At 64.2% G+C, this 54,508-nt stretch carries 54 protein-coding genes, 1 tRNA gene and 1 pseudogene (2 of these 56 cut by a window edge); 22 read left to right on the top strand and 34 right to left on the bottom strand.

The window, feature by feature from the left end; all coding sequences use genetic code 11:
• On the top strand, positions 1 to 506 hold the 3' portion of the coding sequence (gene scpB / locus C8N32_RS02640) for an SMC-Scp complex subunit ScpB (RefSeq protein ID WP_107890915.1). It extends 127 nt beyond the left edge of the window; only the last 506 of its 633 coding nucleotides appear in the window; its start codon lies off the left edge, out of view; the stop codon is at positions 504 to 506.
• Positions 507 to 515: 9 nt separating this feature from the next.
• On the top strand, positions 516 to 734 hold the full coding sequence (locus C8N32_RS02635) for a hypothetical protein (RefSeq protein WP_107890914.1): 219 nt from the start codon (positions 516 to 518) through the stop codon (positions 732 to 734).
• Here C8N32_RS02635 and C8N32_RS02630 read toward each other — a convergent pair.
• From C8N32_RS02630 to C8N32_RS02595, 8 genes are all read right to left on the bottom strand, one after another.
• Positions 731 to 1,810 carry a 2'-deoxycytidine 5'-triphosphate deaminase gene (locus C8N32_RS02630; protein WP_107890913.1) on the bottom strand — a complete coding sequence of 360 codons (1,080 nt, stop codon included), beginning with the start codon at positions 1,808 to 1,810 and terminating at the stop codon, positions 731 to 733. The two genes, C8N32_RS02635 and C8N32_RS02630, sit on opposite strands and share 4 nt — an antisense overlap.
• 74 nt (positions 1,811 to 1,884) lie before the next feature.
• Positions 1,885 to 1,961: transfer RNA gene (locus C8N32_RS02625), tRNA-Pro, on the bottom strand.
• Positions 1,962 to 2,030: 69 nt separating this feature from the next.
• A complete protein-coding gene (locus C8N32_RS02620; RefSeq protein WP_107890912.1) occupies positions 2,031 to 2,684 on the bottom strand; it encodes a MerR family transcriptional regulator in 654 nt (217 codons plus the stop codon).
• 8 nt (positions 2,685 to 2,692) lie between these two features.
• The gene (gene ihfA / locus C8N32_RS02615; RefSeq protein ID WP_107890911.1) at positions 2,693 to 2,995 is read right to left on the bottom strand and encodes an integration host factor subunit alpha; all 303 of its coding nucleotides are present in this window, start codon (positions 2,993 to 2,995) and stop codon (positions 2,693 to 2,695) included.
• A 97-nt stretch (positions 2,996 to 3,092) separates the two neighbouring features.
• Positions 3,093 to 4,064 carry a beta-ketoacyl-ACP synthase III gene (locus tag C8N32_RS02610; protein ID WP_107890910.1) on the bottom strand — a complete coding sequence of 324 codons (972 nt, stop codon included), beginning with the start codon at positions 4,062 to 4,064 and terminating at the stop codon, positions 3,093 to 3,095.
• On the bottom strand, positions 4,061 to 5,164 hold the full coding sequence (gene plsX / locus C8N32_RS02605; protein ID WP_107890909.1) for a phosphate acyltransferase PlsX: 1,104 nt from the start codon (positions 5,162 to 5,164) through the stop codon (positions 4,061 to 4,063). Before plsX ends, C8N32_RS02610 begins: the two co-directional genes overlap by 4 nt.
• A gap of 27 nt (positions 5,165 to 5,191) precedes the next feature.
• Positions 5,192 to 5,401: a 50S ribosomal protein L32 gene (rpmF, locus tag C8N32_RS02600; RefSeq protein WP_107890908.1), complete on the bottom strand. Its 210-nt coding sequence runs from the start codon at positions 5,399 to 5,401 to the stop codon at positions 5,192 to 5,194.
• 156 nt (positions 5,402 to 5,557) lie between these two features.
• A complete protein-coding gene (locus C8N32_RS02595) occupies positions 5,558 to 6,022 on the bottom strand; it encodes a YceD family protein (protein WP_107891008.1) in 465 nt (154 codons plus the stop codon).
• 146 nt (positions 6,023 to 6,168) lie between these two features.
• On the opposite strand from C8N32_RS02595, the gene C8N32_RS02590 reads away from it, so the two are divergent.
• Positions 6,169 to 6,624: an outer membrane protein assembly factor BamE gene (locus C8N32_RS02590; RefSeq protein ID WP_107890907.1), complete on the top strand. Its 456-nt coding sequence runs from the start codon at positions 6,169 to 6,171 to the stop codon at positions 6,622 to 6,624.
• Here the strand turns inward: C8N32_RS02590 and msrB are convergent.
• Positions 6,609 to 7,013, bottom strand: a complete 405-nt coding sequence (gene msrB, locus C8N32_RS02585; RefSeq protein WP_107891007.1) for a peptide-methionine (R)-S-oxide reductase MsrB — start codon at positions 7,011 to 7,013, stop codon at positions 6,609 to 6,611. The genes C8N32_RS02590 and msrB overlap by 16 nt on opposite strands.
• A gap of 106 nt (positions 7,014 to 7,119) precedes the next feature.
• Between msrB and C8N32_RS02580 the strand changes: the two genes are divergently transcribed.
• A complete protein-coding gene (locus C8N32_RS02580; protein ID WP_107890906.1) occupies positions 7,120 to 7,872 on the top strand; it encodes a GNAT family N-acetyltransferase in 753 nt (250 codons plus the stop codon).
• On the opposite strand, the gene C8N32_RS02575 is transcribed toward C8N32_RS02580, so the two are convergent.
• From C8N32_RS02575 to mazG, 3 genes are all read right to left on the bottom strand, one after another.
• Positions 7,869 to 8,807, bottom strand: coding sequence for a nucleoside hydrolase (locus C8N32_RS02575; RefSeq protein WP_207186924.1), 939 nt, complete (start codon positions 8,805 to 8,807; stop codon positions 7,869 to 7,871). The two genes, C8N32_RS02580 and C8N32_RS02575, sit on opposite strands and share 4 nt — an antisense overlap.
• A gap of 101 nt (positions 8,808 to 8,908) precedes the next feature.
• The gene (locus C8N32_RS02570) at positions 8,909 to 9,916 is read right to left on the bottom strand and encodes a Fe(3+) ABC transporter substrate-binding protein (RefSeq protein WP_107890904.1); all 1,008 of its coding nucleotides are present in this window, start codon (positions 9,914 to 9,916) and stop codon (positions 8,909 to 8,911) included.
• Between the two features lie 75 nt (positions 9,917 to 9,991).
• Positions 9,992 to 10,810, bottom strand: a complete 819-nt coding sequence (mazG, locus tag C8N32_RS02565) for a nucleoside triphosphate pyrophosphohydrolase (protein ID WP_107890903.1) — start codon at positions 10,808 to 10,810, stop codon at positions 9,992 to 9,994.
• 122 nt (positions 10,811 to 10,932) lie between these two features.
• On the opposite strand from mazG, the gene speB reads away from it, so the two are divergent.
• The 5 genes from speB (at position 10,933) to C8N32_RS02540 (ending at position 15,042) form a co-directional block, all read left to right on the top strand.
• Positions 10,933 to 11,901: an agmatinase gene (gene speB / locus C8N32_RS02560; protein ID WP_107890902.1), complete on the top strand. Its 969-nt coding sequence runs from the start codon at positions 10,933 to 10,935 to the stop codon at positions 11,899 to 11,901.
• Positions 11,898 to 12,383 (top strand): DUF1499 domain-containing protein, encoded by a 486-nt coding sequence (locus C8N32_RS02555; RefSeq protein ID WP_107890901.1) that lies wholly within the window; start codon positions 11,898 to 11,900, stop codon positions 12,381 to 12,383. The genes speB and C8N32_RS02555 overlap by 4 nt, the downstream gene beginning before the upstream one ends.
• Positions 12,384 to 12,413: 30 nt before the next feature.
• Positions 12,414 to 13,466: a peptide chain release factor 1 gene (prfA, locus tag C8N32_RS02550; RefSeq protein ID WP_107890900.1), complete on the top strand. Its 1,053-nt coding sequence runs from the start codon at positions 12,414 to 12,416 to the stop codon at positions 13,464 to 13,466.
• The gene (prmC, locus tag C8N32_RS02545; RefSeq protein WP_107890899.1) at positions 13,463 to 14,290 is read left to right on the top strand and encodes a peptide chain release factor N(5)-glutamine methyltransferase; all 828 of its coding nucleotides are present in this window, start codon (positions 13,463 to 13,465) and stop codon (positions 14,288 to 14,290) included. Before prfA ends, prmC begins: the two co-directional genes overlap by 4 nt.
• A 194-nt stretch (positions 14,291 to 14,484) precedes the next feature.
• A complete protein-coding gene (locus C8N32_RS02540) occupies positions 14,485 to 15,042 on the top strand; it encodes a DUF4167 domain-containing protein (protein ID WP_107890898.1) in 558 nt (185 codons plus the stop codon).
• 4 nt (positions 15,043 to 15,046) lie between these two features.
• On the opposite strand, the gene rsmA is transcribed toward C8N32_RS02540, so the two are convergent.
• Genes rsmA through lptF form a run of 6 tightly spaced genes read right to left on the bottom strand, consistent with a single transcriptional unit; the run spans position 15,047 to position 22,405 of the window.
• A complete protein-coding gene (gene rsmA, locus C8N32_RS02535; RefSeq protein WP_107890897.1) occupies positions 15,047 to 15,877 on the bottom strand; it encodes a 16S rRNA (adenine(1518)-N(6)/adenine(1519)-N(6))-dimethyltransferase RsmA in 831 nt (276 codons plus the stop codon).
• Positions 15,874 to 16,842: a 4-hydroxythreonine-4-phosphate dehydrogenase PdxA gene (gene pdxA, locus C8N32_RS02530; protein ID WP_107890896.1), complete on the bottom strand. Its 969-nt coding sequence runs from the start codon at positions 16,840 to 16,842 to the stop codon at positions 15,874 to 15,876. Before pdxA ends, rsmA begins: the two co-directional genes overlap by 4 nt.
• A complete protein-coding gene (locus C8N32_RS02525; RefSeq protein WP_146159672.1) occupies positions 16,839 to 18,086 on the bottom strand; it encodes a peptidylprolyl isomerase in 1,248 nt (415 codons plus the stop codon). Before C8N32_RS02525 ends, pdxA begins: the two co-directional genes overlap by 4 nt.
• Positions 18,052 to 20,184 (bottom strand): LPS-assembly protein LptD, encoded by a 2,133-nt coding sequence (locus C8N32_RS02520; protein ID WP_107890894.1) that lies wholly within the window; start codon positions 20,182 to 20,184, stop codon positions 18,052 to 18,054. The genes C8N32_RS02525 and C8N32_RS02520 overlap by 35 nt, the downstream gene beginning before the upstream one ends.
• Positions 20,184 to 21,281 (bottom strand): LPS export ABC transporter permease LptG, encoded by a 1,098-nt coding sequence (gene lptG / locus C8N32_RS02515; protein WP_107891006.1) that lies wholly within the window; start codon positions 21,279 to 21,281, stop codon positions 20,184 to 20,186. Before lptG ends, C8N32_RS02520 begins: the two co-directional genes overlap by 1 nt.
• Positions 21,278 to 22,405, bottom strand: coding sequence for an LPS export ABC transporter permease LptF (gene lptF, locus C8N32_RS02510; protein WP_107890893.1), 1,128 nt, complete (start codon positions 22,403 to 22,405; stop codon positions 21,278 to 21,280). The genes lptG and lptF overlap by 4 nt, the downstream gene beginning before the upstream one ends.
• 122 nt (positions 22,406 to 22,527) lie before the next feature.
• Here lptF and C8N32_RS02505 point away from each other — a divergent pair, with 122 nt between their 5' ends.
• Both C8N32_RS02505 and C8N32_RS02500 read left to right on the top strand, forming a co-directional pair.
• Positions 22,528 to 23,997, top strand: a complete 1,470-nt coding sequence (locus C8N32_RS02505) for a leucyl aminopeptidase (protein ID WP_107890892.1) — start codon at positions 22,528 to 22,530, stop codon at positions 23,995 to 23,997.
• Positions 23,998 to 24,453 (top strand): DNA polymerase III subunit chi, encoded by a 456-nt coding sequence (locus tag C8N32_RS02500; protein ID WP_107890891.1) that lies wholly within the window; start codon positions 23,998 to 24,000, stop codon positions 24,451 to 24,453.
• Positions 24,454 to 24,530: 77 nt separating this feature from the next.
• Here C8N32_RS02500 and C8N32_RS02495 read toward each other — a convergent pair whose 3' ends face one another.
• The 3 genes from C8N32_RS02495 to C8N32_RS02485 are packed head-to-tail and all read right to left on the bottom strand — an operon-like array spanning position 24,531 to position 27,633.
• Positions 24,531 to 25,112: a retropepsin-like aspartic protease family protein gene (locus C8N32_RS02495; RefSeq protein ID WP_107890890.1), complete on the bottom strand. Its 582-nt coding sequence runs from the start codon at positions 25,110 to 25,112 to the stop codon at positions 24,531 to 24,533.
• 58 nt (positions 25,113 to 25,170) lie between these two features.
• On the bottom strand, positions 25,171 to 25,788 hold the full coding sequence (locus tag C8N32_RS02490; protein ID WP_107890889.1) for a MarC family protein: 618 nt from the start codon (positions 25,786 to 25,788) through the stop codon (positions 25,171 to 25,173).
• Positions 25,789 to 27,633: an ABC-F family ATP-binding cassette domain-containing protein gene (locus C8N32_RS02485; RefSeq protein ID WP_107891005.1), complete on the bottom strand. Its 1,845-nt coding sequence runs from the start codon at positions 27,631 to 27,633 to the stop codon at positions 25,789 to 25,791. It abuts the gene before it with no gap.
• Between the two features lie 120 nt (positions 27,634 to 27,753).
• Between C8N32_RS02485 and ndk the strand changes: the two genes are divergently transcribed.
• Positions 27,754 to 28,176: a nucleoside-diphosphate kinase gene (ndk, locus tag C8N32_RS02480; protein WP_107891004.1), complete on the top strand. Its 423-nt coding sequence runs from the start codon at positions 27,754 to 27,756 to the stop codon at positions 28,174 to 28,176.
• Positions 28,177 to 28,228: 52 nt separating this feature from the next.
• Here ndk and C8N32_RS02475 read toward each other — a convergent pair whose 3' ends face one another.
• The 3 genes from C8N32_RS02475 to C8N32_RS02465 are packed head-to-tail and all read right to left on the bottom strand — an operon-like array spanning position 28,229 to position 34,364.
• Positions 28,229 to 28,867, bottom strand: a complete 639-nt coding sequence (locus tag C8N32_RS02475; RefSeq protein ID WP_107890888.1) for an META domain-containing protein — start codon at positions 28,865 to 28,867, stop codon at positions 28,229 to 28,231.
• An 8-nt stretch (positions 28,868 to 28,875) separates the two neighbouring features.
• Complete coding sequence (locus C8N32_RS02470) at positions 28,876 to 32,586, bottom strand: translocation/assembly module TamB domain-containing protein (protein WP_107890887.1); 3,711 nt, start codon at positions 32,584 to 32,586, stop codon at positions 28,876 to 28,878.
• Positions 32,583 to 34,364 carry an autotransporter assembly complex protein TamA gene (locus C8N32_RS02465; protein WP_107891003.1) on the bottom strand — a complete coding sequence of 594 codons (1,782 nt, stop codon included), beginning with the start codon at positions 34,362 to 34,364 and terminating at the stop codon, positions 32,583 to 32,585. Before C8N32_RS02465 ends, C8N32_RS02470 begins: the two co-directional genes overlap by 4 nt.
• 167 nt (positions 34,365 to 34,531) lie before the next feature.
• Here C8N32_RS02465 and C8N32_RS02460 point away from each other — a divergent pair, with 167 nt between their 5' ends.
• Positions 34,532 to 35,836 (top strand): UDP-glucose dehydrogenase family protein, encoded by a 1,305-nt coding sequence (locus tag C8N32_RS02460; RefSeq protein ID WP_107890886.1) that lies wholly within the window; start codon positions 34,532 to 34,534, stop codon positions 35,834 to 35,836.
• Positions 35,837 to 35,838: 2 nt separating this feature from the next.
• Here C8N32_RS02460 and C8N32_RS02455 read toward each other — a convergent pair whose 3' ends face one another.
• The 10 genes from C8N32_RS02455 to C8N32_RS02410 form a co-directional block, all read right to left on the bottom strand.
• Positions 35,839 to 36,468, bottom strand: coding sequence for an ABC-type transport auxiliary lipoprotein family protein (locus C8N32_RS02455; RefSeq protein ID WP_242509441.1), 630 nt, complete (start codon positions 36,466 to 36,468; stop codon positions 35,839 to 35,841).
• An 8-nt stretch (positions 36,469 to 36,476) separates the two neighbouring features.
• Positions 36,477 to 38,171 (bottom strand): MlaD family protein, encoded by a 1,695-nt coding sequence (locus C8N32_RS02450; protein WP_107890884.1) that lies wholly within the window; start codon positions 38,169 to 38,171, stop codon positions 36,477 to 36,479.
• A gap of 2 nt (positions 38,172 to 38,173) precedes the next feature.
• Positions 38,174 to 38,950, bottom strand: a complete 777-nt coding sequence (locus C8N32_RS02445; protein ID WP_107890883.1) for an ABC transporter ATP-binding protein — start codon at positions 38,948 to 38,950, stop codon at positions 38,174 to 38,176.
• Positions 38,947 to 40,050 (bottom strand): ABC transporter permease, encoded by a 1,104-nt coding sequence (locus C8N32_RS02440; RefSeq protein ID WP_242509442.1) that lies wholly within the window; start codon positions 40,048 to 40,050, stop codon positions 38,947 to 38,949. The genes C8N32_RS02445 and C8N32_RS02440 overlap by 4 nt, the downstream gene beginning before the upstream one ends.
• Positions 40,051 to 40,141: 91 nt before the next feature.
• A complete protein-coding gene (locus tag C8N32_RS02435; RefSeq protein ID WP_107890882.1) occupies positions 40,142 to 40,531 on the bottom strand; it encodes a Na+/H+ antiporter subunit G in 390 nt (129 codons plus the stop codon).
• A gap of 7 nt (positions 40,532 to 40,538) precedes the next feature.
• Positions 40,539 to 40,808, bottom strand: a complete 270-nt coding sequence (locus tag C8N32_RS02430) for a K+/H+ antiporter subunit F (RefSeq protein WP_107890881.1) — start codon at positions 40,806 to 40,808, stop codon at positions 40,539 to 40,541.
• Positions 40,805 to 41,296 carry a Na+/H+ antiporter subunit E gene (locus tag C8N32_RS02425; RefSeq protein WP_107890880.1) on the bottom strand — a complete coding sequence of 164 codons (492 nt, stop codon included), beginning with the start codon at positions 41,294 to 41,296 and terminating at the stop codon, positions 40,805 to 40,807. Before C8N32_RS02425 ends, C8N32_RS02430 begins: the two co-directional genes overlap by 4 nt.
• Entirely contained in the window at positions 41,293 to 42,810 is a 1,518-nt protein-coding gene (locus C8N32_RS02420; protein ID WP_107890879.1) for a monovalent cation/H+ antiporter subunit D, read from the bottom strand. Before C8N32_RS02420 ends, C8N32_RS02425 begins: the two co-directional genes overlap by 4 nt.
• A complete protein-coding gene (locus C8N32_RS02415) occupies positions 42,807 to 43,157 on the bottom strand; it encodes a Na+/H+ antiporter subunit C (protein ID WP_107890878.1) in 351 nt (116 codons plus the stop codon). The genes C8N32_RS02420 and C8N32_RS02415 overlap by 4 nt, the downstream gene beginning before the upstream one ends.
• A gap of 2 nt (positions 43,158 to 43,159) precedes the next feature.
• Positions 43,160 to 46,018 carry a monovalent cation/H+ antiporter subunit A gene (locus tag C8N32_RS02410; RefSeq protein ID WP_107890877.1) on the bottom strand — a complete coding sequence of 953 codons (2,859 nt, stop codon included), beginning with the start codon at positions 46,016 to 46,018 and terminating at the stop codon, positions 43,160 to 43,162.
• Between the two features lie 371 nt (positions 46,019 to 46,389).
• Between C8N32_RS02410 and C8N32_RS02405 the strand changes: the two genes are divergently transcribed.
• From C8N32_RS02405 to C8N32_RS02370, 9 genes and pseudogenes are all read left to right on the top strand, one after another.
• Positions 46,390 to 46,911: a YcbK family protein gene (locus tag C8N32_RS02405; protein ID WP_170106713.1), complete on the top strand. Its 522-nt coding sequence runs from the start codon at positions 46,390 to 46,392 to the stop codon at positions 46,909 to 46,911.
• 202 nt (positions 46,912 to 47,113) lie between these two features.
• Positions 47,114 to 48,508, top strand: coding sequence for a siroheme synthase CysG (gene cysG / locus C8N32_RS02400; RefSeq protein WP_107890875.1), 1,395 nt, complete (start codon positions 47,114 to 47,116; stop codon positions 48,506 to 48,508).
• On the top strand, positions 48,505 to 48,801 hold the full coding sequence (locus C8N32_RS02395; RefSeq protein ID WP_107890874.1) for a DUF2849 domain-containing protein: 297 nt from the start codon (positions 48,505 to 48,507) through the stop codon (positions 48,799 to 48,801). The genes cysG and C8N32_RS02395 overlap by 4 nt, the downstream gene beginning before the upstream one ends.
• Positions 48,794 to 50,458 carry a nitrite/sulfite reductase gene (locus C8N32_RS02390; protein ID WP_107890873.1) on the top strand — a complete coding sequence of 555 codons (1,665 nt, stop codon included), beginning with the start codon at positions 48,794 to 48,796 and terminating at the stop codon, positions 50,456 to 50,458. Before C8N32_RS02395 ends, C8N32_RS02390 begins: the two co-directional genes overlap by 8 nt.
• Positions 50,448 to 51,185 (top strand): annotated as a pseudogene (locus tag C8N32_RS15245) (phosphoadenylyl-sulfate reductase); the annotation flags it as partial. The gene C8N32_RS02390 and the pseudogene C8N32_RS15245, both read left to right, overlap by 11 nt.
• A gap of 12 nt (positions 51,186 to 51,197) precedes the next feature.
• Entirely contained in the window at positions 51,198 to 51,614 is a 417-nt protein-coding gene (locus tag C8N32_RS15240; protein WP_170106717.1) for a DUF934 domain-containing protein, read from the top strand.
• Positions 51,615 to 51,883: 269 nt separating this feature from the next.
• Complete coding sequence (locus C8N32_RS02380; RefSeq protein WP_107890871.1) at positions 51,884 to 52,309, top strand: universal stress protein; 426 nt, start codon at positions 51,884 to 51,886, stop codon at positions 52,307 to 52,309.
• Between the two features lie 40 nt (positions 52,310 to 52,349).
• A complete protein-coding gene (locus tag C8N32_RS02375; RefSeq protein ID WP_107890870.1) occupies positions 52,350 to 53,990 on the top strand; it encodes a BCCT family transporter in 1,641 nt (546 codons plus the stop codon).
• A gap of 110 nt (positions 53,991 to 54,100) precedes the next feature.
• Positions 54,101 to 54,508, top strand: partial view of an aminotransferase class V-fold PLP-dependent enzyme gene (locus tag C8N32_RS02370; protein ID WP_107890869.1) — the 5' portion only. It continues 819 nt past the right edge of the window; only the first 408 of its 1,227 coding nucleotides appear in the window; its start codon is at positions 54,101 to 54,103; its stop codon lies off the right edge, out of view.

The following is a 54,508-nucleotide window of genomic DNA, read 5'->3' as shown; positions in this document are numbered from 1 at the left end:
CCCATGGCAGCGACGCGGCGCAGGCACTGGCGCATCTGCGCAAACGCTACGAAGGCCGGGGCGTGCAGGTTGTCCGTGTCGGGGAGGCCTGGGCCATTCGCACCGCGCCGGACCTGGGCTTTCTGATGCAAAAAGAAACCGTTGAAACACGTAAGCTTAGCCGTGCCGCTATTGAAACGCTGGCCATCATTGCCTACCATCAACCTGTAACGCGTGCGGAAATCGAGGAAATCCGGGGAGTTTCGGTCAGCCGGGGCACCATCGATCAGCTTCTGGAGATGGAGTGGATCCGCTTCGGACGGCGCAGGATGACGCCGGGACGCCCGGTGACTTTCATCGTGACAGAGGCTTTTCTGGATCACTTCGGTCTTGAAAGCGCACGAGACCTGCCGGGGCTGAAGGATCTTCGTGCTGCCGGGCTATTGGAAAGCCGTCCGCCCCCTGGTGCCTTGCCCGAGGATGCGGAAGAAGAAGAGCAGGGCGACATGTTCGAGGATGACGCCTAGGAGATCGTGATGAACGCCAATCAGCTATTGAACATGGTTACCCGCCTGCTGATGCGCCGTGTCGTCGGCAAGGGGGTTGACGCCGGGATCAATGCCGCCAGCCGGGCTGTATCCAAGCGGGGCGGCACCGGGCAAGAGCCGCAGGGGGCGCCGAACCCGCAGGTGGGCGAAACCGCCAAGCGAGCAAAGCAGGCCATGCGTGTCACCCGCCGGATGGGGCGCTTCTAAACCCGGAAGTGCTTGCTGAGCTTGAGGCCCTGGCCCTGATAATTCGAAGCCAGGTCGGCGCCGTAGAGGTGATCGGGGCGCGCGGCCATGCGCTCATAGACCAGGCGGCCTACGACCTGGCCGTGTTCCAGCACGAAGGGCGCCTCGTGGCAGCGGACTTCCAGAACGCCGCGGGATCCGGCGCCCCCTGCGGCGGCGTGCCCGAAGCCGGGGTCGAAGAACCCTGCGTAATGCACGCGAAACTCCCCCACCATGGCCAGGTAGGGCGCCATTTCAGCGGCAAAATCGGGGGGGATGTGCACGGCCTCGCGGCTGACGAGAATGTAGAACGCGCCGGGATCGAGGATGATCCGTCCCTCTTCGCTGTGAATCTCTTCCCAGAATGCAGCCGGATCGTACTCGCCGATACGATCGAGGTCGATCACGCCTGTATGGGGCTTGGCGCGATACCCCAGGAGACTGCTGTCGCCGGGCCGCAGGTCGACGGAGAAACCCAGCCCTTCCGAGATGAGGGCGGGGCCGGCGACCAATCCGGTTTCCGCGTGCAGTCGCGCCAGTTCCGTATCGCTGAGCAAGGCTTGCCCGCGGCGAAAACGGATCTGGTTCAGCCGCATGCCGGGCCGGACCAGTACCGAAAAGGAGCGCGGGCAGATTTCGGCATATAGCGGGCCGGTATATCCGGGCGGGATGCGATCGAATTCTGTTCCACCGTCGGTTATGGTACGGGTCAGGAGATCCAGCCGCCCGGTTGAGCTTTTGGCATTGGCAACCGCCTGAATATCGCCGGGCAGAGCGAGGCGTTCCATCAGGGGCACGACATAGACGCACCCCTTTTCCAAAACCGCCCCGGCGCCGAGGTCGATGCGGTGCATCTCGAACAGTGACAGGCGTTCGGCCACCGAGCGGCCCGATCCCGCGAGGAAAGAGGCCCGCACACGGTAGGCGACCGTTCCCAGCCGCAGGTCCAGAGAGGCGGGCTGTATCTGCCCCTCCGCCAGGGGAATGTCGACGATAATCCGGGCCTCTTCGAACATGGCCCTGATCTGCTGGGAGGGGAGAACGCCGGTGCCTGTCATCGTAACCCTTTGAAAGCGGGTGGCGAAAACCACACCGCCCGCAACCGGAAGGCTGCGGGCGGTCAGGAAACTTTTGGTCGGGCTAGCAGGACTTGAACCTGCGACCTTCCGTCCCCCAGACGGACGCGCTACCAGGCTGCGCCATAGCCCGACGTGGGCAGTTACATACCATTTCCACCGGGGAGGGCAAGGCGGAAATCCGGGGCGCGCGGTATTCTTTTCACGGAGTTTCCGCACGTTCCATGCCCCGACGGAGGGTGCGCAACCGATGCAGAATTTCCACAAGAGCATCCTTGTCCGCCGGGTAAAGGGCAGGGAGCAGTTCGGGGGCAGACAGGCGCTGGTTCAGCAACTGCCGGGTCGGCTCGAACGCCGGGTCGTCGTCTTGCGGGTCCGTGGCGGGCAACCCTTCGCCAAGAGTGCGCCGGGGCTTTGGCGCCGGCGACGTTTCCGGGGCGTCGTGCGGGGGGGGCGCTGCGGGCGGCGGCGGTGGCAACACCTCTGGCTGTGGCGTGGCCACAGGGCGGTGCGTCTGCGGTGCGTTTCCGGTGCGCGGTGCCGGGCTCGGGTCCCGTTGCTGCTCGGGAGGGGGCGTTCCATCCAGTGACGGCGACATGCCGCTGACATATCCCACACCCTTTTCCCGGAGAATTTTCTGCACGCCGCGGATGGTCATGCCATCGTCGTGCAAGAGTTTCTTTATGCCCCCCAGCAGCAGCATGTCCGAGGGGCGGTAATAGCGCCGCCCTCCCGCACGCTTGAGAGGTTTGATTTGGCTGAAGCGGCTTTCCCAGAAGCGCAAGACATGGGCAGGTGTCTCCAGCCAGTCCGCCACTTCGGAAATCGTACGAAACGCTTCAGGCGATTTGGCCATGACGTGGCTTAGGTGCGGTTTCCAGCCGCCACGCGGTCTTTCATCAGATGCGAGGGGCGGAAGGTCAGAACGCGCCGGGGATGAATAGGTACTTCTTCGCCCGTCTTGGGATTGCGACCGACGCGGGCGGTCTTGTCTCTGACGCTGAAGGTTCCGAAGGAGGAAATCTTTACCGTCTCCCCGCGAACCAGCGCATCGGACATATGTTGCAAGACGCTTTCCACCAATTGTGCCGACTCGTTACGAGAGAGCCCGACTTCGCGGAAAACGGCCTCGCTGAGGTCGATGCGCGTCAATGTCTTTCCGGTCATTACAAGCCCCTACACCTAATGCCACCCGGTGCATTAGGGCGGACATTGAAAACCAAGTCAATAAAAACGCATGAAAAGTATGGAGTTGAGCGAATTCTTACCAGCGCAGGACAACCGCGCCCCACGCCAGCCCGCCCCCGATCGCCTCCGTCACGATCAGGTTGCCCGGTTTGATCTGCCCCCGTGCCTTGCCCACAGACAGGGCCAGGGGAATCGAGGCCGCCGATGTATTGCCGTGGTCCTGGACGGTCACCACCACGTTGTCCATGCTCAGGCGCATTTTCTGCGCGGTGCCCTTGATGATCCGCAGGTTTGCCTGGTGGGGAACCAGCCAATCCACATCCTCATTGGTCAGCCCGGCCTTGTCCAGCGCAGCATGGGCGGTTTGGGCCAGTTTTTCAACGGCGTGTCGGAAGACTTCCTTGCCCTGCATCCGCAAGAATCCGGTTTGTCCGGTCGAAACGCCGCCATCGACATAAAGGATATTCCTGTAGCGGCCGTCGGAGTGGAGATCCATCGACAGAAGCCCCCTGTCGGCGGGGGTGCCGCCGCCCTCAGTGGCTTCGAGGATCAGCGCGCCCGCGCCATCGCCGAACAGCACACAGGTGCCCCGGTCGCTCCAGTCCATGATCCGGCTGAAGGTTTCCGCGCCGATCACCATCACGCGTTTGGCCTGGCCGGAAACGATCAGGGCATTGGCGTTCGAAAGCGCAAAGATGAATCCGGCGCAAACGGCCTGAACATCGAAGGCATAGCCGTGTGTCATGCCCAGCCCCGCCTGCACCATCGTGGCGGCGGAAGGGAAGGTCAGGTCCGCGGTCGATGTGGCGAGGACGATGGCGTCGATTCCGTCGGCCTCCAGCCCGGCATCCGCCAGCGCGGCACGCGCGGCGTTCACCGCGAGATCCGATGTCGTCTCTCCCTCGGCGGCGAGGTGGCGCCGTTCGATTCCGGAACGGCTTCGAATCCAATCATCCGACGTTTCCAGCGTTTTCTCGAACTCGGAATTGGGGACTACACGTTCCGGCAGGTAATGCCCGACTCCCCGGACCACGGCACGCACTGTCATTGTTCTTGTTGTCCTCCGGCCTTGATCTCCGGCGCATCCTGCCCCGGACAACTGGCCGATGCAACCCGCGCCGCAAGCCGCTCGGAAAAGCCGGACTGGGCCAGTTGGAAGGCCAGCTTCACCGCCGCCGACACCCCGGTGGCATCAGAAGACCCATGGGATTTGACAACCGTGCCGTTCAGCCCCAGGAACACGCCGCCGTTGACGCGCCGCGGATCTATCCGCTTCGAGAGCCGCCGCAGGGAGGTCAGCGCCAGCAGCGCGGCGATCCGCGACAATGGCGTGGCCTTGAAGGCTTCGCGCAGAAAGTCGCTGATCAGCCGGGCCGTGCCTTCGCCGGTTTTCAGCGCGACATTGCCGGTGAAACCGTCGGTCACGATCACGTCCGCCTTGTCGGCAGGTATATCCCCGCCTTCGACGAATCCGACGAAATCGAACCGGGCGTCTCCGGCGCAGCCGGCGATCAGGTCATGGGCGGCCTTCAGTTCTGCGCGGCCCTTGTTTTCTTCCGTGCCGACATTGAGAAGACCGACGCGCGGGCATTCCAGCCCAAGCCCGTTACGGGCGTAGGACGTGCCCATCAGTGCGTATTGCAGCAGGTCGTGTTCGTCGGCGCGCACATCGGCGCCGACGTCCAGCATGACATTGAACCCCTGCGGATTGCGGGAGGGCCACAGGCAGGCGATCGCCGGGCGGTTCACCCCCGGCAGCTTGCGCAGCCGCATCATCGACAGCAGCATCAGCGCGCCGGTGTTGCCGCAGGACACGCATACCGTGGCCTCGCCGTTGCGCACGGAATCGATCGCCGACCACATCGACGTTCCCTGGCCATGCCGCATCACCTGGCTGGGCTTGGCATCCATCGTCACCACATCTTCGGCGTGGCGGATTTCGCAGCGGCCCCCCAGCACGCGGCGGCGGGACACGAGCTTTTCGAGTTCCCCCTGCCGGCCGTGCAGGATGAACCGGATTTCCGGGTTTTTGGTGGCCGAGCGGGCAATGCCCGCCACGACAGCCGAAGGCCCCCTGTCGCCGCCCATGGCGTCCACGGAAATGACCGTACGCGGTGCGGCGTCTTGCGTGCTGTGAATGTCTGTCATCTTGCGACGCTTGCCCTGCCTTCCGGCTTATGCAGCGTCGTCTTCGTCCAGATCAACCTCGTCGGCCTGGGCGACAACCTCACGGTCGTCGTAGTGGCCGCAGGCGCCGCAGACGTGGTGGGGGCGCTTCAGGTCACCGCAATTGGGGCACTCGGCCGGGTTGCCCGGAACCAGGGCATCGTGTGAGCGGCGTTGGTTGCGGCGGGACCGCGTGACTTTGTTCTGAGGGACAGCCATGTCTCAACCTCGGTTTGTGCGGGGCAACGTGCCCCGTGTATTTCAGGGGGGCGAGCGGCGTTTGCGCCAGCCTGACGCACCGTCCTACCCAACGTGTAAACGAGGCCGGGAACATACCCGGATTCTGGAGCGGCGCAAGTCTTTTCTGGTCGTGACTTATTGTTCAAGCCTGCGCTTGAGTCCAGCCAGCCCGGCGAAGGGCTTCAGGTCCGCATCGCGCAGGGGTTCGATGCCCGGACGGGCAAAGACGGCCACGCCCAGTTCGGCGCCTTCCGCGCGGGGATAGAGCGGCACGGCAAGGGCCAGCGCCTCTTCCATGACGGCGAAAAGATCCAGTTCCGCGGGCAGGGGTTCTTCCCGGTCGTCGGGCATTTCGGCCTCTTCGCCTTCGGGGATGGTCAGCCCGCAACGGTAGATGCGGGCGATGTCCTCCTCTATGCGCGTGATGACTGGCGCAAGCGTTACCGCGCAGGGCTGGGTGACGGTTGCGCCCAGATGCGCGTCCAGCCGCCAGTCCCTGCGGGATTCGGGGTGCAGGCGGCCCCGGAAACGCAGTTTTTTCAGCGCGCTCAGGCCCAGCCGTGCGGCAAGGGCGTCACGGGTCTGCGCGTCGGGCGTCATGTCGAAATCGAAGGGTTGGCCGGCGGGCAGCGCGGTCAGGCGTACGCTTCGCGGGGTATCGGTCAAGGCGCGTTCCTTTCTTGAAAGGCGGGCGTTCCTTCTGTAAGCGGATACGAGGCAAGAGGCGGTATGGCAAGGGGGGCAGCATGCGCAAGCCCGCAGGGATCGGAAAACTGGCAATCGCGGGGATATTGGCCGCGGCGCTGGCCGGATGCAGTCCGATTTACCGCAAGCATGGCTATGCCCCGAGCGAAGAGGACCTTTCCGAGATCGTCGTAGGCGTCGATACCCGCGATACGGTTGCCGGTGTCATCGGGCCGCCCGCCGCTTCCGGCGTGCAGAATGACGGCGCGTGGTATTACGTCTCCAGCAATTGGCGCACGGTCGGGTACCGCGCCCCGGAAGAGACCGACCGGCAGGTTGTCGCGATCTCCTTTGACGGGACGGGGACGGTGCGCAACATCGAACGCTTCGGGCTGAAGGATGGCCGCGTCATAGCCCTTAACCGCCGCGTCACGGATGAAAACGTCCAGGGGATCTCCTTCCTCCGGCAGCTTCTGGGCAATATCGGCCAGTTCACGACCGATCAGATCGTCGACTGATCCTTGCAAAAGCTCAGTGCCACGCCGTTGATGCAGTAGCGCAGCCCGGTGGGCGCGGGGCCATCTGGGAAGACATGGCCCAGATGCGCATCGCAGCGCGCGCAGTGGACTTCGGTCCGTTTCATGAAAAAGCTGCGGTCTGTCTGCTCGCCCAAGGCCCCGGTCGCGACCGGGCGGGTGAAGCTGGGCCAGCCGGTGCCACTGTCGAACTTGTCCGCCTGATCGAACAGCGGCGCATCGCAGCAGATACAATGGAATCGTCCCGGCGCCTTTGGAAAGTCGTCATGGGTAAAGGCGCGCTCGGTCCCGTGCTTGCGGGTGACCTTGTAGGCAAGATCCGAAAGCCGGGCCCGCCATTCGGAATCGGTTCTGATGATTTTATCACGCATCGCGTCTTCCTTTTCGTCAAGAATGTGACACATCTTGTGTGTATCCGCCGCTTGAGGAATATTTAGCGGGGCGGCCCGGCTCCGCCAGGTCGCAAGGAACACGTTTATGCTGTCACTTCGCAAAGGGCGCTATGCCGCCCGGCTGGCCGAAACCCCCGAAGACATCCGCGCCGCGCAGCGTTTGCGCTTTGTGGCCTTTCGTGCCGAAAAGGGGCAGCCTGCGGTGGAAGGGCTGGACGAGGACGGGTTTGATGCGCTGTGTCATCATGTGCTGGTCGAAGACCAGCGCGGCGGCGATCTCGTGTGCTGTTTCAGGCTGATGCCGCTGCGGGGCGGAGGGGAGATCGGCCAGAGCTACTCCGCCCAGTTCTATGAGCTTTCCGCCTTGCAGGAATTCGACGGCCCGATGGTCGAGATGGGGCGCTTTTGCATTCACCCGGACTGGAAGGACCCCGATATCCTGCGTGTCGCCTGGGGGGCGATGACCCGCTTCGTCGATGAGGCAGGGGTAGAGATGCTGTTTGGGTGTTCCTCTTTCAGAGGGACCGAGGCCGAAGCCTATATGGATGCCTTTGCTTTGCTCAAGGACCGTCATCTTGCCCCGTCGCGCTGGTTGCCGCGGGTGAAGGCGCCCAACGTGTTCCGCTTTGCGCAAAAACTGCGCCTGCGCAAACCCGACGCCAAGCGTGCCATGCGCGGGATGCCGCCGCTGCTGCGCAGCTACCTTGTCATGGGCGGCTGGGTGTCCGACCACGCGGTGGTGGACCGGGATCTCGGCACACTGCACGTCTTTACCGGGCTGGAGATTCGCGCCATCCCGCCCGCGCGCAAGCGCCTGCTGCGTGCCGACGCCGGTTAAGGCAGGCGGCCAAGGCGCTCTGTCAGCAGGGCAAAGACACCTTCCGCATCCACATCCCCCATGAACGTGGCGTTGGGGGCACGGTCGGTCACGCGCCACCAGTCTGCCACGGTCATGCCGCGGGTCAGTTCGCTGTGGGTTTCGATCTCCACGTTGATATGCCGCCCCGTGAACAGGCCGGGCTGTAGCAGGCAGGCGATCACGCAGGGATCGTGAAGCGGTGCACCGGGGCTTTGGTACTTTTCACGGTCGTAGCGTTCGAAGAAATCGGTCATCTCGGCCACGGCCCGCCCGGTGCGGTTGCCCAGGGCACGGAAGGCCTCGTTGCGGGCGTGGGTGACAAGTACCTTGTGGGTGACGTCAAGGGGGATCACCATCAGGGGAATCCCCGCGCCGAAGACCTCTGCCGCAGCTTCCGGATCGACATAGATGTTGAATTCCGCCGCCGGAGTGACGTTGCCGACCTCGAAATAGGCCCCGCCCATCAGAACGATCTGCGCAATGCGGGGGGCGATGTCGGGGGCGCGGCGCAGAGCCGTGGCGATGTTGGTCAGCGGCCCGAGCGGGCAAAGCGTGATGCTGCCCTTCGGTTCCCGGCGCAGGGTGTCGATCAGGAAATCTACGGCGTGGGTTTTTTGCAGGGGGGGTGTCGGGTCGGGCAGGTCCGGGCCGTCCAGCCCGGTTTTCCCGTGCACATGTTCGGCGGTGACCAGATCGTGCCGCAGCGGCCTGTCGCACCCGGCAAAGACCGGTACGTCCGGACGCCCGGCCAGGTCGCAGACCTTGCGGGCGTTCAAGGCCGTCAGGGGCAGGGGGACGTTGCCCGCGACGGCGGTCAGGCCAAGCACGTCCAACTCCGGGCTGGCCAGCGCCAGCAGAATGGCGACCGCATCGTCCTGTCCGGGGTCGGTGTCGATGATGATCCTGCGGGGCATGGGTATATCTCCTGCCCGGAGACTGGCGCGGGCGCGCCGGGATGTCCAGTGCGCCCGCGACCGCGGTTTCGTCCGGCAGACGCCGTTCCGGGGCGGTTTGATCAGCCGTCGAAATCGGTCTCTTCGACCAGACGCAGGGCATCGGCACGCAATGAGGACAGGTCCATCAGGTTGACGTCATCGCTGGTGAGGTTGCCCCAGCCGCGGACGAGATCCGAGGCTTCCGTGCCGGGGCCCACGGGGTATTCGTAATTCACCTCCGCATAGATTTCCTGCGCCGCGCCGGAGGCCAGGAATTCGATCAGCCGGATCGCCTCGTCCCTGTTGGGGGCCGATTTCGTCAGCGCCACGCCCGAGACATTCACATGGGTCCCGCCGTTTTCGAATTTGGGGAACAGGACGTTGACGGCATTGGCCCAGTCTTTCTGTTCCTCGTCTGTCAGCATCATGCCCATGTAATAGGTATTGCCCAGGCTGATGTCGCACTCTCCGGCCCAGATCGCCTTGACTTGCGCGCGGTCGTTGCCCTGCGGCTTGCGGGCAAGGTTGGCCTTCACACCTTCCAGCCAAGTCCGGGTGACCTCTTCGCCGTGGTGATGCAGCATCGCCGCCACCAGCGCAAGGTTATAGGCATGCGTGCCCGAGCGCGTGCAGATCCTGCCTTGCCATTTCGGATCGGCGAGGTCTTCGTAAGTCGTGATCTCGGCGGGGTCCACGCGATCTTTCGAGGCATAGACGATGCGCGCGCGCGTGGTCAGGCCGAACCAGTTGCCGTCCGGGTCGCGGAACTCGGCGGGGATGGCGTCGTTCAGCACGTCGCTTTGAACCGGCTGGGTGACACCGGCTTCGACCGCCTCGGCCAGGCGCGAGATGTCCACAGTCAGGATGACATCTGCGGGGCTTCGCTCCCCCTCGGCCAGAAGGCGTTCGACCATGCCCTTGCTCAGGAAGGCGACGTTGGTCTCAATGCCGGTTTGCTCGGTGAAAGCGTCCAACAGCGGCCGGATCAATTCCGGCTGGCGGTAGGAGTAGATGTTCACGTCCGCCATGGCCGGAACCGGCGACACTGTCGCAGCGGCCACGGCTCCCAGAATCAGGCTACGGGTCATTCGGGTCTCCTGTTCTCTTGTCCCGCCGCCGGTTAAGCCTTAGTTTTTTTGTCGGGTCAATACCCGATAATATCACTAAGGTTTTTCCCGCGCCTTTTCCGCATTCCAAAGGGCGTCCATCTCCTCCAGAGACGATTCTTCAGGGCGTTTGCCCATTTCGCGCAGGCGCGCCTCAACCCCGGCAAAGCGGCGGGTGAATTTGGCATTGGCGGCGCGCAGGGCCTCTTCGGGGTCCAGCTTCAGGTGGCGGGCGAGATTGGCGATGACGAACAGCAGGTCGCCGAATTCTTCCTCGATTTCCGTCCGCCCAAGCCGGTCGCGTGCCTCGGTCAGTTCGCGGGCCTCTTCGGCGATCTTGTCCACGACCTGTCCGATCTCCGGCCAGTCGAATCCGACCCGTGCGGCCCGCTTTTGCAACTTCACGGCGCGGGTCAGGGCGGGCAGGGCCAGTGCCACGTCATCCAGGGTGCCACGGGCGGCTTTCGCGGCCCGCTCGGCGGCCTTGATGGTTTCCCAGTCACGGGTCTGTTGCTCGGCCGATTTCCCGCGGGGGTCGTTGCCGAAAACGTGGGGGTGGCGGGCGATCATCTTGTCGGAAATGCGGTTGGCGACGCTGTCGAAGGTAAACAGCCCGGCCTCGGTGCCCATCTGGGTGTGGTAAACCGTCTGCAACAGCTGGTCGCCCAACTCGGCCTCAAGATCGTCCCAGTCTTCCCGCTCTATGGCGTCGGCGACCTCATAGGCCTCCTCGATCGTATAGGGCGCGATCGAGGCGAAGTCCTGTTCGATATCCCACGGGCAGCCGGTCTGCGGGTCGCGCAGGCGGCGCATGATTTCCAGAAGGCGCGGCAGCCCGCCTTGCGGATCGTGGACAAGGGTGTCTGAATCGGTCATGCGTCTTCCGTCTGCGGCCTGCGTCTGTGCGAAGGTGGGCGCATCCGGAGGCCATTGTAAAGGCGGGGGCTGGTCTTTGCCCGTGCCCGCGCTAATCTGGCCGCACATGTGCAGGAGAATCCATGGCCCTGGAAGATGCGAAGACTCAGGTAGACACCGCGATCACGCGGGACGGACGCCGGGGGCTGGCCTTTGAAAACACCTTTGGCGGGGTGACCAGCTTTCTGCGCCGTACGCTGACGAAGGACCTGTCCGGGGTGGATCTGGCCGTGACGGGGGTGCCGTTCGATCAGGCGGTAACCAACCGCCCCGGTACCCGCCTTGGTCCCCGCGCCATCCGTGAGGCCAGCGCCCTTCAGGCCGTGGACCCGCCCTATGGCTGGGGGTTCAGCCCACTGGAAGAGTTCGATATTGTCGATTACGGCGATCTCGCCTTCGATTACGCGCAGGCACCTGACTTCCCGTCCGCCTTGCAGGCCCATGCCGCAGGCATCCTGCGGGCCGGGGCGGCGTGCCTCGCGCTGGGGGGGGATCATTCGGTTTCCCTGCCGCTGCTGCGCGCGCACGCTCGGGTGCACGGGCCGCTGGCGCTGGTGCAGTTCGATGCCCATACGGATACCTGGCCCGATGACGATCCCACCCGTATCGACCACGGAACGATGTTCTACAAGGCTGTGAAAGAGGGGCTGGTCGACCCGGCACGGTCGGTGCAGGTGGGGATTCGCACGGTAAATCCGGATCCGCTGGGTATTACGGTTCTCGATGCGCCCTGGGTGCATGAAAACGGCTCCGCCGCCACCGCCGCCCGGATGCGGGAGATCGTCGGGGACGCCCCCGCCTATCTCACCTTTGACATCGACGCGCTGGACCCGGCTTTTGCCCCCGGTACCGGCACCCCTGTCTGGGGTGGGCTGAGCAGCGCACAGGCCGCCGCCATCCTGCGCGGGCTTGCCGGTGTGACCATGGTGGGGGGCGATGTGGTCGAGGTCTCACCGCCTTTTGATACCACCGGGGCCACTGCAATCGCGGCGGCACATGTCGCGATGGAACTGATTTGCCTGTGGGCCTTTCCGCGAAGGGGGGCGCGATGAAACCTGTCCTTGGCCTGGTCGGCGTTGCCCTTATTGCCCTGATTGCCCTGGGTTTGCTGGGGGGGGCCGTCTATGTCCGTGCCGCGCGGGACGACCCGGCCCGCTGGCACGCGGACCCGGAGATGGCGGTGCGCCCTGTCTCACCGAATGCCTTTCTGATTCGTGCGGATACGGGCGACATGGCCCCGCCGGTTTTTCCCGTCCCACCGTCTGTTCTGGCGCAGGCGGTGGCCGATGTCGCGCTGGGTGAACCCCGGACGGTGCTTTTGGCCGGGGCGCCGGAGGATCTGCACATGACATTCGTACAGCGTTCTGCGCTGTGGCGCTTTCCCGATTACATTTCGGTCAGGGTCGGGGCGACGCCGGATGGGGCCAGCCTGTCGGCTTTTTCACGGTCACGGTTCGGGCGTTCCGATCTTGGGGTGAACGAAGCGCGCATGATCCGCTGGCTTGAGGTGTTGACCACGCGGCTGAACACTTGACGCGACGCCCTGCTTGGGTGACAGAACGCCATGGTTCCCTTGGAAAAGCTAGATCAGATCACCCGGCGCTTCGAATATCTCGAAGCCCGCCTTGCCGAAGGCGCGACCGAGGATTTCGCCCAGCTGAGCCGTGAGTATGCGGAACTCAGGCCTGTCGCAGAGCAGATCGCCGCCTACCGCCGCCTGCTGGAGGATATCGCCGGGGCCGAAGCCCTTCTGGACGACCCTGACATGCGCCCGCTGGCCGAAGAAGAACTGCCCGCCCTGCGGGAGCGCCGCCCGGAGATGGAGCAAGCCCTGCGCCTGGCGCTGCTGCCCAGGGATGCCGCCGATGCCCGCCCCGCGATTATCGAAATCCGTCCCGGCACCGGGGGAGAGGAGGCCGCGCTTTTCGCCGCCGATCTTCTGCGCATGTATCACCGCTATGCGGAGGCGCAGGGCTGGAAGGTTTCGGTGATCGAGGAAACCCAGACCGAACTGGGCGGCATCAAGGAGGCGGTTTTCAGCGTTCGCGGGCAGGGGGTGTTCGCACGGCTGAAATACGAATCCGGTGTGCATCGCGTCCAGCGCGTGCCCTCGACCGAATCGGGCGGACGCATTCACACTTCGGCGGCCACGGTTGCCGTTCTGCCGGAGGCTGAGGAGGTCGATATCGACATTCCCGCCAGCGATATCCGGATCGACACGATGCGGGCGTCGGGGGCGGGGGGGCAGCACGTCAACACCACGGATTCGGCGGTGCGGATCACCCACCTGCCAACCGGGATCGTGGTGACGAGTTCCGAAAAATCCCAGCATCAGAACCGTGCCATTGCGATGGCCGTGTTGCGGGCCCGGCTATACGACATGGAGCGGCAAAAAGCCGCTGCGGCGCGTGCTGCCAGCCGCAAGGCGCAGGTGGGCTCCGGAGATCGTTCCGAGCGAATCCGCACCTACAATTTTCCGCAGGGCCGGATGACGGACCACCGTATCAACCTGACCCTCTACAAGCTGGACCAGGTGATGCAGGGCGATCTGGACGAAATCATCGACGCTCTGATCGCCGACGATCAGGCGACACAGCTTGCCGAGATGGAGGCATGACCGGCGGCGAGGCGCTGGCCGCCGCCATCGTTCGTCTGCGCGCGGCCGGTGTGCCGGACCCCGCGCGCGATGCCCGTCGCCTGCTGGCCCACGCGCTGGGGGTGAATCCGGGGCGGCTGACGCTGATTCTGCCGGACCCGGTGCCGGACCTGGCACAGGCCGCGTTCAAGGCGGCCCTTACCCGCCGTGCAGCGCGGGAGCCGGTTTCCCACATCCTTGGACGGCGCGCCTTCTTCGGGCGGGAATTCCGCGTCACGCGCGATGTTCTGGATCCGCGGCCAGAGACGGAAATTCTTGTTAAGCAGGCACTTGGCGAAGATTTTTCAAGCCTTCTCGATCTGGGCACGGGATCTGGCTGTATCTTGCTCAGCTTGTTGGCGGAACGCCCGGCCGCCCGGGGCCTCGGGGTGGATATCTGTGACCGCGCGCTGGAGGTGGCGCGGGAAAACGCCCGTGCGCTGGGTATTGCGCGTGCGGAATTTGCCCGGTCCGACTGGTTCGGGAATGTCTCTGGCCGGTTCGGCCTGATCGTCTCCAACCCGCCTTATATCGCGGCTGCGGAGATGGCGGCCCTGGCCCCGGAACTGCGGCAGTGGGAGCCTGAAATCGCCCTGACGCCGGGCGGGGATGGGCTGGAGGCCTACCGGCGCATCGCAGCAGGTGTGCGGGCGCATCTGCTGCGGGGCGGGCGGCTGTTGGTCGAGATCGGGCCAACACAGGGCGGGGCGGTCAGCGCGTTGGTGGCACAGGCCGGCTTTCAGGACCTGCGCGTGTACCCCGACCTGGATGGCCGGGACCGTGTGATTGCGGCCCGCGCGCCCTGAGACATTTTTGCGGCGGAAAAATTTTTGCTTGTGTTACCCGCCTGTGCATGGTTAGTCGTGTATACGGGATGCGGGTTCCGCAAGCGGAGCCCCCCCGAATGCAAGCCTGAAATGCCCCCGCTCACGTTGTTCCCTGAACACCAATACCGAATCGGGTGGGCAAAGCCAGAACCAAGTCTGGAAAACAGAAAAACATGAGATCATCCAAGTCACGTTCGCGTTCCAAGTCGAACCGCTCGCGCTCGGTGGGCAATATTGTCAACCGGGTCTTCGACAGTTCCGGCCCCGAAGGCAAAGTGCGCGGTACGCCGCAGCAAATCATCGATAAGTACAACCAACTCGCCCGCGATGCGCAACTTGCCAATGACCGGATTGCGGCGGAAAACTTCCAGCAGCACGCCGAACATTACACCCGCCTTCTGGGGGAAGCGCAGCGTGAAATGGATGCCCGGCGTGAGCAGCAGGAACAACAGCAGCGCGAACGTCAGCCGCGCCAGGAACAGCCGGATTCCGATGTGATTGACGCTTCCCGTCCCGATGGCGGTGCCGGGGAGTTGGGCGATACCGTCAACGTGGGCGGTTGCGACCCGGAGAGTGGCCTGGTAGAGACGCCTGAAGGAAAATCCTCCAAACGCCGCAGCCCCCGCTCCACGCGTGGCCCGCGCAAGCTGCGCGATGCGGCGGCACCTGAGGACGTGTCGTCCGAAGCGGTGGACCCGGCGGCACCACAACACCCCTCTGCGGCGGAGTGAAGGCTCAGCCCGCCAGGCTGCGGGCGAGTGCGCAAAACCCCTCCAGTGAGACCTGTTCCGCGCGCAAGCTGGGCTCAAGCCCGGCGGCGCGCAAGTGGGTGTCGATATCCGGGGAGAGGCCTTTCAGGCTGGAGCGCAGCATCTTGCGCCGTTGGTTGAAGGCCGCCGCAACCACGTGGCTGAGTACCCGCGCATCCGCCGGATAGCGCGGGGCCTCCAGCCGGACGAGGTGCACCACGGCCGAGTGGACCTTGGGTGCGGGGCTGAAGGCTTCGGGCGGCAGGCTCATCACGATGCGCGGGGTTGTGCGCCACTGGGCCAGGATCGCCAGCCGGCCATAGGCCTTGCCGCCCGGCGCGGCGACGATCCGCTCGGCCACCTCGCGCTGAAACATCAGGGTCAGGCTGTCCCAGAAGGGCGGCCATTCCTGCGTCAGCCAGCGAACCAGAAGTTCGGTGCCCACGTTGTAGGGCAGATTGGCGACTATACGGATGGGGGGGGTCAGGTGCGCGCGTATGTCCACCTCAAGCGCGTCGGCGTTCAGCACCACCAGACGGCCCGGGCAGGCCGCTTCGATCTCGGCCAGCGCGGGCAGGCAACGGGTGTCTTTTTCCACCGCCAGAACCCGGCGCGCGCCTTCCGCCAGAAGCCCGCGTGTCAGCCCGCCGGGGCCGGGGCCGATCTCCAGAACGTCGCAGGCGGTCAGATCCCCTGCCTGCCGGGCGATTTTCGCGGTCAGGTTCAGATCCAGCAGGAAATTCTGACCAAGCGATTTCTTCGCGCGCAGGTTATGGGTCGCGATGACATCGCGCAGGGGCGGCAGGGTGTCGGTCATGTCCGTGCCCGCGCCATCGTCCGCGCCAGTCTCAGCGCGGCGATCAGGCTCGACGGATCGGCCCTTCCGGTTCCGGCGATGTCGAACGCGGTGCCATGATCGGGAGAGGTGCGGATAAAGGGCAAGCCCAGCGTCACGTTTACCCCGCCCGCGAAATCAAGCGTTTTGATGGGAATCAGCGCCTGGTCGTGGTACATGGCGACGGCCACATCGTAATGCGCCCGTGCCCCGGCGTGGAACATCGTATCGGCGGCGTGCGGGCCTGATATCCGCATTCCTTCGGCGCGAAGGTCCTCCAGGACCGGGGCGATGATCGTGGCATCCTCATGTCCCATCGCGCCGCCTTCGCCTGCGTGGGGGTTCAGCCCGCTTACCGCAAGGCGCGGCGTGGGCAGGGCGAAATCGCACCGCATGGCGTCATGGGTCAGGCGCAGGGTATCGCGCAGAAGATCCGGTGTCAGCGCCGCGGGGACCTCGGACAGAGCGATGTGGATGGTCACGGGGACGACCTTCAGCATGTCGCAGGTCAGCATCATCACGACCCGCTCCACCCCCGCCAGCGCGGCAAGAAACTCCGTGTGGCCGGGATGGGCGAATCCAGCCCCATCCCGGAGGACCTTCTTGTGAATCGGATTGGTGCAGAGGGCCGCCGCTTCTCCCGCTTGCACCAGGGCTACGGCACGCGCGATGGAGTCAATCACCCCTTGGGCATTTTCCGCAGCGGGCCGTCCGGGTGTGGCGGGGGCGGCAAAAGGCAAGGGCAGAACGGGCAGGTGGCTGGACGGGACGCGCGAGGCCTCGGACGGTGAGCCGATCTCCCGAATTGCGGTGCCGCGGGGCAGGTGCGCCGGGTCGCCGATCCAGAAAAATGGCAGGTCGGGGAGGGCCGCGCGGGCTTTAGCCGTGATTTCGGGGCCGATACCTGCGGGGTCTCCGCAGGTCAGGGCAATGGGAAGGCCGGTCATGGTTCGCGGATGATCGCATCGGCCCGCAGTTCGGCCAGATAGCTGTCGGCATAAGAGCCGAGGCGCTGGTTGAGCAAACGCTGGCGGATTTCACCTCGGTCGGGACTGGCCTCAAGCTGTGGGGTGCGGGCACAAAGCATCACGATTTCCGCTCCGCCGCCCCAGGCGCGGGTTATCATTTCTCCCGGATCGAGCTTGGCCAGTTCCATGCCGAGATCACGGGGGATATCGGCCATCGGTTTGACCTCTCGGGTGAGCATCTCTTCGGGCAGGCCCTTGGCGGCACCGTAAAGGTCATCGCAGGTGTCCAGCCGGATGCCGACCTGTTCCGCGCGGGCGGGATCGGGCAGACGGAAGCGGGCGTATTCCACCGATACCGCATCTGCGGCGGGGGTTCCGGTTTCCTCGATCGCGCGCAACTGAAACAGCGCGATGGCCTGCCCCAGGGGGATCGGCTCGCTCACTTCGCCGGGGGCAAGCGTCAGGATCATCGCGGCCATTTGCGGCGGCAGATTTGCCAAAGGGATCCAGTCGATCCGCCCCCCGCGCCCGCGAGAGGAAGAAACCGAATACTGCCGCGCGGCGGACGCAAACCCCCCGGTCGTGGAGATCGTGCGGCTCAGCCTGTCGGCAAGCGCCTGCGAACTGGCCTGCCGTTCAGGCGTGTCCGCCGGCAGGATCAGTTCCGACATCAGCACCCGTGCGCCGCCCTTTCGAGAAGACAGCGCCAGCGCGCGATCGATTTCCGCCTCGGAGATTGTGACTCGCGGGGCGTAGCGGGCGCGCACGACCTCACGCCAGGCAATGCCGGCAGCCACGAAATCACGGAAGGTTTCGCGGGCCACGCCGCGCGCGGTCAAAAGGGCGGTGAATTCCTCTGCCGTCAGGTTGGCGCGGGCGGCGAATTCCTCCATCCCGGCCAGTATGGCCTCGTCTTCGGGCAAAACCCCCAGGCGCGTGGCCTCGGCCACGCGCAGCCGGTCGTCGATCAGTCCGTCCAGGGCGATCTCTTCCGCGTTGCCGGGCTGCCCCAGAACCCGAACCAGGCGGAGACGCTGGGTCAGTTCGTAATTGGTGATTGCCTTGTCGTTGACGATCATCCTTGGAGCAAAGGGTCCGCCCTGCTGGGCTGCCACCGGCACGGCCAGGACGGCCAGAAAAAGGGTCAGGACAAGGCGAAGGCGGGTCATCATCAGTTTCATCCCCAGATCAGCGGGTGCAGCTTCGGTTGTAAGAGCGGTCATCCCGCGCCGTAAACCCGTGCAAAGACACCGTCATGGAAAAATCCGTGGACGGGTCCAGGTTGGTTGACGTTGTGAACCGGCGTGAGAGCGACAGGTCTACCGAGACACATTCATTCCGGTATTCCAGTCCGACCCCGGCGCGCGTGGTCCGGTCGTTAACGAAGTCATAACGCCAGTCGGCCTTGCCGGTCCAGTGCCGGTTGATCCTGTAGGCGGCGTCCGTCACCCACTCGGACAGGTCGTCAGGGCGGTTCTCGACGGCGCTGGCCTCGATCCAGATCAAACTGGAGGAGAGGTCCACGATGTCGGTGCGCCAATCCATCCGGAACTCGTTCCGGGTGAAATCCAGAGAGCTGTCGAACAGGGCGCGGTTGGTCAGGGTCAGATCCTCGTGCAGGCCAAGGTGGAAAGCGACCAGCCAGTCGGAGTTGAGCCCTTCAAGCCCGGACCCGGCGCCGAACTGCCCCAGATCGTCTTCGCGCAGGATACGGCCCACGGTCAGCCCCGAGGACCAGCCGGCCGGGTCATAGCGTGTCCATCTCAGCCCCAGATTGGCGCGCAGCCCCCGCTCCACCCGGTCAGCCCCGGAAAACCGCCCCAGCGAAAAAAGGTTCCCCTCATCGAACTCGACAAAAGTGCTGTCGTCGTTGGGGGGGGTATCGCCATCCTCCCGCGACCAGACCAGTTGGGCGACGGGTTCGAGAACATGGGTCACGCCGCCCTTGCCGGTCCGGCTCAGTGGCCAGCGCAACTCCGCCGCCACGAACGGGGCAACACGGGTGAGGGTTTCAGGGGCGTCGTCATCGTCGCCGATGAGGAAATGATCTATCCGCAAAGCCGTTTGTGAGGTCAATATCAGGCCGCTGGTGCTGATCCAGTCGCCCCGCCAGTCCGCCAGTGCACTCAGGCGGCCCATGTCTCGGCCCAGTCCGCCCGGATCGGCGTCGCTGGTGCGGCGGTGGCCATGAAGATCGAGCCCGAATGTCGCGATGCCGCCGAACCGGGGGGTGACCCGCTTGCGCCAGCTCAGATCCGCGACAAGGTTGGGCAGGGTCCTGTTCGCCTCGCCATCGCGCAGCGAGTGGAAATGTACCAGGTCGCCGGTGATCATCTCATCCCGGCGCACGCGCGTGAGGCTGAGGTTGCTTTTCAGGCGGTCCCGGTCGGAATAGCCGTAATCGACAAGGTAGGCGGGATCGGAGACCATCTCCACCCCGAAATCCAGTTTGAACCCGTCGGGCAGATCGAACGCGCCGTATCCGAATACGTAGCGGCGGGTTTCGTCGCCCTCCAGAGAGTCCCGCGAGAGCGCCCCATTGATTTCCACCTCGCCGTTGCGGAAGGCGTGGCGGTAGCGGAGCTCAAGCGTCCGGGTCTGGCTGGTGGAGAAATAGGGCGTGACGGTAATGTCCGCGTGGTCCCCCAGCGCAATGAAGTAAGGCAGCTTGACCCCTGTTCCCAGGCGGTTGGTAATGCGGGCGCGGGGGATAAGAAAGCCAGTGGCGCGCTCCAGCGTCGGGTCCGGCAGGCGCAGGCGGGGCAGGTAAAAGACCGGCAGGCCCAGTACCTCCAGCCGGGCGTGATCGAAGTAAAGCTGCCGCTCGTCATCGTCATGGATCACCCGCCGTGCCCGGATCTGCCACAGCGGGGTCGGGCGATCCGCGCAAACCTGGCAGGACGACGCCACAACCTTGTCCAACCGGCTGTAGCGCCCCTGCACGCGCCGTATTTCCGCCGCCGCGAGCTGCACCTGCTGGCGAAGCACCATCCGCGCACTGCGCAAAAGCCCCCGCTGCAGGTCGGGCGAAAGCTCTGCGCTGTCGGCGAGGATGACGGTGTCTTCCCCGCGCAGGACCGCGATCGGCCCCTCCAGAGTCAGCTTGTTCGCGGTTTCGTCGTAAACCACCCGGGCAGCCTTGAGGCGGGTATCGCCGTAGAGAACCTCTACCGCGCCTTCGGCCAGCAGGACCCCATTGCCGCGCACCTCCACCCGGTCGGCGATCAGGGTTGCGGGCGGGCTGGCCTCCTGTGGCCGTGCGGCCGTGGCTAGCATCATCACCGCGCAGGCTGCCAGCGAAACAATGCGGAACCGCGCCATCAACCATCCTCCAGGTGCAAAAGCAGCGCCAGCGAGAGAAACATGCCCACCAGCGGTGGCGCCCAGGCTGCCAAAAGCACCGGGATCTGTCCGTTCTCGCCCAGAACCTGTGCGAAGTTGCGCAAGAAAAACAAGGCCAGAGTCATGGCAAGCGCCAGGACCACCATCAGCCCTGTATGCCCGGATCGGGTATGACGCATCGTGAACCCCGCGCCGATCAGGACCATGGCAACGAACATCAGTGGCAGGGCAAGTTCCATGTTCAGCCACACCCGGTGATGACGGGTGGAAAACCCGGCGCGCTCCAGCGCGGCGATGAACTCCGGCAGCTTCCAAACCGGGATGGCAGAGGGGGTGCCGAAACTGTCGCGGATACGCTCCTGCGTAAGGTCGGAAGGCAGGGTGATTTCCGCATGGGTGCTCGCGTCACGTTCGGGGTTGGCCCCGGCAACCCCCAGAGGCCAGCGTTTGGCCTCTTCTATCCGCCAGTAGCCCTGTTCCAGAACGGCATGCGCGGCTTCGATCCGGTCCGAAGGGCGGCCATTGGCATCGAATGACAGGAACGTGACGTTGAAAAACCTTGTTCCGTCCAGATTTGCCTGCGCGGCGCGGATTACGGTCTGCCCGCCAGGTGCGCCCTGGCGCAGCCATAATCCTTCGCCGCTGATCGACAGCACATTGCGGGTATCGTTGCGGTAATGGGCGACGACCTTCTCATACTGGCGCGCCGTCCCGGCCACGATCGGGTTCAGGACGGTCACGCCCAGGACCCCGAAAATGAACGCCGTGGCAACCGGGCCGATCAGGCTGCGCAGGGCGGACCGCCCCGAGGCGCGGACAACGACGAGTTCACTGCTGCGGGCCAGCCCGAGAAACAACACAAGGGTCGCCAGCGCCACGACGATCGGCAGGATGCCGTACAGACTGCCGGAGACGGTCAGGGCGGCCAGATGCAGGGCCTCTCCGGCGGAAACCTCGCCATCGTATCGGCGCAGCTGGTCAACCATGTCGACAAGGGTCAGGAAAACCAGGAACAGCCCGGCCAGTGAGAAAAACGCCGCTGCGAATTTGCGCGCGAAATAAAGATGCAGGATCATGCGGAGGCGCTCCGTGTGGCCCGCCGCCAACGTATCGTTCGCGCGCTCAGATACATCAGCATCCCTCCGATCAACAGCCCGACCATCGGCGGCAGATAGACCAGCGGCCAAAGCGTTTCGTCGTGTCTGGCGATTTCGGTCAGGCTGTTGTCAAGCAACTGTAAGCCCACGAGTATCCCGATCGCCAGAAGGATCTGCCGCCATAGTCCGAACCGGCTGAACCCGCCGACAACGAGTGCCGCGAACCCGATCAGGACCCCGGCCACGGCCATGAGCGGCTGCCCGGTGCGGGCATGGGCCTCGGTGAGAAACTCCGCCCGTGTGGCGCGTGCGGCCTCAATCCGCTCCGACGTGGGCGAAAGCAGATCCGGCGTCGGCAGAATGCGCAGATCCAGACGACCCGTGTTCGGCTGGCTGAGAAGTGCCGCTACGTCATAGGTGAGGTCCGAGAAGCTGGTCGTTGCAAGGCGCTGGTTCGTCAGGTGCAGGGCCTGTACAAGCCCGTCGAACATCAGCAGTTTGGGCCCGGTTTCTTCCTGCACCAGCAGCGCGCGCTGGGCGGTGTAGGTGATGCGCCGGGTCGTGCCGCGTGCATCCGAGAGGAATACGTCCCGCAGTTCCCCGGTGGGGGTGATCTCGCGGATGAAAAAGGTGATGCCATTGGCCGGATGAAGAAAGCGCCCCTCCGTCAGCATGCTGGCGGTGACGTTGTGGGCGATCTCATCCTCGCGCAACTCAAGCTGTGCGCGCGATGCGGGCACAAGAAAATGCGTGAGAATGCCCGTGAGCAGGGCCACGACAAGCCCGAACGCCAGCACCGGGCGTGCCAGGCGGTACGGGCTGAACCCCATTGCCTGCATCACAACCAGTTCGCTGTCGGCGGTCAGGCGGTTGATCGTAAAAACGGTGGCTGCGAACCCGGCCACCGGAAGGACGAGACGGATAACATTGGGCAAGGTCAGCGCGGTGAATTCAAGGAAGACCAATGCCGGCTGCCCCCCGCCGATCAGGGAGTCGAACAACGCCACGGCGCGGTTGACCCAATAGATGGATACCAGCACCAATGCGAAAAATCCGAACAAGACCATGAGGCGCGACAGCAGGTATCTGTCGAATCTTTTCACCCGTACCCCCCAGCGTGACGAACGCCCGAGACCCTAGACCAATTAAATGGGACGGAAAACTGATATCTGGCAAAGCTGCGACACAGGCGGTACCTATCAGTCAGTCAAGAATGGAGAGTCAAATGACCACCCCGATCGGGATCACCTTTGTCGAGAATGATCTGGACGCCATTGCCGGGGCCACGGGCCGCGTTGCGGTCTTCGTTGGGGCCGAAGGCAAGCTGGACCAGTTGGCCCGCCGCGTGAACCGCCTGTGCAAGGGCGCGTTGGGCCGGTTTGCCGCAAGCGAAGCGTTCGCCGATCTCAAGCCCGGCGAAGCCGCCGCGCTGGCCTGCCCGGCCGGTATGGAGGCAGAGGCGGTCGACGTCGTACGTCTGGACCGCAAACCCACCCGTGAGGATGCCCGCAAGGCGGGTGCGACGCTGGCGCGAAGGCAGGGCAAGGCGGATGTCCTGATTCTGGTTGGTGCGAATGCCGGCGCGCCGGATATTGCCTTTGGATTCGCGATGCGCGCCTATGAATTCACCGCGCATAAAACCGAGAAGGCCAACCCCCGCGGTGCCGTGCGCGTGATGGCCAGCACCCCCGAGCAGGTCGCCGCCAAGGCCGGGCCGATGGCCGCGCTGGCCGAGGGCGTGTTTTTCACCCGCGACCTCGTGAACGAACCCGCCAACGTCCTGACGACCGACGATTTCGCCGCCCGCCTTGCCGCAATGCAAGAACTTGGCCTGGATGTGGAGATTCTCGAAGAGGACGATCTGCGCAAGTTGGGCATGGGCGCGCTGCTGGGTGTGGGGCAGGGGTCGGAAAGCCCTTCCAAGGTCGTGGTCATGCAGTGGAATGGCGGCAAAAAGAACGATGCGCCGCTGGCGCTTGTCGGCAAGGGAGTGTGCTTTGACAGTGGGGGCATTTCGCTCAAGCCGGCGCTGGGCATGGAAGAGATGACCATGGACATGGGGGGCGCCGGCGTTGTGGCCGGCGTCATGCGCACGCTGGCCCTGCGCAAGGCCAGGGCGAATGTCGTGGGTCTTGTCGGGCTGGTGGAAAACATGCCCTCCGGCAAGGCCCAGCGCCCCGGCGATGTTGTGCGCTCGATGAAGGGCGACACGATCGAGGTCATCAACACCGACGCCGAGGGACGGCTGGTTCTGGCGGATGTGCTCTGGTACGCGCAGGAGCGATTCAACCCGGCCGGCGTGATCGACCTGGCGACCCTGACCGGGGCGATCATCATCGGCCTCGGGCATGAGAAGGCCGGCGTTTTTTCCAATGACGATGCGCTGTGCAATGCTTTCCTGAAAGCCGCCGGGAGCGAATGCGAAGGCGCGTGGCGCATGCCCCTTGGTGAGGCCTATGACAAGGCGCTGAAATCCCAGGTTGCCGACATGAAAAATACCGGCGGTCGTCCTGCCGGGTCCATTACCGCGGCACAGTTCCTGAAGCGGTTCGTCAAGGATGGCTGCGCGTGGATTCACCTTGATATCGCCGGGGTCGCGCGGGTGAATGAGGAAACCGCGCTGGCCCCAAAGGGGGCAACCGGCTGGGGGGTGCTGTCGCTCGACCGGCTGATCGCGGACCGCTTCGAGGTATAAGTGGGCGCGGCGTTTTTCTACCACCTCACGCGCCGTCCCCTTGAGGCGGCGCTGCCGGTGCTTTTGGAAAAATCGCTTGAGAATGGCTGGCGCGTCGTGGTGCGGGGCACCGACGACGCGCGGCTGACCTTCCTTGATGAAAAGCTGTGGATGGGGGACGGGTTCCTGCCACATGGGCGGGCGGGCAGCGGTTTCGACGCCGATCAGCCCGTCCTTCTGACCCTTGCCCCGGACATTCCCAACGGGGCCGCCTGCCTGATGGCTGTGGATGGTGCCGCGATTTCAACGGAAGAGGCGCGGACGCTGGAGCGGGTGTGCATCCTTTTCGACGGGAATGACGCCGCAGCGGTGGAAAAGGCCCGCGGCCAGTGGCGCCATCTCACCGGGGCCGGCGTTCATGCCCAGTACTGGTCGGAAGAGTCGGGGCGTTGGGAAAAGAAGGCCGACAGCAGGTAAGCGGTTTCGGGCCTCCTTTCATCACCCCATCCGGGCAGGCCGGCCGCCGCCGCGTCCCGTTCCCGAAGTTTTTCTTGTCATCGTGTCAGGATCAGCCTGTTGTCGGCGATCTCCATCCGGGCAAAACGTTGCAGGTAGGTCATGCCCAAAAGCGAATCCTGCATTTCGCCGCGGTTCACCCAGGCGCGCATGTTTTCATCCATCACCGGGCCAAGGCGAACTTCGTCGAGGGTGACGCGGGCGGTTTCCACCACCCCGTTGGCGGTATGGGCCTGTCCGAGATAGTCCAGTTTCCTCAGGTCCACCCCCACGCGCAGGGCGTCCTTTTGGGTCAGGACAATTTCGCTTGCCCCCGTGTCCACCACGAACCGCACCGGGGTGTCATTGATCAGCAGGGTCAGGTAGAAATGCCCGTCCGGGGCGCGCGGAACCTCGATCCTCTGGCCCTGTTCGAACACTGTCTGCCGGGGGGATACCTGCTGACGAATATCGGACCACAGGCCCACCCCTGCGACGACGCCAAGGAAAATCAGCCCCCAGATCGCGGCCTGCTGTGCGGTTTTGCCAAGACGGTTGCGGTTCTCGACAAAGAAATATCCCGCGATCGCCGCCGCCAGCAAAATCAGGTAGATCAGCCGCCCGATATCGTCGCCCGCCATGGTGCCCCCTTCCCAGCCTCCCCCAACATAGGTCTTTTCATCGCGAAGGGCAGGGGGGTCAGCCCGGAAGCCCGAAATCGCGCAGCCCATCCAGTACGAACTGTACTGACAAAGCCGCCAGCAACATCCCCAGAAGCCGGGTGATGACATTTGTCCCGGTCCGTCCCAAGGCCCGTTCCAGCAGACCTCCGGCCAGAAAAAGCACCAGCAGGATGCCCAACACACTCAGCATGACGAGGTTGATCAGGATCATCTCGAGCGGATGGCCGGAGGCCTTCCCCATCAGCAGAATCATCGAGGCGATTGCCCCCGGTCCGGCGATCAGCGGTGTAGCCAGCGGGAAAACCGAAGGATCGGGGCGTTCTTCGTGGGACTGATCCTCTCTTCGCTTGGCGCGCCGCTCGAACAGCATGTCCAGCGCGGTCAGGAAGAGCAGGATCCCGCCGGAGATACGGAACGCCGGCATGGAGATCCCGACAAATGTCAGGATCGATTCCCCGAACAGACCAAACAGCATCAGCAGCAGCGCCCCGAGGCCCACCGCGCGCAGGGCGATGCGCTTTCTCTCATGGCTGTTCATGCCCTGGGTCACGGCGACGAAGACCGGGGCCAGCCCGATCGGGTCGATGATGACGAACATCGTCACGAAGGCGGAGATGTAGAAGGTCAGGTCCATTTACTCAGCCGCTTCCAGCTTCTCCAGCGCATCCATCCACAGGGCTTCGGCCCTTGCGAGCGCCTCTGTCACTTCGGCGAATTTCTGCTGCCAACGCTGCGCCTCGTCCAGCCGGGCCGGGTCATAAAGGTCGGGTGCCGCAAGCTTCCCGGATAATTTATCGCGCATTTCCTGTAATTTTTCCACGCGCGCCTCGCATTTGCGCAACTCACCGCGCAACGCCAGTATCGTGTCACGGTCGGGGCGTTTGAAAGGCTTTTCCACCTTTTCCGCCTTTTCAGGTTTGTCCCCGGCCAGAAGAAGCTTGCGATAGCTTTCCAGGTCGTCTGCGTAAGGTACGACGCGCCCATCCCTGACCAGCCACAGGCGGTCCGCCACCAGTGAGAGAAGATGCATGTCATGGCTGACCAGAACGACCGCTCCGGTATAGGCCGTCAGCGCCTCGACGAGCGCCTCCCGGCTTTCGATGTCAAGGTGGTTGGTCGGCTCGTCGAGGATCAGAAGATGGGGGGCCTCCAGCGTCGCCAGCAGCAGCGACAGCCGTGCCTTTTGCCCACCGGACAGGCGTGCGACCTCCGTTTCCGCCTGATCGGCACCGAGGCCGAAACCCGCCAGCCGGGCGCGCAACTTCGCGGGCGGTTCCTCCGGGCGCTCCCTGCGCAGGTGGTCCAGCGGCGTCTCGTCAAGGTGGAGCGCCTCCACCTGGTGTTGGGCGAAATAGCCGATGCGCAGTCGCGATGCGCGTGTTACGCGCCCCTCCAAAGCGTCGATCTCGCCAGCCAAAAGCTTTGAAAGCGTGGATTTCCCTTCCCCATTGCGGCCCAGAAGGGCGATCCTGTCATCCTGGTCGATGCGCAGGTTCAGCCGCGCCAGAACCGGTGTGCCGTCATACCCGGCCGCGCCCCCCTCGATCGCAATGATCGGGGGGGAGAGGGTTTCCGGGACGGGAAAGGTGAAAACGGTGCGCGCGGCCTCCTCGGGCAGGATGATCGGGGTCATCTTTTCCAGCATTTTCAGCCGTGCCTGCGCCTGCTTTGCCTTCGTTGCCTTGTACCGGAAGCGGTCCACGAAGCTTTGCAGATGGGCGCGCCTTGCGTCCTGCTTTTTGGCCTCGGCGGCCTGGATGGCGCGGGCCTCGGCGCGGGCGCGGGCAAAGCCGTCATAGCCGCCGGTATAAAGGGCCAGCCGGCGATCCTCGAGATGCAGGATATGTCCGACGGCACGGTTCAGCAGCCCCCGGTCATGGCTGATCAGGATCACCGTATAAGGATAGCGGGCAAGATACCCCTCCAGCCACAGCGCGCCTTCAAGGTCGAGATAGTTCGTCGGTTCGTCCAGCAAAAGCAGATCGGGCCGGGCAAAAAGCACGCCCGCCAGCGCCACGCGCATCCGCCATCCGCCGGAAAACGCCCGGCAGGGCATGGCCTGTTCCTCGGCCGTAAAACCCAGCCCCCGCAAGATGGACGAGGCCCGCGCCTCGGCAGACCAGGCGTCGATATCGGCCAGCCGCGTCTGCACCTCGGCGATGCGGGCCGGGTCGGTCGCGGTGCGGGCTTCCTGCAACAGGGCGCTGCGCTCCGTGTCGGCGGCCAGCACCGTTTCCAAAAGGGAGCTTTCGCTGGCCGCGACTTCCTGTGCCACACCGCCGATACGGGCGCGGCGCGGCACCTCGATGACGCCGCTTTCCAGCGTCAACTCCCCCCGGATCAGGCGGAAAAGCGTTGTCTTCCCCGCCCCGTTGCGCCCCACCAGGCCTACCTTGTGCCCGTCGGGGATGATGGCGGAGGCGTTCTCGAACAGCGGGCGGCCTTCGATGGAAAATGTGATCTCGGACAAACGCAACATGGGCCGGGTGTGCCGCAGCGCGCGCCCCGCGTCAATCACGGCTTTTCAAGCGCGCCCCCCCATGATAGCAGGGCCGCGAAATTTCACGCCGCCCGCGCGGCAAAGACAACGGGAACCGACATGGCCATTCAACGCACCTTCTCGATCATCAAGCCGGACGCCACCGGGCGCAACCTCACCGGCGCCATCAACGCCAAGCTGGAGGCCGCGGGCCTGCGCATCATCGCGCAAAAGCGAATTCACCTGACGAAGGCACAGGCGGGCGCGTTTTACGCGGTCCACAAGGAACGTCCTTTCTACGACGAACTGTGCGAGTTCATGGCCTCCGCCCCGATCGTGGTGCAGGTTCTGGAAGGCGAAGACGCCATTGCCAAGAACCGTGAAGTGATGGGCGCCACCAACCCCGCCGAAGCCGCCGACGGGACCATCCGCAAGGAATTCGCCCTGTCGATCGGGGAAAATTCGGTGCATGGATCCGACGCTGAAGACACCGCCGCGACCGAGATCGCCTATTTCTTCGCCGGTCTGGATCTGGTCGGCTGAAGCACCTTTTTGGCGCAGGTCTCGGGGCTGCCCTGGGGGTGGCCCCTTTGCGTTACGGCCAGCGGTGCGTATCCGGGGTCAGAACCAGAAGGCCACCTTCCGGCCCTTCAAGGTGCAGCAGTCCGGTGCCTGGATCAAAGCGCAGACCGGTCGCCGCCTGGAAAGCTTCGAAGATCATGTTCTCCTGCCGCATCAGGTCTTCCGGGCAGGCCTTGCGCGTGGAGGCGAAAGGCTGGGCGATCGTGAAGGCGCCCCCGGCGACATTCACTTTGCCCTGGAACTGGTTGCAGCCGGTGCTTCCCCAGGCGCGGCCTTCCGGGTCGAAGGCGATCCAGGCGTTTCGGATTTCCTTCTCTGGTGAGGCTTCTGCAATCCGCCACACGCTGCCTTGTCCGGGGGGCGGGGCGCTGCCTTCGCCCAACGCCGAGGCCCGGACCCAGCCTTCGACCCCGCGATAGAGGGTCTTGCACCAGGCCCCCTCTTCGGTTTCGGTGCAGCCCCGGTTGGGCAATCCATCCGTACCCGCCGGGATGGCGGATACCCGTGTGCCTGAGCCGGGTTTGTCGAACATTTCCAGCATCCGGCCCGTTTCCAGCCGGGCGACGCTGAAGTGATCCGGGCCATCTGCGGTGGCCTGCGCCGCAGCGCCCCAAATGGACAGGCAAACAGCCAGTGTTGTCAGGTGTTTCATGGGTCTCCTCAGTAGTCGTGTTCGTAGAACAGCCCGATCCCGGTTTCCCCGGTGCTGTCGGTGCGGGCGCGGACGGTGACTTCGTCCGATACATCGAGATTCAGATCCAGCCGGGCCTTTCCGTCCGCACCGACGGTAACATCGGTGTAAACATTCTCGCTGATATATTTCCCGGCCCGGACCGAAGCTTGCCCACCCGCGTCCGTCGTTACATCGAGATCGTCGAGGCCGGTGTTTTCGCGCAGGCTGGCCATCACGCCGGAGCCCCGCCCCGCAAGCTCTGCCACGGCCCCGGCCAACCGCACCGCCTGAAAGGCCGAGAGGTTGTTGAGGCTGCGCTTGAACAGCAGTTGGGCCAGAACCTCGTCTTCAGGCAGGGGGGGGGCGGAGCCAAAGGTGATTTCGGGTGCGCTGGCCTTGCCGGAGACGAAGATGAAAATCTCCATCTCATCGGTTTCGGTTTCCGCCCGCAGGTTCAGCACCGGGTCGAAGTCGCCCTCCAGTTGCGCCCAGCCTTCGGACATGGCCAGACGCTGGCCAAGAATATCCACCCGCCCGCGCAGCAGGTCGAACCGCCCGGCGGGGGCGATGGCGCGTGTCGTGCCCCCGATGCGCAGTATGCCGCCCAGTTCCGCATCTAACCCGCGCCCCCGCACGAAGATGCGGTTGGGCGCGTCAACCCGCAGGTCCAGCCCTAAACCGGGCCCGACCGGTTCGGCGCTGTCTTCGGTTTTCAGCAAACCGGCGCGGGCGCGCGTGGCGCGCGTGGCGGCAGGCTCGCCGATATGCACGATCCCCTCCGGGATATCGCCGCCGCCGCCCAGCCCGCCGGATGGAATCTGGATTTCCACCGGACCAAGGTCGATCTGGCCGGTAATCCTGCCACCGTCGGCCAGGGGCCCGGCCAGATTCAGCGCGGCATCCAGTTCGGCACGGTAAAGGGCGGGATTGATGATGACGGCGCGCCGCGCAGTGATGTCCAGATCCGCCGGGAAAGGTCTGGCGAGTGTGACCGGACCGCTTGCGCGCAGGGTTCCGCCGGCTTCGGCCGCGGCCTCCGCCGATATTTCCGCACGTCCATCGATGAGTGTGGCGCGGACGGTCAGATTTTTCAGCGAGGTGCGCAGCGTCGGGGCGCTTGCGCTGGCGCCGGAGGTGGTCACCTCGCCGCGCAGGTTCTCCAGTGCCGGGGGGCCTCGCAGGGCAAGATCGAACCGCGCGACGCCTTCCAGTGCGTAGGGCGAAATGAACGGGTTCGCCAGCCCCAGTGGGGCCTGGCCTTTCAGGGTGAGATCCGCGATCCTGCCTATTTGCCCGCTGGCACGCGCGGTGGTGCCGCCTGGCCCGTCGATGTCCAGCCCCAGCCGCCAGGCCCCCTGCTCGGGACGAACCGTACCGCGGGCGGTCACCGGGCCAGAATAGTCGGAAACCAGCAGGGCAAGATCCGCCAGGCGCCCGGAAATGGCCAGCGTTCCATCCGCACCCTGCGCCGTGGCGGCGGCGTTCAGGACCGGGGTCCGGACAGTAAAGGCGCTGGGTTCGAGTACGCCGTTTTGCCGAAGCAACCGGGCCGAGACCATACTTTCTCCGGCCAGAAGGCGGTCGGCCTGCTGCTGGCCAATGCGCAGGTTGCGCCCTGTGCCTTCCAGTTCGATGTCGAAATTGCCCGTTGCGACCTGTGCGGTGCCGGTTATCTGCGTGTGCAGACCGCCCCCCAGCGGTCGCCCGGCAAGGGCTGAGATCCCGGACAGGTCGTCGACGCGGAGTAACAGACGGGCGGTGGCCGGCATTTCAGGGTCTTTCGGGTCAAGACTGGCCTGCCCGCTCAGATCCAGCCCCGGCCCGGTCAGGGACAGGGTGGACAGCGTGATCGGTGCGCTGCCGCTCCAGTCGCCGCGCGCGGTCAGGGTCAGCGGGCCGCGCATGCCTGGAAAGGCCCGCGCCGGGTCAGGCATGTAGCCGTTCAGGCGCAGGTGCCCGAATTCGGGCGAAAGCTGCCCCTTGGCGTTCAGAGACAATTGTGGGGTTTCCACAGCGAAGCGGTCCACCCGGCTGCCCGCCGCGTTGCGGGCCGCAAACAGGGTCAGCGTGCTGTCTCCTTTCAAAAGCGGGTCGATCTGGGGCAGGGCGGCGGCCAGATTGCGGCCCGTGCCGGTCAGGCCTAGGGTCACGGTCCCGGTTGCCAATTCTGCGGTTGCTATCATTTGCGCGGACAGGCTGCCCGCCAGATTTCGTCCCGCCAATGCGGAAAAGCGTGAAATGTCGGTGGCCTGTACGGTCAGGTCCGCCCTCGCCGGAAGTTCGGGCATGGCGGGGTCCAGGCTGGCCGCGCCGCTCAGCCGCAGGTTGCCGGCGGTGGCCTCCAGCGCGGAGACCTGCACCGGCAGACCCGGTGCCCAGTCGAGATGGAGGCTGGCCTCCGCCGTCTCGTCGAGGACCTGCGCAAGAGCGGGATCGGCCGGGGATATTCCGCCCAGCCATGTGTGCAGATCGGCGTTGATGCGGCGCTCTGTCCGTTGGATCGTGCCGCCACCGGTCAGTTGGCCCCGCGCCAGGCGCAGGGCCTCCGTTTCCAGTCCGGAAAGCGTGCCCTCCAGTGCCCAGGCATCGCCCGTCGCGGCGTCGAACCGGGCGGTGATATCCGCGCTTTCAACCCGGACAGGCGATCCGGCCGCCGGCAGGCGAACGGGGGTCCCGTCCGGGGCGGCGATGCGGGCGCGCAGGTCGAATTTTTCGGGCAGGCCGTCCGAGAGCGCAAGGCTGCCACTGACGCTCAGGGCCTGTGTTTCCAAACGCAGATTCCCGATTTCCGTTTTGCCGGGGGCGGTGGTGCCGGCCAGTTCAAGGCGCGTCCTTGGGCCAAAGAATTCCTGGAGTTCCGGCAGGAACAGGGCCGTCACATCGCCGTCCAGGTCGGCCCGGAAATGGCGTGGAGCATTCCCCTTGAGGGATACGCCCCCCGCGAGTCGCGGGGTGCCTTCGGTTGCCAGCCCAATCCGCGCCGTGTAGTCCGAGAGCGGTCCGGCGCCTTTCACCGTCAGGTCGATGGAAGGGGCGCCCGGTAGCCCGATCAGCCCGACCACGATCCCGTCCCGCGCCTCTGCAAGGGAAAGATCGAGGGACAGAACCTCACTTTCATTGTCGAATCCGGCGGAGAGGGTGAACCTGTCGGTCTCCCGATCCGTGCGGGCGGCGTTCAGGCTGGCCTGTCCGGCGCCGCCGGCCAGCGCCATGCTGCCGGAAATGGCGAAGCTGGCCGGTTTTCCCAGAACCGATTCATCCAACGCGACCGATTTCACCTCCAGTGCGCCGATCTCCACGGAGACGGGAAGCTCTGGCAGGCGGAAAGGGGCCGCCTGGGTGTCCGAAAGTTCGGGGCCGCCTGCGTCATCCCGTGGCAGGCGGAAGAGCGTGATGGCCTCCGCCGAGAGCCGCTTGACACGCACATCGCCTTTCAGCAGCGCGGCCCGGGACCAGTCCAGCTCCGCCCCGCGCAGGGTCAGCCAGACACCGGCATCGTCGGCGATGGTCAGGGATTCCAGAGTTGCCTGCGAGGACAGCGCCCCGCGAAAGCCCGTGATCTGCACGTCGTGCCCAGCCCCGGAGAGGTTCTTTTCGATCAGCCGCTCCAGAAAGCTGCCATCATCCTCCTGGGCCGGAGCGGCGAAAGGCAGCAAAGCCGCGCCCGCCAGTGCGAGAGAGAGAAGAACCCGTTTCAAAACGCTTGTCCGATCCCGATGTAAAGTTGAACGCCATCGCCCGTGTCACCGTCGACCGGCGCGCCCACATCCACCCGGATGGGGCCTATGGTGGTTTTGTATCGCAGCCCCAGCCCGGCGCCCGCGTGCCAGTCACCGTTTTCTCCGGGCAGGGCGCCGTCCCCCACATGGCCCGCATCCAGGAACCCGACCACCCCGATATTTTCGCGTATATCGGCGCGCAGTTCCGCCGCGAGGCCTAGAAAACTGCGCCCGCCGCTTTCCTTGCCGTCGCCCAGATCGATCGAGAGCGACCTGTAGGGCTGCCCCCGTACGGTGCCCCCGCCACCCGAGTAGAACAGCATGTCCGGCGGGACATCCCTGGTCTTGGCGTTGACCACGCTGCCCGCCTGTAGCCGGCCGGCGAGGACAAATCGTTCGCCCAATGCGTGGTAGGCGCGCGCGTCGGCATACAGGCGCGCGCCGGAGGCCGAGGTGTTCAGGCCGAGAAACGGCGTCGCCTCCAGCCCCAGATAGGTTCCGCGTGTGGCATCGTTGGCTAGGTTGCGGGTATCACGGGTCAGCGTAAGGGGAAAATGAAGCTGGGTCAGGTCGCGCTTGCCCAGATCGTCCTCAATGTCCGAATAGCGCAGCAGGATCCCCGCACTGCCTGAAAGCGTGTCGGAGAATTCGTGAGTCAGCCCGCCGCCAAGCGTGACATCGCGCTGCTTGTAGTCGGGTTCGTCCTCCAGCGAAATCTCGCCCAGGATATAAGCCCCGGTGTCGGGGGTGAAGGTCGCCGGACGGTCCAGGCGGGCGCCAAGGCTGTAATCCATGCCCCCCGTGTCCCCGCCTATGCCGGTGATTTCGGCGTCGAAACGCAGGCGCTCCGCCCCGCCCAGGAGGTTGCGATGCAGCCAGAAGGCCGACAGCGTGACCCCCGAGTCGGTACCGTATTCGGCACCGAACCCGATCCGGCGGCGTTTGTCATCGGCGGTGGTGGCGGTGATGTCGAGCGTCCCGTCGGGGTTCGCGGTTTCGACTTCGTGCAAGGTCACGGAACGGAACGCGCCCGTGCGGCGCAGCCGGTCGGCGGATTTGCGCAAGGCCACGGGGGAGAATGTCTCCCCCGTGGGCAGCCCGGTGATGGCGCGAATCCGCTCGGGCCGGACCCGGCTTTCCCCTTTCAGAAGCAACTGGCCGAAGCGCAACTTCCTCCCTGGTGCCAGGGCCAGATCCGCGGTCATGGTGGCGGAGCGGTGGTCCACGATCAGATCCTGCCCCGCGACGCGTGCCTTCGCATACCCCGCGTTGCGCCAACCTTCGACACCGGCCTGTGCGGCGGCCCTGATCGCGCCGCTTTTCGCGCGTTCTCCGGGGGCAAAGTCCTCCGGCAGATCCGTTTGTGGCGCGAGCGGCGCAATCCGCGCCCGCGCGAAGCGGAACGCAGGGCCCGGCCGCACCGAGAGTGCGATCTTGCCGATGCGCTCCAGCCGGGCAAAGGGGGGAAGATCCGCGACTTCACGCCCGTCCACCCGGATGGAAATGTCGCCGCCGTAATAGCCCTGCCCGTAAAGCACCCCCAGAAGCCGGGCATAATCGGCCCGCGCCGCGGCCAGAAAGTCGGCGGGGGCGGGCGAAGTTTCCGCCGCAGTGGAGAGTGTCAGTGACGCGGTGCGAAGGGCTTTCTCCAGCGCCTTCTCTGCTCCCGGAGTGCTGAGTGTGACCTCCGCCGCCCAAAGAGGAGACATCAAACCGGCAAAGACCGAAAGAACGGCACAAATAACACGAAACCGCATGTAAAATTCCCACCCCACACTTCCTCTATACCTCTTTGTTTTGGGCCTGACCACGCCAGAAGCATCACGAAAAGCGGCGTGGCGTCGCTGCCTGCGGGCCAGATGCCTTGACAGGGCGCGCCCCTTGCCGCACTTCGGGCGCAAGAAGCAGCAGTTAAGGATTTGACATGCGTATTGCGATGATCGGCACGGGCTATGTTGGCCTGGTTTCGGGGGTCTGCTTTTCCGATTTCGGACATGATGTCGTTTGCGTCGACAAGAATCCTGAAAAGATTGCCATGCTGGACCGCGGCGAGGTGCCGATCTATGAACCCGGCCTCGATGAGTTGATGGCCCGCAACGTGGCCGCCGGGCGCTTGTCTTTCACCGGCGACCTGGCCCAGGCGGTCGCCGGGGCGGATGCGGTTTTCATCGCCGTAGGCACCCCGACGCGCCGGGGGGACGGGCACGCCGATCTCAGCTTTGTCTTTGCCGCAGCCGAGGAAATCGCCGCCGCGCTGACCGGCTATGCCGTGGTCGTAACCAAATCCACCGTGCCCCTAGGCACCAACCAAAGGGTCGAAGAGGTCATCCGTGCCGCCAACCCGCAGGCTGAATTCGACGTCGCCTCGAACCCCGAATTCTTGCGCGAAGGCGCGGCGATCGACGATTTCATGCGCCCCGACCGCGTTGTGGTCGGGTGTGAGAGCGATCGCGCCATTGAAGTCATGCGCGAAATCTATCGCCCGCTTTATCTGCGCGATTTTCCCGTTGTGTATACGGATCTCGAATCCGCCGAGATGATCAAATATGCCGCCAATGCCTTTTTGGCGACCAAGATCACCTTCATCAACGAAATTGCAGCCTTGTGCGAGAAGGTCGGTGCCGACGTCAAGGCGGTGTCCAAGGGCATGGGAATGGATGGCCGCATCGGCAACAAGTTCCTGCATGCGGGGCCGGGCTATGGCGGGTCGTGCTTTCCCAAGGACACCCGCGCGCTGGCCCGTATCGGGCAGGAACACGCGGTGCCTCAGCAGATCGTGGAAACGGTGATCGAGAAAAACGAAGCCATCAAGCGGCGTATGGTGGAGAAGCTTCTTGAACTTGCCGGCGGGTCTTTCAATGGCAGGTCGATTGCGGTTCTGGGGGTAACCTTCAAGCCTAACACCGACGACATGCGTGAGGCCCCCAGCCTGACCATCGTGCCCGCGATGGTGGGCGGGGGGGCAAAGGTTCGCGTGACCGATCCGCAGGGCAGACGAGAGGGGGAGGCTTTGCTTCCCGGCGTGACCTGGTGCTCCGACGCCTACGAGGCCGCCGACGGTGCCGATCTGGTCGTGCTGCTGACCGAATGGAACGAATTTCGCGCCCTTGATCTCAAGCGTCTCGCCGGGGCGATGGCCACGCCGCGCATGGGCGATCTGCGCAACGTCTATTCCGCAAAAGATGTGGCCGATGCGGGTTTTGAAGCCTATACCGGCATCGGCCGGTGATCTCAGGCGCCGGGGCGGGATCCGGCCCCGGTGCGTTGCAACACCCAGCCTGTGAGGCGCGGTGTGATTTCCGAAAGCGCCGCGTCAAGCGCGTTGACGACATCCGTGGCCTTGTCGCTGGCGGCCTGTGCTTCGGCAGAGAAGCGGTCCTGCGCGATGACGCTGGCATCGTCTTCGCGGATCAGGCGCGCGCGCAGGGTGATGCGGGCCATTACGCTGCCGTCCGCAGGCACGATCTCTGCCTGCAAATCCGTGAGTTCGCTCAGCAGCACATAGTCGCCTGAGGCCCCCAGGGGGCGGCGGCCGACATAAGTGAAGCCGTCGCTGGCTTCCAGCCGGTGTACCAGAAGCGTTTGCAGCATCTCCGGTGCCGGGTTCGTCCATCGTGCACCGGGCAGGTACTGCGCCTCCAGCGGGTTGGGGCGGACGAGGATGCGGTCCGTGTCCAGCGCGCCACCCGCACCGGGGCGTTCCACCACCAGTTCGCGCGACAGGGTGCGCCGGGCACTGACGGGGGGGGCCGTGACCGCACGGAGTTCATAGGTATCCAGCGGTCTGCTCGCGCTGTCGAGGGCCTCGATCATCGAGCAGGAGGGCAGCGCCAGAAGCAGGCACAGGGTTAAGGGGCGCATATTGAACCTCATCTTCTGTATTCCGGGACGTCGCGGCTGAGGAAGAACCGGGCCGGGTCACGTTCGATCCGGTCGGCCAGTGTATCCAGAGTCTGGACGAGTTTGCGGGCTTCGGCCCCAAGAAGGGAATATTGCGGCAGGCCGCTGGACAGGAAATCGGCCACCGGTGGCTTGGCGTCGGCGACCATTGCGTCGACTCCGGTAAAGGCGCTTCGGGCGGCTTCGGCAGCTTCCCGTACTCCGGCGGAGATCTCGGGCAGGTCGCTGGAGACCTGGGCCAGCGCGCCGTCGAGCCGCCGGATCGCGGCCCGCAGATCGGTCGTGATCCCTTCTATGTCCTCGTTGATGACCTTGTCCGCCCCATTGAATGCGCGTTCGGCGGCGGAAAGCGCCCCCTGACCGGTTTCAAGTGCGCTGTCCATCGCGGCCAGAGTCGTCTGGGCGCGACTGAACGTGTCGGTTACGGTGGTCAGGGTGGTCCGGGCGTCGTCGCTCAGCCCGTCGATCCGACCTGAGGCGGCGGAAAGGTCCCCGCCGACGGTTTCCATGGTTACACGCGCGGTTTGTGTTGCGGCCCGGATATCGGCCATTACGACCGGCAGGTCGTCTTCCACGGCGCGGGCAATGCCGGCCACGGCCTCGGTCGCCTGCGCGACAAGGCGTGCCCCATCCCCCGACAGCAGTATTCCCGCCTGATCTGCGGCCCCCTCCACGCTTTCAAGGGTGGTGTTCAGGCGCGCAAGGGTCGTTTCGGCCTCTTGCAGGCGGGAATTCGCGGTTTGCCCGGTTTCGGACCACAGAACCATCAGGTTTTCCGCGGTCGTGCCCAGGGTTTCGGTCTGGCCGCGCAGGGTTGCGGCGGTGGCTTCGAGTTCGCGCAAGGTTGTGCGGACATCCGTGTCCAGGACATTGGTCGCGACATCGAAAGCCCCGGTTGCGCTTTCGAGGGTCTGCGATCCGGTGACCAGCGTTTCCCGTGCCTGATCGGACATCTCGGTGATGCTGACGATGGCACTTTCGGCCATGGCCAGCGCCTCGTCGACGGTCTTGCCGATTCCGTCAAGCTGCTGGGTGAACCCTTCGATATCGCCAATGGAATCGCCGACTTTGGCCGCGACCGATGAAAAATCGTCCAGCGTGGAGTTCAGGTTTTGCGAGGTCGAGGCGAGGTTGCCGATAATTTCCCCGACCTGTCTTTTGTTGTCATCCGACAAAAAGCCCTGAAGGGCACGGACGGCTTCAAGCGCCTCGGAAAACAGGGCGGGCGCGTCTTCGGCGAGTGTCTGAAGGACAGACCGCTCCGAGGTTATCTCGGGCACCTTGTCGTCCTGGTCTTTCAAAAGCGGCGCATCGGTGGAGCCGGAGGTGATCGCGACAAAGGCAACGCCCGTCACGCCCTGGGATTCGACGCGTGCGATGCTGTCCACGCGGATCGGTGTGTTGGCGGCAACCTCAAGCCGAACGCGCACGGTGCCGTCCCCGCTTTCCGACAGGCCCAGATCGACGACCTGCCCAACCGTCAACCCGGCAAAGCGCACATCCGAGGCACGACCCAGCCCGGATACGTTTTCAAACCGGGTATCGTAATAGGCGAACTGCTGGTCCATCTCGGATTTGGTGAACCACATGAAAAACCCGAGGATTCCAAGAAAACCTGCAACCGTGAAGGCCCCGATAATTATATAATTGGCGCGTGTTTCCATCGTTAACCTTTCTCGGCGCCTTGCGTGGCAAGGGCCGCACGGGCACGGGGCCCATGAAAATAGTCATGCACCCACGGGTGGTCCACTTCAAGCATCTCGGCCATGGTGCCGGTCACCAGGACCCGCTTTTCCGCCAATACCGCGATCCGGTCGCAACAGGCGTGCAGGCTGTCCAGATCATGGGTCACCATGAAGACGGTCAGTCCCAGGCTGCGGCTGAGTCCGGAAATCAGCCGGTCGAACTCTGCCGCGCCGATCGGGTCAAGGCCGGCGGTGGGTTCGTCCAGGAACACGATGTCCGGGTCCAGAGCCAGTGCGCGTGCCAGGCCCGCCCGCTTGCGCATGCCCCCGGAAAGTTCCGAGGGGTACTTGTCTCCTGCCATCCAGGGCAGGCCGGACAGCGAAATCTTGAGATCCGCCAGCGCATGGCGGGTTTCGGCGGGCAGGTGGATGGCAGAGCGGATCGGCACCTCGACATTTTCACGAACGGTCAGAGACGAAAACAGCGCACCGTCCTGAAACATCACGCCCCAGCGGCGGCCGATCTCGTCCCGCTCTGTCTCGGTCGCGGTGGTGATGTCCGTGCCCAGAACCTCGATCGAGCCGGCAGCGGGCGTTTGCAGCCCGACAATCGTACGCAGCAGAACCGATTTTCCCGTCCCCGAACCGCCGACCACACCCAGAACTTCCCCCCGCCGCACGTCGAGATCCAGCCCGTCATGAACGACATGGCGGCCAAACTGGTTGCGGAGTCCCCGAAGGCGGATCACGGGTGTCATATGCCCACCTTCGCGAAAAAGACCGAAAACAGCGCATCGGCCAAAATCACGGCGAAAATCGCAGTGACCACCGCCTTGGACGTCATCAGTCCAAGCGATTCCGCGTTGCCGCGCACCTGCATCCCGGCATGGCATCCCACGATTCCGATAATCAGCGCAAAGACCGGAGCCTTGGACAGGCCGACGAAGACATGGTTGATGCTGGTGCCTTCCACCAGCCGCGACTGGAACATCGCGGGGGAGATCCCCAGTTCGATCCATGACATCAGCGCACCGCCCAACAGCCCGGCAAGGTTCGATATCAGCCCCAGGATCGGCAGCATCAGCACCAGCGCCAGAACCCGCGGTACGATCAGGGCCATTGTGGGGTCGATGCCCAGAGTCTGCATGGCGTCGACTTCCTCACGCATCTTCATGGAGCCTATCGCGGCAGTGAAGGCGGATGCCGTCCGTCCGGCAACGACGATCGCGGTCAGCAGGATGCCCAACTCCCGCAAGACGGCCACGGCAATAAGATCGATCACGTAGATTTCCGCCCCGAACCGCCGGAGCTGGAACGCCCCCTGGAATGCCAGCACCACGCCGATCAGGAAGGACATCAGAGCCACGATCGGCACTGCGCGCAGCCCGACATCTTCGCAATGATGGACGAGAGCGGTCAGCCGAAACCGTGTGGGATGGCGCAGGCTGGCGCCAATCCGGGCCAGAAACAAGCCAAGATAGCCCGTCAGTTCCGCCCCTGTGCGGCCATGGCCAGCGACGGAGCGGCCCACGCCTTCCAGCCAGTCGGCGATGGTGCGGCGGCGCGAAACGTCACGGTCCGGTTGAGGCAGGGCGGCCTCTACGGTTGCAAGCAGCGCGCGATGTGCATCTCCCGCTCCGGCGATCTCCAGCCCGCCCAGCCGCTCTCGCAAGTTCAGGATTGCCCATGCGCCTGCGGTGTCCAGCCGACCGGTTTCGCTGAGATCCAGAACGACCCCTTCCGGGGCACGTTCCAGCGCCTCCTGCAGTCGGGGCAGGCCGGACAGGGTGACCGGGCCACGAAGAAGCAGGCGCTGGCTTTGGTCGTCTGCGATGATATCTAATACGGGCTCGTTCAAATCAACCGCTCAAATCAACCGTCAAACCGATCACGACAGACGTCAGGACGCGCACTCTAGGATGCGGGTCGTGTGCTGACAAGCTAAAAGCTTACCCCTGGCGGCGGGCTTCGGCGCGGGCGCGCTCCGTATCGCTTTCGAAGGTGGCCCAGGGGCGGTCCGTGCCGGTTGCCGGCAGGGTATCGCGCCGCTCGTTGCGGTGGATATGCATCTTGGCGATGAAATGGGCGGTAATCGGTGCGGTCATGAACAGGAAAAGCGTGATCAGAAGCTCGTGAAAGCTGAAATCCTTCATGACCAGAAGGAAATACAGCACTGAGGCAACCAGCGCCCCGCCCACGCCCAGGGTTGTGGCTTTGGTCGGCCCATGCAGGCGCGACATGGGGTCGCGCAGTTTTATCAGCCCAAAGGAGCCGACAAGCCCGAAGACCCCGGCAACGATCAGGGAGAAGGAAATCAGCAGGTCTGCGATCAGGTCCATGGCCCCCTCACTCGATAATGTCGCCGCGCAGCATGAAGCGCGTGTAGGAAACGGTCGAGACAAAGCCGGTCATGGCGAAGATCATCGACGCCTCGAAATAGATCGACGTCTGCTTGAGCACCCCGAACAGGCTGAGCAATGCAATCGCGTTGATGACCATCGTGTCCAGCGCCAGAATGCGGTCCCCCAGGACCGGCGCGTTCACGATGCGGTAGAGATTGAGCATCAGCGCCACTGCGAAGCAGCCGATGGCAAAATAAAGCGCGTATTCGATCATTCGAATATCTCCTTCAGCCGGCGTTCGTAGCGGTGCTTGATTTCCGCACGCACCGCGTCCGGATCGGGTGCGTCAAGGCAATGTACCAGCAGGCTACGCCCATCGGCGGACAGATCGGCCGAAACCGTGCCTGGCGTCATCGTAATTGTCCCCGCAAGCATGGTGATGGCCTCGGGTGTGCGCAGGTCCAGCGGGATGGCGACCCAGTTGGGGTGCATGTCTTCGTTACGCTTGAACAGTATGATGCGCGCAACCGTGACATTGGCCACCACGATGTCCCACAGCACGATCAGGCAGTAGCTTGCCAGCATTGGCAGGTTGCGAAGCGCCGGGCGGTTGGGCCAGTAAGGTGCGGTGATGATCGGGATGATCAGCCCCAGGATCAGGCCCAGCGTCAGGCTGCCCGGCGAAACGTCGTTTACCAGCATCTGCCAGACGATCACCAGCAGAAGTGTCAGGTAAGGGTGGGGGAGCAGGCGGCGGATCATGGCTGGCCTCCTTCTGGCAGCACGGCCGAGATATAGGCCTCCCGGTCGAACAACTGCTGCGCCGTGGCGTCGAGATAGGCGCTCATCGGGCCGGCAAATACGGCCAGAAGCGCGACCGTTCCCATCATGCCACAGGTTACGACCAGCGGCAGCTTCGGCTGTTGGCGTGCACGCAGGCGCCGCCCGGTCGGGCCGGTCTCGGTTTTCCAGAACACCACGCTGCCCGCCCGCGCAAGTCCGACGATGGCAATCAGGGATGTCACGAGGATGACGCTCCATATCGCCCAAACCTCGGGGAGATCGCGCACCGCGTCAAGGATCAGCAGCTTGCCGATGAAGCCCGACAGGGGGGGCATCCCCGCGACGGCTATGGCCGCTCCGAAGAACAGGGCCGTTACCAGGCCATGTTGTCCCATTGCCGGACCCGGGTGCAGCCCGTCATCGGCGCGCCGCTCCCGCACGAGGTCCACCACAAGGAACATGGCCGCCCCCGCCAGTGTCGAATGAACGAGATAATACAGCGTTGCAGAGGTCGTCTGCTCCGTGAATCCAGCCATGCCAACCATCAGCGTGCCCATGGAGCCGATCACCGCGAAGGCAGCCATCCGCCCCAGGCCGGTGGCCCCGAGGATGCCGACCATCCCGATCGCAAGGGTGATCAGCCCCGCGCCCAGCACCAGCTGACCGATGATATCGGCGGTGATGTCGATCTCCGGCCCGAATACGAGCGTGTGCATCCGCAGGATGGCATAGGCCCCGACCTTCGTCATGATGGCAAACAGCGCCGCGATGGGGGCGGGGGCCTCGGCATAGGTGGCCGGCAGCCAGAAATGCAGTGGCAAAAGCGCCGCCTTGATGGCGAATACCAGCAAAAGAAGCACCGCGCCGACCCGCAGCATGGCGCTTTCCGCGGCGGGGATCTCCGCGACGCGCGCGGCCATGTCGGCCATGTTGAGTGTGCCGGTTACGGCGTAGAGCGTCCCCAGTGCAAAAAGGAACAGTGTCGAGCCCAACAGGTTGAACACCACGTATTGCACCCCGGCCCGCAGCCGCCGGGTGCCGCCGCCATGGATCATCAGCCCGTAAGACGCGATGAGAAGAACCTCGAAGAAAACGAACAGGTTGAAGGCGTCGCCAGTCAGGAAAGCACCGAAAATGCCCATCAACTGGAATTGGAACAGGGCGTGGAAATGGGTGCCCCGGCTGTCCCACTCGCTGCCGATCGCGTAGAGAAGCACCGGCAGGGCCAGGACCGATGTCAGAACCGCCATCAGCGCCGAAAGCCGGTCCAGCACCAGCACGATCCCGAATGGTGCGGGCCAGTTGCCCAACTCATACGATGTGATCGTTCCGTCCGCGGCCTGCCACGCCAGCCCCAGCGAGATGGCCAGAAGCAACGCTGTGCTGAATGCCGAAAATATCCGCTGCAACATCAACTGGTTTCGCATCGACAACACGATCAGCGCGGCGATCAGTGCCGGTACGATGACAGGGGCGATGATCCAGTGGTTCATTGGCGGGTGTCCCCTGTCTTTTCTGTATCGTTCAGGTCGATGCGGTCACTGCGGGCGGAAAGATACGCCCCCAGCGACAGCATCACGACAACCGCGGTCATCCCGAAGGAAATCACGATCGCTGTCAGCACCAGCGCCTGTGGCAGCGGATCGGTGAAGTCTTCCACCCCCTTGAGAAGGACCGGCGGCATGTTGACCGCCAGCCGCCCGCTGGCGAACAGGAACAGGTTTACCGCGTAGGAAAGCAGCGAGATTCCCAGGATCACCGGGAATGTCCTCTGCCGCATCACCAGATACAGGCCCGCCGCGGTCAGGATGCCAACGGCGCTTGCGAACAGAAGTTCCATGGTCAGTCCTTCTTTCCGTTGCGGCCAAGGTTGATGTCCATCGGGTGGATGTTCACCGTCTCTCCTGCGCGGCGGGCCATGCGGGACAGGCTGTCAAGTGCCAGCATTACCGCTCCGACGACGGTCAGGAACACGCCGGTGTCGAACAGCATCGCGGTGGCCAGTTCGAATTTCTCCAGCGGGGGGAGGGTGACATAGCCGAAATCGCTGGTCAGGAAGGGGCGTCCGTTGAACCACGCACCGACCCCCGTGGCGCTGGCGATGAGCACGCCGGTGGCGATCATCGCGTGGTAGCGGATACGCTGGCGCGCCTCTGCCCAGGCAAAGCCAGACGCCATATACTGCATCACCAGCGCGATCGCCACGATCAGACCGGCGATGAACCCGCCGCCCGGCATGTTGTGCCCGCGCAGGAAGATGTAGGCCCCCACCATCAGGGCAATGGGCATCATCACGCGGGTGGCGATAACCATCATCACCGGGTGGCGGTCACCCGCCTCGTCGGCGTCGGGCCCCCAGCCGGCCAGCCAGCGTCCGCCCGGCCCATCCAGCACCGACCGCGTCAGCGCAAAGATCACCAGCGCGGCGATGCCCAGAACGATGATTTCCCCAAACGTATCGAAGCCACGGAAGTCCACCAGGATCACGTTGACGACATTTGTGCCTCCGCCGCCCTTGTAGGAATTGACGAGGTGGTAATCCGAGATCGTGGGCAGCGCGAAATCCCGCGTCAGCATGGCAAAGCTCAGCCCCGCCACGGCAAGCCCGCCGGTGATCGCCAGCGCGCCGTCCCGCACCCGGCGGGCAAGGCTGCTGTCCACGGGGGTGCGTTTGGGCAGGAAATTCAGGGCCAGAAGCAGCAAGATGATGGTGACCACTTCCACCGAGATCTGCGTCAGCGCCAGATCCGGTGCGGAAAGATACACGAAGCCGAGCGATACGGTCAGCCCGATCACTCCCATCAGCACCAGCGCGAGGAAACGGTGGCGGTGGTAGCTGACCATGACCGTGGTGCAGGTGACCAGCAGTATCCACCCCACCAGGACAGCCAGCGGGGCGGGTTGTAGCGCGCGGGTCCGCGGCCCGATTTCTCCGCCCAGCCACGCGAACGCTCCCGCACCCAGAACCGTCAGCGCGAAGACGAAGGCATAGCGGGACATGCGCCCGTTGTGCAGCGTGTCTGTCAGCCAATGTGCCGCTTTGGTAGCGGCCCCAACAAGCGCGTCGAAGATGACCTTGGCCTCGGGGCGGGGGACGGCGTTCCAGACGCGTTCCAGCGGACGATGCAGCACCAGCAGCCCCGCGCCACCGGTCAGCGCGATGACCGACATGAACAGCGCCGGTGTCAGGCCATGCCAGATCTTGAGATGAAAATAAGGCAGATTCCCCCCGGTCACGGCGTAGGCGGAAATTTTCACCAGCGGCTCCGCCACGGCTGGCAAAATTCCGATCAGGATCGCAATCGCAATAAGCAATGCGGGCCCAGCCCACATGCCGAAAGCAGGGTCATGCGGTTTGGAGGGGTAATCGTCGCGCACCTCCCCCCCAAAGACGTGAAATATGTAGCGCAGCGAATAGGCCGCCGAGAACAGCGCCCCCAGAGTGGCGAGAATCGGAACGGCGTAGTCCGGCCCGGCCCAGACCGTATGGACGGTCTGTTCCAGCATCATCTCTTTTGAGAGGAACCCGCTGAGCAGCGGGAAGCCCGCCATCGACAGGGCCCCCAGCGTGGCGATGACGAACGTTACCGGCATCAGATGGCGCAGGCCGCCAAGGCGTTTGATGTCTCTTGTATGGGCCTCGTGGTCTATAATTCCCGCGGTCATGAACAACGCGGCCTTGAACGTCGCGTGATTGAGAATGTGAAACACTGCCGCGACCGCCGCTATGTTGGTGCCAAGGCCCAGCAGCATCGTCACCAGCCCAAGGTGGCTGACCGTTGAGAAGGCCAAAAGCGCCTTGAGGTCATCCTTGAAAAGCGCGATCACCGCAGCCAGAACCATCGTTATCAGCCCGGTCGTGGATACGATATAGAACCACTCCGGCGTGCCGGACAGCACCGGCCACATCCGTGCCATCAGAAACAACCCGGCCTTCACCATCGTGGCCGAGTGCAGGTAGGCCGACACCGGCGTGGGCGCCGCCATCGCGTGGGGCAGCCAGAAATGGAACGGGAACTGCGCCGATTTCGTGAAACACCCCATGAGAATCAGCAGCAGCGCGGGCAAGTATAGCGGGCTGGACTGAATCGCCTCTTTCCGGGTCAGGATCACGCTCAGGTCATAGCTGCCTGCAATATCGCCCAGGATCAGCATCCCGGCGATCATCGCCAGCCCGCCCATCCCGGTCACGGTCAGTGCCATTCGCGCGCCCTGACGCCCTTCGGGCAAATGCTTCCAGTAGCCGATCAGCAGAAAGGAGGAGAGCGATGTCAGTTCCCAGAAAATCAACAAAAGCAGGATGTTGTCCGACAGGACGATGCCTGTCATCGCGCCCTGGAAAAGCAGCAGGTAGGTATAGAACTGACCCATCGGGTCTTCGCGCGAAAGGTAGAAACGTGCGTAAAGCGTGATAAGCAGCCCGATACCCAGGATGAGCCCCGCGAACAGAAGCCCCAGCCCGTCCAGCATGAAATTCACGTTCAGCCCGAGGGCGGGAAGCCACTCGAACTGAAACTGCAACACCTCACCGCGCAGAACGGAGGGGGTGCAGATGATCAGCATGATGAAGGCAAGAAGGGTCGGCGCAGCGGCAAAGGCGGCGCTGGCATTGCGCCCGGCCTGTATCATTATCCCCGGCAGAAGAGCTCCCAGAAACGGTAAGGCCGCGATGACCGGCAGAAATACACCCGCGTTTTCCATGAACCCCCTGTACCCTTTGCCTGCCTTGTTCCGGGTGCGGCCCAAGAGGGCGCGAAAACGCTGCTGCCCGGTTCGATTGGTTTTTAGGTATGCGACCACGCAGGCTTAGCCAAGGCGTGAAGCGCCAGTTTTTGAAAGAAACCTGTCGAAAACCTGGTAATACCGCAATCTTGTGCCTCTGCGGGGGCGTTTGTTTTCCGGTAAGGATTTTTCTCTAAATCCGCCGGGGCGGGTACGCAGGCCCCGTGGATGTGCGGATTTTTGCCGATGGGGGGCATATGATACGAAGTTCGGAGAACCGGATGTTTACAGTGCCCGGCGGGCTCTTTAAACGCCTTGGGAAGTCACGGAATCAGCAGACAGAGGACATGATGCTGACGAGACGTCAGGCCCTATGTGGTCTTGGGGCTGTTTCGGTATGCGCGCTGCCAGCCCCCGCGCTTGCGATTTCGGACCGCGAACTCCGCTTGATCCGTCCCCGCACGGGGGAGTCCTTCCAAGGCACGCTGGTGCGCCGCGGGTTGTTCAGCCACCGGCTCGACAAGGAGGCGCTGACAAAAGTCTACTGGATGCTGCGGGACCTGCGTGTGGACAAGGCCCGCGAAATGGACGCGGAGCTTCTAGATCTTGTCGGACGCATCAATGCCCGTATCCCGGACCGGCCGGTTCAGATCACCTCTGCCTACCGGACGCCCCGAACAAACCGGTCGGTGCGCGGTGCCTCAAGCAGTTTTCACATGAAGGGACAGGCGCTCGACATCCGGGTCGAAGGCGTTTCCTCTTCTCTCCTGTGCAAATTGGCGCGCTCCGAAGGTGCGGGGGGGGTTGGCTGGTACCCACGCCGCAACTTTGTTCATGTCGATACCGGCCCCCGGCGCGACTGGCGGGGCTGAAAAACCGCAAACGTAATGGCGGCCTTCGGGCCGCCGTTTTCGTTTTCGGTGGGTGGGGCATTCGGCCGGCCCGCCATTTTCGGAAGATTCAGGTGAAAATTCCTTATAGGCCAAAAAATCGGAACAAAAATGTTTATTGCGCCAAGCGTATAGCAAAGCATAGGGAGAATATTCCATATTGGTGGGGAGTTGGGAGCCCGCCATGAAATATTTTCCGATCTTCCTGTCCCTGTCCGACCGCCCTGTCGTGATCGTGGGAGGCGGAGAGATTGCCCTTTCCAAGCTGCGTGTCCTGCTCAGGACCGAGGCGTGTCTGCACGTGTTTGCCCGTTCCCCCGCGGCCGAGCTGGAGGCCCTCGCGGCATCGGGCCGTATCTGCCTGACGCGGAGATCGCTCTGTGCCGGGGACCTTCCCGGCGCGGCCCTTGTTTATGCCGCCACCGGGGAAGACGAAGAGACCGCGTCCGTCGTCCGGCTGGCCCGCGCGGCGGGGGTGCCGGTGAATGTCGTCGATGATCTTGGAAGGAGCGATTTCATCACCCCCGCCATCGTCGACCGCGATCCGGTCACCATTGCCATCGGGACCGAGGGGGCGGCCCCGGTTCTGGCCCGGGCCCTCAAGGCGGATCTGGAAGCGCGCCTGCCGGTTCGCCTTGGTCTTCTGGCGCGGATCGGGCAGGCATTTCGTCCGCTGGCCGCGCACCTGCCCCAGGGCCGTCGCCGCCGCGATTTCTGGGCGGAGTTCTACTTTTCTGCAGGTCCCCGTGCGCTGGGTCGGGGAGGGGCGGCAGCGGCAGAGGCGGTGCTTCGCTCCTTGCTTTCTCGCCACATGACGCAGAAGGAGCGGGACGGCCACGTAGCCTTCGTGGGCGCCGGCCCCGGTGATCCGGAGCTTCTGACGCTGGCGGCGCGACGGGCGCTGGATGAGGCTGACGTCGTCTTGCACGACCGGCTGGTTCCACCCGCGATTCTCGATCTCGCCCGGCGGGAGGCGCGGATCGTCGATGTCGGCAAACGTGGCTTTGCCGCCGCCACGCCCCAGGACAGGATCAATGCGCTGATGGTGCAACATGCCGGCGCGGGAGATCTGGTTGTGCGCCTGAAGTCGGGCGACCCGTCCGTTTTCGGGCGCCTGGAGGAGGAAATCGAGGCCTGTGAGGCCGCTGGCATCGGCTGGCATGTAGTGCCCGGAATCACGGCGGCTTCGGCGGCCGCAGCCGGTATCGGGCAAAGCCTGACCCGACGGGGGCGCAACTCTGCCCTGCGGCTGCTGACGGCCCATGACATGCAGGGCTTCGCGGAGCAGGATTGGAGGGCGCTGGCCCGTCCTGGCGCCGTGGCGGCGATCTACATGGGCAAGCGAGCGGCACGTTTCCTGCAGGGGCGGCTGATGATGCATGGGGCGGCGTCCGAGACGCCCGTGACTGTCGTGGAGAATGCGTCACGCCCGGATCAGCGGATTCTGCCGGGGACGCTGGCAACGCTGGCGACGACGCTTGAGAACGGGGCCTGCGATGCCCCGGCGATGATGCTTCTGGGGCTGGCGCCGCGTGCGGCAACCGGGGCCCTGATGGAATTGAAAGAGGCGCTTTCATGAGCAAACAGGTTTTCTCGGTTGTGACGGCCAACGATCTGCTGGGGGGACATGTGGTCTATCTGAGCCCCTTGGGGACATGGGTGCCGGAGGTGCGCGACGCGGAACTCATCCCCGATATCGCCCGTGCCCGGCTTCGTCTGGAGGAGGTCACTGATGACGCGTCTGTCGTCGGGGTCTATCTGGCCGAGATGCTGCCCGGCCCGGATGGCCCCCGGCCCATGCATTTCCGGGAAGTCTTTCGCGCGCAGGGGCCTTCAGCCCATGCCCGGGTCCCCGAGGTTCGCCATGTATGAATACGACGCTTTCGACGACGCTTTCGTCCGTGCCCGGGTGGCGCAGTTTCGCAACCAGGTGGAGCGCCGCCTGTCCGGCGCGCTGACCGAGGAGGAATTCCGCCCCCTGCGCCTGATGAACGGGTTGTATCTGCAACTGCATGCCTACATGCTGCGGGTGGCGATCCCCTATGGGACTCTCACCGGGCGTCAGATGCGCCAACTGGCCCATATCGCGGACCAGTGGGACAGGGGGTATGGCCATTTCACCACGCGGCAGAATATCCAGTTCAACTGGCCGAAGCTGAAAGATGTGCCGGATATGCTGGAGGCGCTGGCCGATGTCGGCATGCACGCGATCCAGACCAGCGGCAATTGCGTGCGCAACGTCACCGCCGATCATTTCGCCGGGGCCGCCGCCGACGAGATCGAGGATCCGCGCCCCTGGGCGGAACTGCTGCGCCAGTGGTCCACCGATCACCCGGAGTTCCAGTTTCTGCCGCGCAAGTTCAAGATCGCGATCACCGGCAGCCCGCGGGATCGGGCCGTAACCCGCGCCCACGATATCGGCCTGCGCATGCTGAACGAGGACGGCGCAGCGGGGTTCGAGGTGAGTATCGGCGGCGGGCTGGGCCGAACGCCGATGGTGGGCAAGGTGCTGCGCCCGTTTCTGCCGGTGGCCGATCTGCTGCCTTATGTCGAGGCGATCCTGAGCACCTACAACCTTCTGGGCCGGCGGGATAACAAATACAAGGCGCGTATCAAGATCGCGGTTCATGAACATGGCATCGAAGAGATACGCAGGCTTGTCGAGGCCCGGTTTTCGGAGTTGCGGCCGTTGTTCGGGGGGGGCGATCAGGTCCGCCTGGCCGAAATCCGGACCCACTTCGCGCCCCCGGTCTTCGAAAGCCGCAGCGATGACGGGTTCGAGGCCGCGCGGCGTAGCGATCCGGTGTTCCGGGCCTGGACGGATACCAACCTGTCCCCGCACCGGCAGCCGGGCCATGCCATCGTGACGGTGTCTCTCAAGGCGCATGGGGCGGTGCCCGGAGATGTGACCTCTGCCCAGATGCGTCTGCTGGCGGGGCTTGCCGAACGTTACAGCCATGACGACCTGCGCATCAGCCATGAACAGAACGTCATCCTGCCCCATGTGCACAAGGCCGACCTGCCCGCGCTTCATGCGGCGCTTCTGGGGGCCGGGCTGGGCACGGCGAATGTGGGGCTGATCTCAGACATCATCGCGTGTCCCGGTATGGATTACTGCGCGCTGGCCACCGCGCGCTCCATTCCTGTCGCTCAAGCCATCGCACAGCGGTTTGATGCGCTGAAGCTGGAGCACGAGATCGGTCCGCTGAAGCTGAAAATATCCGGGTGCATCAATGCCTGCGGGCATCACCATGTCGGCCATATCGGGATACTCGGTCTGGACCGTGCGGGGGTGGAAAACTACCAGATTACCCTTGGAGGCGACGGGACGGAAAGAACTGTACTGGGTGAACGTGCCGGGCCGGGGTTTTCCGCAGAGGAATTGTTGCCGGCGCTGGAACGGCTGATCGCGGCCTATCTGGAGCATCGCGAAGGACCGGAGGAGACCTTCCTGATGGCGTTCCGCCGTCTTGGGGCGGCCCCGTTCAAGGCGGCCCTGTACCCGCGGGAGGCCCGGAATGCGGCATGATCCGGGGGGCGCCCGTATCGCGGAGCTGAACGCGCGCTACCGGCATCATGCGGGGATCAGGGTTCTCGAACACGCCCTGACCGACCCGTTGGTGGGGCGGATCGCGCTGGTGTCGTCCTTCGGTGCGGAGTCGGTGGTTCTGTTGCACATGCTGTCGGTGATCGACCGCAGCGTGCCGGTGCTGTTTGTCGACACGCAGATGCTGTTCCCGGAAACGCTGGCCTACCAGTCGGAGGTTGCCGCGGCTTTGGGGCTGATGGATCTGCGCACCATCCGGGCCCGGCCCGAGGCCCTTGCTGCCCGGGATTCGGAGGGCCTGTTGCACAGGCAGGATCCGGATGCCTGCTGTGCCCTGCGCAAGGCCGAGCCGTTGGAGCGCGCCTTGGCGGGGTTTGACGGATGGATCACCGGCCGCAAGCGGTTTCAGGCGCAAACCCGTGCCGGGATCGAGTTTTTCGAATCTGACGGCCCCCGCATCAAGGTTAACCCGCTGGCGCACTGGGCGGCGCAGGATGTGCAGGATTACATGATCAACAACCGCCTGCCAAAGCACCCTTTGGTGGCACGGGGGTATCTTTCGATCGGATGCGCGCCCTGCACCTCGCCGGTGACCGCAGGCGAAGACGCGCGTGCGGGCCGCTGGCGCGGCCGGGAAAAGCAGGAATGCGGAATCCATTTCATCAACGGCAAGCCCGTGCGTGGGCCCGTTCCGCAGCAGGAAGAGGCGGAGGAGAAAAAAGTGAACGTGATCGTAACCGAGGCGGGTTTTGCGCCCGACAACCATGCCGGGGGGTTCGTTCCCCTGGAGGAGTGGCGCGGGCAGGGGGCGTTGGACTTGCCCGCGGATTGCGACCCGGCGAGTCTTCTGGGGCGTCTCGATGGCCCGGGGGTGATCCGCATCGTTTTCGGATCGTTTACCGATGGGCGCGGCTTTACCGTGGCGCGGCGTCTGCGGATGATGGGCTATGCCGGGCAGTTGCGCGCCTCCGGCCCGTTGATTGCCGATCAGTTCCCGATGGCGTTGCGGTCGGGGTTCAATGAAGTGGAAATTTCTCCCGCTCAGGCTGAGCGCCAGCCATGGGCGCAGTGGCGTGCCAGTCTCGACCGGCCTGCCGCGTATCAGGAGCGGTTGCGTGCCTCTTGCGAGGCGCAATAATTCGGATGACGAAGGTATTTTTCACGGGGTGTCATGCCCCACCGCCGATAGGTGGGACTGTTTCTAAAAAACAAACCTAAAAACAAGCGGATAAGGCCCTGAATTGATTTAAAATCCAGTATTGTCTGCCGATCTGGTTGAGAAATCCGCTTGAGGAAGCTAAGCTTTCCCCACAACCGGCTGGGCCCTTTGTGCCTGGAGCCGAAAATTCACGGGCGCTGCCGCAGGCCGGACCCTCGGTGGCTCCCAAATGAAAACAGGGGAAATTCGTGTTTACCCAAATTCTGACCCCGGTGGATTTGTCCCATCTCGACCGGCTGGAAAGAGCACTCAGCACGTCTGCCGATCTTGCAAGGCACTACCATGTTCCGGTGACGTATGTCGCGGTCACCACCGAGCAACCGAGCAAGGTGGCCCATACGACGGTTGAGTTTGAGCAGAAGCTGAACGCCTTCGCCGCCGAACAGGCCGCGCGCCACAAGATTACCGCGCATGCGAAGATGATGATCAGCCACGATCCGGCTACGGATCTGGATGCCCGCCTGCGCGATGCGCTGGAGGAAACCGGCGCCGACCTTGTGGTGATGGCGTCGCATTTGCCGAACCTGGGCGATTACATCTGGCCGTCCCACGGCGGCAAGCTGGCAAGCCACGCCAGCGCCTCGGTCTTTCTGGTGCGTGAACACGCCGGCTGAGACCCAACCATAAACCCGAGCGAGAGCGGAGGGACACTTCATGTCTGACGAATCCACGCAACCGGGTATCCCCGCCCCCGAGGGGCCGGCGGATATCATCGAAACCGATTACGAGATCGGCCAGGACAATCTGGAAGGCCAGTTGGGGCCTTTCGGGTTCGACATCCACAACCCCGTGTTCATGATTTCGGGGCTCTCCATCGTTGCCTTCGTGTTCTATGCATTGGCTTTGCCGCAGCAGGCTGCCGATATCTTCGGGGCGCTGCGGCCTTTCCTGACCTCCACCTTTGACTGGTTCTTTCTCAGTGCGGCCAACCTGTTCGTTCTGTTCTGTTTGCTGCTGATTGTCCTGCCTGTCGGGCGGGTCCGGCTGGGCGGGCGTGATGCGACACCCGATTTCACCTATGCCGGGTGGTTCGCGATGTTGTTCGCGGCGGGAATGGGTATTGGCCTGATGTTCTTCGGGGTTCTGGAACCCGTTTACCACATGGCCATATCCGAGCCGCTGGGCGTGCCGTCACCGATAGCGGAGGACGGGACAATTATTGCCGGAAATGTCGAGGCCGCACGGACGATGGGGCTTGCGGCCACGATCTACCACTGGGGTCTGCATCCGTGGGCGATTTACGCAGTTGTTGCGCTGGCGCTGGCATTGTTCACTTATAACAAGGGCTTGCCACTGACGATCCGTTCGGCTTTTTACCCGATCTTTGGGGAACGTGTCTGGGGGTGGACCGGCCACATCATCGACACGCTGGCCGTGTTCGCAACGCTGTTCGGTCTGGCGACATCGCTTGGTTTCGGTGCCCAGCAGGCGAATGCGGGGCTGGAGCATGTCTTCGGCATTCCCGCCAATACCACGGTTCAGGTGATCCTGATCTCCGTGATCACGGCAGTGGCGCTGGTTTCGGTCCTGCGGGGGCTGGATGGCGGTGTCAAGGTGCTGTCCGAGGTCAACATGGGGCTTGCCGCGTTGCTGCTTGTTTTCGTGCTGCTGGTCGGGCCGACCATGATCATCCTGTCGGATTTCGTGGCCGGGATGGGGGCCTATGGCAAGAACCTTGTCGCCCTTTCCAATCCGGTCGGACGTGAAGATACCGGGTACATGAATGGCTGGACGACCTTCTACTGGGCGTGGTGGATTTCCTGGTCCCCCTTCGTGGGCATGTTCATCGCCCGCGTCAGCCGTGGCCGTACCGTGCGCGAATTCATCATATCGGTACTGATCGTGCCCAGCCTCGTCTGCGTGTTGTGGATGGCTGTCTTCGGCGGCACGGCGATCGAGCAGGTGCTCAGCGATCCGGCGAACAGCGCGGTGAAGGCACAGGTCATCGACAGCTACAATCCGCCGATCTCGCTTTTCGCAATGCTCGAAGAGTTGCCGCTGTCTTCCATCACCTCGGTGATCGGGATCGTGCTTGTGATCGTGTTTTTCGTGACCTCCTCGGATTCAGGATCGCTGGTGATCGACACCATCACCGCGGGCGGCAAGATCGACGCGCCGCTGCCCCAGCGGGTGTTCTGGTGCACTTTCGAAGGGGCCGTGGCCATTGTGCTGCTGATTGGCGGCGGGCTGGGGGCATTGCAGGCGATGGTGATTTCCACCGGCCTGCCGTTCACCATTGTGTTGCTTCTGATGTGTTTTGCCATCTACCGCGGTCTTCTCACCGAGGATCGCTGACCCTGCGCGGGGCGGTTTGTTTGAAGTGGAGCAATTCCAAATTGTTGCATCTCAAGACCGCCCCCCGTATTCAGAGGGGCAGGAATTGTTAGGAATAACACGACCGCCCCATGACGAGCCTCGACCTTGCTTTCGTCCGCAACCAGTTCACGGCTTTTCAGGACCCGGCCCAGCGACGGCTGGCCTTTATGGAAAATGCGGGCGGGTCGTTGCCGTGCCGCTATACGATCTGGCGCCTCAACCGCTTTTACCATGAACGCAAGGTGCAGCCCTATGGGGTCGGGGCCCCATCCCTTCGGGCGGGCGAGGAAATGGACGCGGCCCGCTATCGGCTGGCGGCGCATCTCGGGGTGGCACGGGATGAGATTCACTTCGGTCCCTCGACCTCGGCGAATACCTACGTCCTGGCGCAGGCCGTCCGCCAGTGGCTGAAGCCGGGGGCGGCCATCATCGTGACGAACCAGGACCATGAGGCCAACACGGGTGTCTGGCGCCGCCTTGCCGACGGGGGGGTCGAG

The sequence above is a fragment of the Rhodovulum imhoffii genome (genome assembly GCF_003046545.1).
Lineage (GTDB): Bacteria > Pseudomonadota > Alphaproteobacteria > Rhodobacterales > Rhodobacteraceae > Rhodovulum > Rhodovulum imhoffii.
This window is presented reverse-complemented; position numbering and strand designations above follow the sequence as displayed.

What these genes read in the sequence shown, in the direction of transcription:
- C8N32_RS02465 (WP_107891003.1), bottom strand. Translation starts at nt 34,364, where the DNA reads ATGCGGTTTCGTGTTATTTGTGCCGTTCTTTCGGTCTTTGCCGGTTTG.
- C8N32_RS02405 (WP_170106713.1), top strand. Translation starts at nt 46,390, where the DNA reads ATGCTGACGAGACGTCAGGCCCTATGTGGTCTTGGGGCTGTTTCGGTA.
- C8N32_RS02525 (WP_146159672.1), bottom strand. Translation starts at nt 18,086, where the DNA reads ATGACCGCTCTTACAACCGAAGCTGCACCCGCTGATCTGGGGATGAAA.
- C8N32_RS02420 (WP_107890879.1), bottom strand. Translation starts at nt 42,810, where the DNA reads ATGAACCACTGGATCATCGCCCCTGTCATCGTACCGGCACTGATCGCC.
- C8N32_RS02490 (WP_107890889.1), bottom strand. Translation starts at nt 25,788, where the DNA reads ATGGACCTGACCTTCTACATCTCCGCCTTCGTGACGATGTTCGTCATC.
- C8N32_RS02555 (WP_107890901.1), top strand. Translation starts at nt 11,898, where the DNA reads ATGAAACCTGTCCTTGGCCTGGTCGGCGTTGCCCTTATTGCCCTGATT.
- C8N32_RS02425 (WP_107890880.1), bottom strand. Translation starts at nt 41,296, where the DNA reads ATGATCCGCCGCCTGCTCCCCCACCCTTACCTGACACTTCTGCTGGTG.
- C8N32_RS02460 (WP_107890886.1), top strand. Translation starts at nt 34,532, where the DNA reads ATGCGTATTGCGATGATCGGCACGGGCTATGTTGGCCTGGTTTCGGGG.
- C8N32_RS02630 (WP_107890913.1), bottom strand. Translation starts at nt 1,810, where the DNA reads ATGACAGGCACCGGCGTTCTCCCCTCCCAGCAGATCAGGGCCATGTTC.
- C8N32_RS02445 (WP_107890883.1), bottom strand. Translation starts at nt 38,950, where the DNA reads ATGACACCCGTGATCCGCCTTCGGGGACTCCGCAACCAGTTTGGCCGC.
- C8N32_RS02610 (WP_107890910.1), bottom strand. Translation starts at nt 4,064, where the DNA reads ATGACAGTGCGTGCCGTGGTCCGGGGAGTCGGGCATTACCTGCCGGAA.
- C8N32_RS02455 (WP_242509441.1), bottom strand. Translation starts at nt 36,468, where the DNA reads ATGCGCCCCTTAACCCTGTGCCTGCTTCTGGCGCTGCCCTCCTGCTCG.
- C8N32_RS02410 (WP_107890877.1), bottom strand. Translation starts at nt 46,018, where the DNA reads ATGGAAAACGCGGGTGTATTTCTGCCGGTCATCGCGGCCTTACCGTTT.
- C8N32_RS02590 (WP_107890907.1), top strand. Translation starts at nt 6,169, where the DNA reads ATGCGCAAGCCCGCAGGGATCGGAAAACTGGCAATCGCGGGGATATTG.
- prmC (WP_107890899.1), top strand. Translation starts at nt 13,463, where the DNA reads ATGACCGGCGGCGAGGCGCTGGCCGCCGCCATCGTTCGTCTGCGCGCG.
- C8N32_RS02415 (WP_107890878.1), bottom strand. Translation starts at nt 43,157, where the DNA reads ATGGAACTTCTGTTCGCAAGCGCCGTTGGCATCCTGACCGCGGCGGGC.
- rpmF (WP_107890908.1), bottom strand. Translation starts at nt 5,401, where the DNA reads ATGGCTGTCCCTCAGAACAAAGTCACGCGGTCCCGCCGCAACCAACGC.
- ndk (WP_107891004.1), top strand. Translation starts at nt 27,754, where the DNA reads ATGGCCATTCAACGCACCTTCTCGATCATCAAGCCGGACGCCACCGGG.
- prfA (WP_107890900.1), top strand. Translation starts at nt 12,414, where the DNA reads ATGGTTCCCTTGGAAAAGCTAGATCAGATCACCCGGCGCTTCGAATAT.
- C8N32_RS02620 (WP_107890912.1), bottom strand. Translation starts at nt 2,684, where the DNA reads ATGGCCAAATCGCCTGAAGCGTTTCGTACGATTTCCGAAGTGGCGGAC.
- plsX (WP_107890909.1), bottom strand. Translation starts at nt 5,164, where the DNA reads ATGACAGACATTCACAGCACGCAAGACGCCGCACCGCGTACGGTCATT.
- msrB (WP_107891007.1), bottom strand. Translation starts at nt 7,013, where the DNA reads ATGCGTGATAAAATCATCAGAACCGATTCCGAATGGCGGGCCCGGCTT.
- C8N32_RS02395 (WP_107890874.1), top strand. Translation starts at nt 48,505, where the DNA reads ATGAGCAAACAGGTTTTCTCGGTTGTGACGGCCAACGATCTGCTGGGG.
- C8N32_RS02450 (WP_107890884.1), bottom strand. Translation starts at nt 38,171, where the DNA reads ATGGAAACACGCGCCAATTATATAATTATCGGGGCCTTCACGGTTGCA.
- C8N32_RS02540 (WP_107890898.1), top strand. Translation starts at nt 14,485, where the DNA reads ATGAGATCATCCAAGTCACGTTCGCGTTCCAAGTCGAACCGCTCGCGC.
- lptG (WP_107891006.1), bottom strand. Translation starts at nt 21,281, where the DNA reads ATGATCCTGCATCTTTATTTCGCGCGCAAATTCGCAGCGGCGTTTTTC.
- ihfA (WP_107890911.1), bottom strand. Translation starts at nt 2,995, where the DNA reads ATGACCGGAAAGACATTGACGCGCATCGACCTCAGCGAGGCCGTTTTC.
- C8N32_RS02390 (WP_107890873.1), top strand. Translation starts at nt 48,794, where the DNA reads ATGTATGAATACGACGCTTTCGACGACGCTTTCGTCCGTGCCCGGGTG.
- C8N32_RS02520 (WP_107890894.1), bottom strand. Translation starts at nt 20,184, where the DNA reads ATGGCGCGGTTCCGCATTGTTTCGCTGGCAGCCTGCGCGGTGATGATG.
- C8N32_RS02375 (WP_107890870.1), top strand. Translation starts at nt 52,350, where the DNA reads ATGTCTGACGAATCCACGCAACCGGGTATCCCCGCCCCCGAGGGGCCG.
- C8N32_RS02475 (WP_107890888.1), bottom strand. Translation starts at nt 28,867, where the DNA reads ATGAAACACCTGACAACACTGGCTGTTTGCCTGTCCATTTGGGGCGCT.
- C8N32_RS02505 (WP_107890892.1), top strand. Translation starts at nt 22,528, where the DNA reads ATGACCACCCCGATCGGGATCACCTTTGTCGAGAATGATCTGGACGCC.
- C8N32_RS02485 (WP_107891005.1), bottom strand. Translation starts at nt 27,633, where the DNA reads ATGTTGCGTTTGTCCGAGATCACATTTTCCATCGAAGGCCGCCCGCTG.
- C8N32_RS02575 (WP_207186924.1), bottom strand. Translation starts at nt 8,807, where the DNA reads ATGCCCCGCAGGATCATCATCGACACCGACCCCGGACAGGACGATGCG.
- pdxA (WP_107890896.1), bottom strand. Translation starts at nt 16,842, where the DNA reads ATGACCGGCCTTCCCATTGCCCTGACCTGCGGAGACCCCGCAGGTATC.
- rsmA (WP_107890897.1), bottom strand. Translation starts at nt 15,877, where the DNA reads ATGACCGACACCCTGCCGCCCCTGCGCGATGTCATCGCGACCCATAAC.
- C8N32_RS02435 (WP_107890882.1), bottom strand. Translation starts at nt 40,531, where the DNA reads ATGGACCTGATCGCAGACCTGCTGATTTCCTTCTCCCTGATCGTTGCC.
- C8N32_RS02495 (WP_107890890.1), bottom strand. Translation starts at nt 25,112, where the DNA reads ATGGCGGGCGACGATATCGGGCGGCTGATCTACCTGATTTTGCTGGCG.
- C8N32_RS02595 (WP_107891008.1), bottom strand. Translation starts at nt 6,022, where the DNA reads ATGACGCCCGACGCGCAGACCCGTGACGCCCTTGCCGCACGGCTGGGC.
- C8N32_RS02580 (WP_107890906.1), top strand. Translation starts at nt 7,120, where the DNA reads ATGCTGTCACTTCGCAAAGGGCGCTATGCCGCCCGGCTGGCCGAAACC.
- C8N32_RS02635 (WP_107890914.1), top strand. Translation starts at nt 516, where the DNA reads ATGAACGCCAATCAGCTATTGAACATGGTTACCCGCCTGCTGATGCGC.
- speB (WP_107890902.1), top strand. Translation starts at nt 10,933, where the DNA reads ATGGCCCTGGAAGATGCGAAGACTCAGGTAGACACCGCGATCACGCGG.
- cysG (WP_107890875.1), top strand. Translation starts at nt 47,114, where the DNA reads ATGAAATATTTTCCGATCTTCCTGTCCCTGTCCGACCGCCCTGTCGTG.
- C8N32_RS02570 (WP_107890904.1), bottom strand. Translation starts at nt 9,916, where the DNA reads ATGACCCGTAGCCTGATTCTGGGAGCCGTGGCCGCTGCGACAGTGTCG.
- mazG (WP_107890903.1), bottom strand. Translation starts at nt 10,810, where the DNA reads ATGACCGATTCAGACACCCTTGTCCACGATCCGCAAGGCGGGCTGCCG.
- C8N32_RS02430 (WP_107890881.1), bottom strand. Translation starts at nt 40,808, where the DNA reads ATGATCGAATACGCGCTTTATTTTGCCATCGGCTGCTTCGCAGTGGCG.